General features: G+C 61.9%; 55 protein-coding genes, 2 tRNA genes and 3 pseudogenes (1 of these 60 only partly in view). 40 read left to right on the top strand and 20 right to left on the bottom strand.

Translation table 11 applies throughout. From position 1 onward, the window contains the following. Nucleotides 1-314 carry the 3' end of a SulP family inorganic anion transporter gene (locus QZY01_RS06220; RefSeq protein WP_294534700.1) on the top strand. It extends 1,471 nt beyond the left edge of the window, so only the last 314 of its 1,785 coding nucleotides appear in the window; its start codon lies off the left edge, out of view; it ends in the stop codon at nt 312-314. A 1-nt stretch (nt 315) separates the two neighbouring features. Further along, nucleotides 316-813 carry a hypothetical protein gene (locus QZY01_RS06215; protein ID WP_294534697.1) on the top strand — a complete coding sequence of 166 codons (498 nt, stop codon included), beginning with the start codon at nt 316-318 and terminating at the stop codon, nt 811-813. Here the strand turns inward: QZY01_RS06215 and der are convergent. Then, nucleotides 761-2,176 carry a ribosome biogenesis GTPase Der gene (der, locus tag QZY01_RS06210; RefSeq protein ID WP_294534694.1) on the bottom strand — a complete coding sequence of 472 codons (1,416 nt, stop codon included), beginning with the start codon at nt 2,174-2,176 and terminating at the stop codon, nt 761-763. The genes QZY01_RS06215 and der overlap by 53 nt on opposite strands. A gap of 7 nt (nt 2,177-2,183) precedes the next feature. Beyond that, nucleotides 2,184-2,864 carry a tetratricopeptide repeat protein gene (locus tag QZY01_RS06205; RefSeq protein ID WP_294534692.1) on the bottom strand — a complete coding sequence of 227 codons (681 nt, stop codon included), beginning with the start codon at nt 2,862-2,864 and terminating at the stop codon, nt 2,184-2,186. A 103-nt stretch (nt 2,865-2,967) separates the two neighbouring features. Between QZY01_RS06205 and trmFO the strand changes: the two genes are divergently transcribed. Further along, nucleotides 2,968-4,380 (top strand): methylenetetrahydrofolate--tRNA-(uracil(54)-C(5))-methyltransferase (FADH(2)-oxidizing) TrmFO, encoded by a 1,413-nt coding sequence (gene trmFO, locus QZY01_RS06200; protein ID WP_294534690.1) that lies wholly within the window; start codon nt 2,968-2,970, stop codon nt 4,378-4,380. Between the two features lie 89 nt (nt 4,381-4,469). After that, nucleotides 4,470-4,703: a hypothetical protein gene (locus tag QZY01_RS06195; protein ID WP_294534687.1), complete on the top strand. Its 234-nt coding sequence runs from the start codon at nt 4,470-4,472 to the stop codon at nt 4,701-4,703. On the opposite strand, the gene QZY01_RS06190 is transcribed toward QZY01_RS06195, so the two are convergent. The 4 genes from QZY01_RS06190 to metG are packed head-to-tail and all read right to left on the bottom strand — an operon-like array spanning nt 4,700 to nt 8,710. Then, complete coding sequence (locus QZY01_RS06190; RefSeq protein ID WP_294534684.1) at nt 4,700-5,554, bottom strand: phytoene/squalene synthase family protein; 855 nt, start codon at nt 5,552-5,554, stop codon at nt 4,700-4,702. The genes QZY01_RS06195 and QZY01_RS06190 overlap by 4 nt on opposite strands. A gap of 14 nt (nt 5,555-5,568) precedes the next feature. Continuing rightward, entirely contained in the window at nt 5,569-6,360 is a 792-nt protein-coding gene (locus QZY01_RS06185) for an MBL fold metallo-hydrolase (RefSeq protein WP_294534682.1), read from the bottom strand. Further along, nucleotides 6,357-7,145 (bottom strand): TatD family hydrolase, encoded by a 789-nt coding sequence (locus QZY01_RS06180; RefSeq protein ID WP_294534680.1) that lies wholly within the window; start codon nt 7,143-7,145, stop codon nt 6,357-6,359. Before QZY01_RS06180 ends, QZY01_RS06185 begins: the two co-directional genes overlap by 4 nt. Then, nucleotides 7,142-8,710 (bottom strand): methionine--tRNA ligase, encoded by a 1,569-nt coding sequence (gene metG / locus QZY01_RS06175; protein WP_294534677.1) that lies wholly within the window; start codon nt 8,708-8,710, stop codon nt 7,142-7,144. The genes QZY01_RS06180 and metG overlap by 4 nt, the downstream gene beginning before the upstream one ends. 182 nt (nt 8,711-8,892) lie before the next feature. On the opposite strand from metG, the gene QZY01_RS06170 reads away from it, so the two are divergent. Further along, nucleotides 8,893-10,101 (top strand): alkane 1-monooxygenase, encoded by a 1,209-nt coding sequence (locus QZY01_RS06170; protein WP_294534675.1) that lies wholly within the window; start codon nt 8,893-8,895, stop codon nt 10,099-10,101. A gap of 66 nt (nt 10,102-10,167) precedes the next feature. After that, nucleotides 10,168-10,818, top strand: a complete 651-nt coding sequence (locus QZY01_RS06165) for a 2OG-Fe(II) oxygenase (RefSeq protein WP_294534672.1) — start codon at nt 10,168-10,170, stop codon at nt 10,816-10,818. Nucleotides 10,819-10,913: 95 nt separating this feature from the next. Here QZY01_RS06165 and QZY01_RS06160 read toward each other — a convergent pair whose 3' ends face one another. The 3 genes from QZY01_RS06160 to QZY01_RS06150 all read right to left on the bottom strand — a co-directional run bounded on the left by QZY01_RS06160 (nt 10,914) and on the right by QZY01_RS06150 (nt 13,261). Next, the gene (locus QZY01_RS06160) at nt 10,914-11,333 is read right to left on the bottom strand and encodes a hypothetical protein (protein WP_294534670.1); all 420 of its coding nucleotides are present in this window, start codon (nt 11,331-11,333) and stop codon (nt 10,914-10,916) included. Nucleotides 11,334-11,425: 92 nt separating this feature from the next. Next, a complete protein-coding gene (gene queA, locus QZY01_RS06155; protein ID WP_294534667.1) occupies nt 11,426-12,496 on the bottom strand; it encodes a tRNA preQ1(34) S-adenosylmethionine ribosyltransferase-isomerase QueA in 1,071 nt (356 codons plus the stop codon). A 153-nt stretch (nt 12,497-12,649) separates the two neighbouring features. Next, a complete protein-coding gene (locus QZY01_RS06150; protein ID WP_294534664.1) occupies nt 12,650-13,261 on the bottom strand; it encodes a transglutaminase-like cysteine peptidase in 612 nt (203 codons plus the stop codon). Nucleotides 13,262-13,619: 358 nt separating this feature from the next. On the opposite strand from QZY01_RS06150, the gene QZY01_RS06145 reads away from it, so the two are divergent. Then, complete coding sequence (locus tag QZY01_RS06145) at nt 13,620-14,459, top strand: EcsC family protein (RefSeq protein WP_294534661.1); 840 nt, start codon at nt 13,620-13,622, stop codon at nt 14,457-14,459. An 18-nt stretch (nt 14,460-14,477) separates the two neighbouring features. Here QZY01_RS06145 and QZY01_RS06140 read toward each other — a convergent pair whose 3' ends face one another. Together QZY01_RS06140 and QZY01_RS06135 are read right to left on the bottom strand one after the other, a co-directional pair. Beyond that, nucleotides 14,478-15,224, bottom strand: coding sequence for a YkgJ family cysteine cluster protein (locus QZY01_RS06140; RefSeq protein ID WP_294534658.1), 747 nt, complete (start codon nt 15,222-15,224; stop codon nt 14,478-14,480). Further along, a complete protein-coding gene (locus QZY01_RS06135) occupies nt 15,221-16,090 on the bottom strand; it encodes a group III truncated hemoglobin (protein ID WP_294534655.1) in 870 nt (289 codons plus the stop codon). The genes QZY01_RS06140 and QZY01_RS06135 overlap by 4 nt, the downstream gene beginning before the upstream one ends. A gap of 649 nt (nt 16,091-16,739) precedes the next feature. Between QZY01_RS06135 and QZY01_RS23850 the strand changes: the two genes are divergently transcribed. From QZY01_RS23850 to QZY01_RS06055, 16 genes and pseudogenes are all read left to right on the top strand, one after another. Then, nucleotides 16,740-18,266, top strand: a complete 1,527-nt coding sequence (locus QZY01_RS23850; protein ID WP_342394878.1) for a site-specific integrase — start codon at nt 16,740-16,742, stop codon at nt 18,264-18,266. Beyond that, the gene (locus tag QZY01_RS06125; RefSeq protein WP_294534652.1) at nt 18,263-18,928 is read left to right on the top strand and encodes a hypothetical protein; all 666 of its coding nucleotides are present in this window, start codon (nt 18,263-18,265) and stop codon (nt 18,926-18,928) included. The genes QZY01_RS23850 and QZY01_RS06125 overlap by 4 nt, the downstream gene beginning before the upstream one ends. 123 nt (nt 18,929-19,051) lie before the next feature. Continuing rightward, nucleotides 19,052-19,291, top strand: coding sequence for a hypothetical protein (locus QZY01_RS06120; protein ID WP_294534650.1), 240 nt, complete (start codon nt 19,052-19,054; stop codon nt 19,289-19,291). A gap of 191 nt (nt 19,292-19,482) precedes the next feature. After that, nucleotides 19,483-19,803 (top strand): hypothetical protein, encoded by a 321-nt coding sequence (locus QZY01_RS06115; protein ID WP_294534647.1) that lies wholly within the window; start codon nt 19,483-19,485, stop codon nt 19,801-19,803. Further along, the gene (locus tag QZY01_RS06110) at nt 19,800-20,048 is read left to right on the top strand and encodes a hypothetical protein (RefSeq protein WP_294534644.1); all 249 of its coding nucleotides are present in this window, start codon (nt 19,800-19,802) and stop codon (nt 20,046-20,048) included. Before QZY01_RS06115 ends, QZY01_RS06110 begins: the two co-directional genes overlap by 4 nt. After that, nucleotides 20,045-21,229 carry an AAA family ATPase gene (locus QZY01_RS06105; protein WP_294534641.1) on the top strand — a complete coding sequence of 395 codons (1,185 nt, stop codon included), beginning with the start codon at nt 20,045-20,047 and terminating at the stop codon, nt 21,227-21,229. The genes QZY01_RS06110 and QZY01_RS06105 overlap by 4 nt, the downstream gene beginning before the upstream one ends. A 387-nt stretch (nt 21,230-21,616) precedes the next feature. Beyond that, the gene (locus QZY01_RS06100) at nt 21,617-22,300 is read left to right on the top strand and encodes a hypothetical protein (RefSeq protein WP_294534638.1); all 684 of its coding nucleotides are present in this window, start codon (nt 21,617-21,619) and stop codon (nt 22,298-22,300) included. A 3-nt stretch (nt 22,301-22,303) separates the two neighbouring features. Further along, nucleotides 22,304-22,651: a hypothetical protein gene (locus QZY01_RS06095; RefSeq protein ID WP_294534636.1), complete on the top strand. Its 348-nt coding sequence runs from the start codon at nt 22,304-22,306 to the stop codon at nt 22,649-22,651. Further along, on the top strand, nt 22,648-22,923 hold the full coding sequence (locus QZY01_RS06090) for a hypothetical protein (protein ID WP_294534634.1): 276 nt from the start codon (nt 22,648-22,650) through the stop codon (nt 22,921-22,923). The genes QZY01_RS06095 and QZY01_RS06090 overlap by 4 nt, the downstream gene beginning before the upstream one ends. A gap of 13 nt (nt 22,924-22,936) precedes the next feature. Continuing rightward, nucleotides 22,937-23,158 (top strand): hypothetical protein, encoded by a 222-nt coding sequence (locus QZY01_RS06085; RefSeq protein ID WP_294534632.1) that lies wholly within the window; start codon nt 22,937-22,939, stop codon nt 23,156-23,158. Nucleotides 23,159-23,254: 96 nt separating this feature from the next. Then, a complete protein-coding gene (locus QZY01_RS06080; protein ID WP_294534629.1) occupies nt 23,255-23,911 on the top strand; it encodes a hypothetical protein in 657 nt (218 codons plus the stop codon). Beyond that, nucleotides 23,895-25,127, top strand: a pseudogene (locus QZY01_RS06075) (terminase family protein); the annotation flags it as partial. The gene QZY01_RS06080 and the pseudogene QZY01_RS06075, both read left to right, overlap by 17 nt. Nucleotides 25,128-25,405: 278 nt before the next feature. Beyond that, a complete protein-coding gene (locus QZY01_RS06070; protein ID WP_294534627.1) occupies nt 25,406-25,726 on the top strand; it encodes a helix-turn-helix transcriptional regulator in 321 nt (106 codons plus the stop codon). 354 nt (nt 25,727-26,080) lie between these two features. Then, the gene (locus QZY01_RS06065) at nt 26,081-26,902 is read left to right on the top strand and encodes a TIGR04255 family protein (RefSeq protein WP_294534624.1); all 822 of its coding nucleotides are present in this window, start codon (nt 26,081-26,083) and stop codon (nt 26,900-26,902) included. A gap of 128 nt (nt 26,903-27,030) precedes the next feature. Beyond that, nucleotides 27,031-27,393, top strand: coding sequence for a hypothetical protein (locus QZY01_RS06060; protein WP_294534623.1), 363 nt, complete (start codon nt 27,031-27,033; stop codon nt 27,391-27,393). Beyond that, nucleotides 27,368-27,808, top strand: coding sequence for a hypothetical protein (locus QZY01_RS06055; RefSeq protein ID WP_294534620.1), 441 nt, complete (start codon nt 27,368-27,370; stop codon nt 27,806-27,808). Before QZY01_RS06060 ends, QZY01_RS06055 begins: the two co-directional genes overlap by 26 nt. A 123-nt stretch (nt 27,809-27,931) precedes the next feature. Here the strand turns inward: QZY01_RS06055 and QZY01_RS06050 are convergent. Then, nucleotides 27,932-30,172 (bottom strand): annotated as a pseudogene (locus QZY01_RS06050) (DNA methyltransferase); the annotation flags it as partial. 186 nt (nt 30,173-30,358) lie between these two features. Here QZY01_RS06050 and QZY01_RS23845 point away from each other — a divergent pair. Continuing rightward, nucleotides 30,359-30,565, top strand: a complete 207-nt coding sequence (locus QZY01_RS23845) for a hypothetical protein (RefSeq protein WP_342394879.1) — start codon at nt 30,359-30,361, stop codon at nt 30,563-30,565. A 6-nt stretch (nt 30,566-30,571) separates the two neighbouring features. Here QZY01_RS23845 and QZY01_RS23840 read toward each other — a convergent pair. Together QZY01_RS23840 and QZY01_RS06040 are read right to left on the bottom strand one after the other, a co-directional pair. Then, nucleotides 30,572-31,360 (bottom strand): annotated as a pseudogene (locus QZY01_RS23840) (type IIL restriction-modification enzyme MmeI); the annotation flags it as partial. A 359-nt stretch (nt 31,361-31,719) separates the two neighbouring features. Continuing rightward, nucleotides 31,720-31,793: transfer RNA gene (locus QZY01_RS06040), tRNA-Cys, on the bottom strand. Between the two features lie 196 nt (nt 31,794-31,989). Here QZY01_RS06040 and QZY01_RS06035 point away from each other — a divergent pair. The 5 genes from QZY01_RS06035 (at nt 31,990) to QZY01_RS06015 (ending at nt 35,748) form a co-directional block, all read left to right on the top strand. Continuing rightward, a tRNA-Asn gene (locus QZY01_RS06035) sits at nt 31,990-32,065 on the top strand. Nucleotides 32,066-32,188: 123 nt separating this feature from the next. Next, nucleotides 32,189-33,094 carry a class I SAM-dependent methyltransferase gene (locus QZY01_RS06030; RefSeq protein WP_294534618.1) on the top strand — a complete coding sequence of 302 codons (906 nt, stop codon included), beginning with the start codon at nt 32,189-32,191 and terminating at the stop codon, nt 33,092-33,094. Next, nucleotides 33,091-33,861 (top strand): pseudouridine synthase, encoded by a 771-nt coding sequence (locus QZY01_RS06025; protein ID WP_294534616.1) that lies wholly within the window; start codon nt 33,091-33,093, stop codon nt 33,859-33,861. The genes QZY01_RS06030 and QZY01_RS06025 overlap by 4 nt, the downstream gene beginning before the upstream one ends. 91 nt (nt 33,862-33,952) lie before the next feature. After that, nucleotides 33,953-34,306, top strand: a complete 354-nt coding sequence (locus QZY01_RS06020; protein WP_294534613.1) for a TfoX/Sxy family protein — start codon at nt 33,953-33,955, stop codon at nt 34,304-34,306. Then, entirely contained in the window at nt 34,303-35,748 is a 1,446-nt protein-coding gene (locus QZY01_RS06015; protein WP_342394877.1) for a deoxyribodipyrimidine photo-lyase, read from the top strand. Before QZY01_RS06020 ends, QZY01_RS06015 begins: the two co-directional genes overlap by 4 nt. A gap of 22 nt (nt 35,749-35,770) precedes the next feature. Here the strand turns inward: QZY01_RS06015 and QZY01_RS06010 are convergent, their stop codons facing one another. Further along, the gene (locus QZY01_RS06010; protein ID WP_294534610.1) at nt 35,771-36,151 is read right to left on the bottom strand and encodes a hypothetical protein; all 381 of its coding nucleotides are present in this window, start codon (nt 36,149-36,151) and stop codon (nt 35,771-35,773) included. Between the two features lie 264 nt (nt 36,152-36,415). Between QZY01_RS06010 and QZY01_RS06005 the strand changes: the two genes are divergently transcribed. From QZY01_RS06005 to QZY01_RS05985, 5 genes are all read left to right on the top strand, one after another. Next, on the top strand, nt 36,416-37,429 hold the full coding sequence (locus QZY01_RS06005) for a cysteine synthase A (protein WP_294534608.1): 1,014 nt from the start codon (nt 36,416-36,418) through the stop codon (nt 37,427-37,429). A 222-nt stretch (nt 37,430-37,651) separates the two neighbouring features. Continuing rightward, entirely contained in the window at nt 37,652-38,521 is an 870-nt protein-coding gene (gene sseA / locus QZY01_RS06000; RefSeq protein WP_294534605.1) for a 3-mercaptopyruvate sulfurtransferase, read from the top strand. A 272-nt stretch (nt 38,522-38,793) separates the two neighbouring features. Then, nucleotides 38,794-39,132: a P-II family nitrogen regulator gene (locus tag QZY01_RS05995; RefSeq protein WP_294534603.1), complete on the top strand. Its 339-nt coding sequence runs from the start codon at nt 38,794-38,796 to the stop codon at nt 39,130-39,132. A 239-nt stretch (nt 39,133-39,371) separates the two neighbouring features. Further along, nucleotides 39,372-40,781 carry a type I glutamate--ammonia ligase gene (gene glnA, locus QZY01_RS05990; protein WP_294534600.1) on the top strand — a complete coding sequence of 470 codons (1,410 nt, stop codon included), beginning with the start codon at nt 39,372-39,374 and terminating at the stop codon, nt 40,779-40,781. Between the two features lie 348 nt (nt 40,782-41,129). Continuing rightward, entirely contained in the window at nt 41,130-41,339 is a 210-nt protein-coding gene (locus tag QZY01_RS05985) for a hypothetical protein (protein ID WP_294534597.1), read from the top strand. A gap of 97 nt (nt 41,340-41,436) precedes the next feature. Here QZY01_RS05985 and QZY01_RS05980 read toward each other — a convergent pair whose 3' ends face one another. Together QZY01_RS05980 and QZY01_RS05975 are read right to left on the bottom strand one after the other, a co-directional pair. After that, nucleotides 41,437-42,672: a TCR/Tet family MFS transporter gene (locus QZY01_RS05980; protein ID WP_294534595.1), complete on the bottom strand. Its 1,236-nt coding sequence runs from the start codon at nt 42,670-42,672 to the stop codon at nt 41,437-41,439. Nucleotides 42,673-42,863: 191 nt separating this feature from the next. Continuing rightward, nucleotides 42,864-44,270 carry an alginate export family protein gene (locus QZY01_RS05975; RefSeq protein WP_294534592.1) on the bottom strand — a complete coding sequence of 469 codons (1,407 nt, stop codon included), beginning with the start codon at nt 44,268-44,270 and terminating at the stop codon, nt 42,864-42,866. Between the two features lie 287 nt (nt 44,271-44,557). On the opposite strand from QZY01_RS05975, the gene parE reads away from it, so the two are divergent. The 3 genes from parE to QZY01_RS05960 all read left to right on the top strand — a co-directional run bounded on the left by parE (nt 44,558) and on the right by QZY01_RS05960 (nt 47,586). Continuing rightward, nucleotides 44,558-46,618: a DNA topoisomerase IV subunit B gene (gene parE / locus QZY01_RS05970; protein ID WP_294534590.1), complete on the top strand. Its 2,061-nt coding sequence runs from the start codon at nt 44,558-44,560 to the stop codon at nt 46,616-46,618. 18 nt (nt 46,619-46,636) lie between these two features. Next, nucleotides 46,637-47,179, top strand: coding sequence for a cytochrome b (locus tag QZY01_RS05965; RefSeq protein ID WP_294534587.1), 543 nt, complete (start codon nt 46,637-46,639; stop codon nt 47,177-47,179). A gap of 155 nt (nt 47,180-47,334) precedes the next feature. Then, complete coding sequence (locus tag QZY01_RS05960; RefSeq protein WP_294534585.1) at nt 47,335-47,586, top strand: hypothetical protein; 252 nt, start codon at nt 47,335-47,337, stop codon at nt 47,584-47,586. A 9-nt stretch (nt 47,587-47,595) separates the two neighbouring features. Here QZY01_RS05960 and QZY01_RS05955 read toward each other — a convergent pair whose 3' ends face one another. Continuing rightward, on the bottom strand, nt 47,596-47,820 hold the full coding sequence (locus QZY01_RS05955) for a hypothetical protein (protein WP_294534582.1): 225 nt from the start codon (nt 47,818-47,820) through the stop codon (nt 47,596-47,598). 24 nt (nt 47,821-47,844) lie between these two features. Here QZY01_RS05955 and QZY01_RS05950 point away from each other — a divergent pair, with 24 nt between their 5' ends. Beyond that, nucleotides 47,845-49,434: a DEAD/DEAH box helicase gene (locus tag QZY01_RS05950; RefSeq protein WP_294534579.1), complete on the top strand. Its 1,590-nt coding sequence runs from the start codon at nt 47,845-47,847 to the stop codon at nt 49,432-49,434. A gap of 4 nt (nt 49,435-49,438) precedes the next feature. On the opposite strand, the gene QZY01_RS05945 is transcribed toward QZY01_RS05950, so the two are convergent. Together QZY01_RS05945 and QZY01_RS05940 are read right to left on the bottom strand one after the other, a co-directional pair. Then, nucleotides 49,439-50,122 carry an HAD-IA family hydrolase gene (locus QZY01_RS05945; protein WP_294534577.1) on the bottom strand — a complete coding sequence of 228 codons (684 nt, stop codon included), beginning with the start codon at nt 50,120-50,122 and terminating at the stop codon, nt 49,439-49,441. 122 nt (nt 50,123-50,244) lie between these two features. Continuing rightward, nucleotides 50,245-53,691, bottom strand: a complete 3,447-nt coding sequence (locus tag QZY01_RS05940) for an AsmA-like C-terminal region-containing protein (protein WP_294534574.1) — start codon at nt 53,689-53,691, stop codon at nt 50,245-50,247. A 293-nt stretch (nt 53,692-53,984) separates the two neighbouring features. On the opposite strand from QZY01_RS05940, the gene QZY01_RS05935 reads away from it, so the two are divergent. Next, nucleotides 53,985-54,455, top strand: a complete 471-nt coding sequence (locus QZY01_RS05935) for a peroxiredoxin (RefSeq protein ID WP_294534571.1) — start codon at nt 53,985-53,987, stop codon at nt 54,453-54,455. A 98-nt stretch (nt 54,456-54,553) separates the two neighbouring features. Beyond that, the coding region (locus tag QZY01_RS05930; protein ID WP_294534569.1) for a hypothetical protein at nt 54,554-55,455 on the top strand (902 nt) is incomplete at its 3' end.

Below are 55,455 nucleotides of genomic sequence, written 5' to 3'. Positions count from 1 at the left end.
AGGACGGCGTCAGGGCGCTCGTGTTGCGGTTGAAGCGCGTGCGCAATCCCGACGCCGTCGCGCTCGAAGTGCTGGACCGCTTTCTGGACGAAGCGAAAAAGGCGGGCCTCGTCATCTTCCTCGCGGGCGTCAGGCCGGAACTTCATACGGCCCTGGAGCGCATGGGCGTGGCGCAAAGGCTCGGCGAGGAGTTCATTTTCCCGGAAGAGGAGACGGATTATTCGGCGACGCTCAACGCCATTCGCGCCGCCTATGGCAGCATAGCCGGCGAGCAGCCGCGTGAGAGCCAGACGCCGAGCTATTATATGATCTGAATTGCCGCCAAGAGTCTTCAGCGATCTGGTCGAATCGCAAAAGACACTGGCTGCGCTGATTCGCGCGGTGCTTGCTGGAACTCGCGTTGGGGTTGCATTGAAATGCGACCCCCGCTTCATGTACAAAATAGGTGAAAAAATGCGCAATTTTATGGTTAAAATGCGCAAAACCGCTGCGATTGCCGCTCCTTTTCGTTTGGTTCTTGAGGTTTTTGACGACCACAACCGCGACGTTGTGTTTATCGGCGGCGCGTTTGCGCTCTCGCAAACGCAGAGGGCGCGCGTCGAAAAATCAATTCATTTCAGGGAGAAAGTCGCCACGCTGCGGACCCGCGCGCCGGTTTCGTTTCACGTGAAACAAAACAAGAACAAACTCGTCCCGGAAAAACCCGGCTTTCCCCGCCATTTTCACTTTCACTTTTTGAAATTGCCCGAATTCGCGAAGCCTACCGCTTCCGCTTGCGGCCCGCATAGGGGTTTTCGCCCTGTTTCATGGTGATGCGGATCGGCGTGCCATGCAGCGCAAAGGTCTCGCGCAGGCCATTGGCGAGAAAGCGCTGGTAGCTTTCCGCCAGTTCGTCGAGCTGGTTGCCGAACAGCACGAAATGCGGCGGTCGCGCCTTGGGCTGGGTCATGTAGCGGATCTTGATGCGCCGCCCCGCGACGGCGGGCGGCGGCTGGTGGTCGAGCACCGCCTCCAGCCAGCGGTTGAGTTTCGCCGTGGAAATGCGGCGGTTCCAGACTTCATGGACGCGAAGCACCGCCGCCATCAGCTCGTCGAGCCCCTGCCCCGTCGCGCCGGAAACCGGAACCACCGGCACGCCGCGCACCTGCGGCAACAGCCGCGCCGCCTCCTCGCGCAATTCGATCAGCTTTGGGCCCTTGTCCGCGATCAGGTCCCATTTATTGACGCCGATCACCAGCGCCCGGCCCTCGCGCGCCGCAAGATCGGTGATGGTCAGGTCCTGTTTCTCGAACGGAATCGTCGCGTCGAGCAGAACCACCACCACTTCGGCGAAACGCACGGCGCGCAGGGCGTCGGCGACCGCGAGCTTTTCGAGCTTTTCCTGCACATTGGCGCGCCGGCGCATGCCCGCCGTGTCGAAAATCTTCATCCCGCGCTCGACGTCGCCCTTGCGCCAGACGAAATCGACGCCGATGGAATCGCGGGTGATGCCGGCCTCTGGCCCCACCAGCAGCCTCTCCTCGCCGAGCAGCCGGTTGATCAGGGTCGATTTGCCGGCGTTGGGCCGCCCGACGATGGCGATGCGCAACGGCTTGGTCAGATCGAGTTCGCTGCCGTCCTCGTCGTCGGCGAGCACCAGCCTTTCGGCCCTTTCCTCGTCCTCGCCGGTCAGCGCCGTGGCTTCGGGCAGGGCTTCGAGCAGCGAGGCGTAAAGCTCGGCGAACCCGTCGCCATGTTCGGCGGAAAGCGCGATGGGATCGCCGAGGCCGAGCGAAAACGCGTCATAGGCGCCCGATTCCCCGGCCCGGCCCTCCGCCTTGTTGGCGATCAGCATCAAGGGTTTTCCCGCGCGCCTGACCAGCGCCGCGAAATGGCGGTCTTCCGGCGTCACCCCGACGCGCGCGTCCATCAGGAAAAAGATCGCGTCGGCCTCCCCGATGGCGCTTTCGGTCTGGGCGCGCATCCGGCCGGTGAGGGAATCCGCGGCGCTCTCCTCCAGCCCCGCCGTGTCGATGACGGTGAAGCTGAGGTCGCCGAGCCTCGCCTCGCCGGAGCGCCGGTCGCGCGTCACCCCCGGCTGGTCATCGACCAAGGCCAGCTTCTTGCCGACCAGCCGGTTGAACAAAGTGGATTTGCCGACATTGGGGCGCCCGATAATGGCGACTGTGAAAGTCATTTGGTCCTTATTTCTGGGCCGGCTCGGCGGCGGCCGGAGCGGCGAATTTGCCGCCGCCGCGCACCACCGACAAAAGGGCCTGCACGCGCTGGCGCAGATTGGCCGGGGCGTTCGGGTCAACCACAAGCTGGTCGAAATATTTGCCCGCGCTCTCGTAATCGCCGCGTTTCAATGCCGCCAGCCCGAGAAATTCGCGCGCGGAATGGCGGAACGGGCCGTTGAGCAAGGCGGTGAAACGCTGCTCCAGCTCGGTCTTGTCGGCCTCGTCCACACGCAGCAGCCCCGCGCGAAGCCGCGCCAGATCGACGAGCAGGGGATCGAGCCCCGGCTCGGCGGCGATGAGGTCGAACGCCTTGACGCCCGCCGCGCGGTCGGTGAGGCCCGTCTCCCCGGCGGCGCGCAGCCGCGACAGGATGCGATAGCCCTGCGGCGCGGTACGCGCCAACTCGTCAAACGCGCGCGCGGCGGCCTCCGGCTTCTTCTGGCTGGCCAGCGTCTCGGCGGCCTCGTAAAGCGCCCCGGCGGCTTCCGCCTCTGTCTGTTTCTGATGGCGCAGATAGGCGAAGATCGCCGTTCCGACGACAACGGCCACGGCCAGACCGTAGACGGCGATGGAATATTTTTCCCAGAACTCGGCCAGCCGGTCGCGTTGGACGTCTTCATCGACTTCGCGGAAAATATCGGACATGCGCTTCCCTTGAGCGAAATTTGGAACTGCGGGTTAGCACGACGCGGGGCCGAATGCGAGCTTTGCGCTGGCTTTTTGCGGCGTCGGCGCCTTAGGTAGCGCGATGAATCAGAAAACCTTCCCTCCCCGCCCCGTCCATGTGATCGGCGGCGGCCTCGCCGGTTCCGAAGCCGCCTGGCAGATCGCCCGCGCCGGCGTGCCCGTCGTGCTCCACGAAATGCGCCCCGGACGCGCCACCGAGGCGCATCGCACGGATTTTCTCGCGGAACTGGTCTGTTCCAATTCCTTCCGCTCCGACGACGCTTTGGGCAATGCGGTCGGCGTGCTGCATCGAGAAATGCGGGCGATGGAATCGCTGATCCTGCGCTGCGCCGACGCCCATCAAGTACCGGCGGGCGGCGCTCTGGCGGTCGACCGCGACGGTTTCGCGCAAAGCGTGACGGCGGCGCTCGAAGCCGAACCGCTGATCGAAATTCGTCGCGAAGAGGTTGCGGGCCTGCCGCCTGAAGACTGGGACAATGTCATCGTCGCCAGCGGGCCCTTGACCTCGCCGGCTCTGGCGCAGGCGATAGGCGCGCTGACCGGCGAGGCGGAACTGGCCTTTTTCGACGCCATCGCACCGATTGTGCACGCCGAGTCCATCGACATGGACAAGGCCTGGCTCCAGTCGCGCTACGACAAGGCGGGACCGGGCGGCACGGGCGCCGATTACATCAACTGCCCGCTCGACCGCGCAACCTATGACGCCTTCATCGACGCCCTGATTGCCGGCCCGAAGACGCAATTCAAGGATTTCGAGAAGACGCCCTATTTCGACGGCTGCCTGCCGATCGAAGTCATGGCCGAGCGCGGCCGCGAGACCCTGCGCCATGGGCCGATGAAGCCGGTCGGCCTGACCAATCCGCACGACCCGATGGTAAAACCCTGCGCCATCGTGCAATTGCGGCAGGATAACGCGCTGGGTACGCTCTACAATATGGTCGGGTTCCAGACCAAGCTGCTCTATGGCGCGCAGGCGGAAGTTTTTCGAATGATTCCGGGACTGGAGCGCGCCGAATTCGCCCGGCTCGGCGGATTGCACCGCAATACGTTTCTCAACTCGCCCAAAGTGCTCGACGCCTCGCTGCGGCTGCGGGCGCAAAACCGGCTGCGCTTCGCCGGCCAGATCACCGGCTGCGAAGGCTATGTCGAAAGCGCCGCCGTCGGTCTGATCGCCGGGCGCATGGCGGCCTTCGATCGGCTCGGGCTTGGCACGGTCCCGCCGCCCCAGACCACCGCCATCGGCGCCCTGCTCAACCACATCACCGGCGGCCATATCGAAAGCATCGACGCCGGACCGCGCTCGTTCCAGCCGATGAACGTCAATTTCGGCCTGTTCCCGCCGATGGAATTTTCGCCCAAATCGCCGGACGGCAAGCGCCTGCGCGGGCCGGAAAAGGCGCTGGCGAAAAAGCGGGCCCTGTCGGAGCGCGCGGAGGGCGACATGGCTGCGTGGTTGATGGCGACAGCGCTGTAACCGCGCATCGTGAGGCTATCCTCCGCGCTGATCCTTTGTCTTCGCAGGTTCACGCGGGCGCCATAAGCTTTCACCATTGGAGGCCCGCCATGGACCAGAACACCAGCGAACTCGACCGTTTGCAGGGCGAATACAAAGCGGCGGTGGAGCAATGGATCGCCGCGATCAGACAGGAGGAAGACCTCGCCTCGACTCCCCACGATGTCGCCGAAGTCGACAAATGGGAACAGGCGGCGTTTGACGAGGACGACATCCGCAACAAGGTCAAGGCGGCCAAGAAGGCCTATGAAGACGCCCTGCGCGAAAAATTCTACGGTTTCTAGATTTTTCCCCGCCACAAGGCCCATTGGCGGCGCCATTGCGCGACCTCGACCAGCGTCTTGAAGGGTTCGTAATCCTTGCGCTCCATCTCGCATAGATAAAGCTCAGGCAGGCTGAGCGCACGGTAAGCGAGGCGCTCTGCCTCGGGCAGGTAAGCGACGACTTTGCGCGCCGACGCCAGATGGTCGCGGGCCAAAGCCCGCATTTCCGCCAGAGCCGCCCTCAAGGCCGGGCTGTCCTCGCGACCGAACAGGTTTTGCGGCTCAAGCCCATGGCGCGCCAGCACATCGCGCGGGACATAACATTGCCGGTTTGCGACATGCCACGGAAAAGCCCTTAGCAGCCCGGTGAACGCATAGGCGCAACCGGCGCGTCCGGCGGCCTCGGCGCTGTCCCTTCCCCCCGTCCCGCCGAGGATCAAGCCGGCCAACAGAAACAGCGACGAACAGGTTTCGCCGCAATAGGCTTCGAGAAAGTGCAGGTCCGGCGCCGGGTCGTCGTAAAGATCGAAACGCCGCGCCTCCAACAGATCGCAAAGAGGTTGGCGCGGCAGGTTTTTCGCTGCGATCGTAGCCAGCAGCGCGTCCGCAACCGGGTGGGCGCGCGGATCGCCCCGGGCTTCGCCGCCCGGCCCCTCGTTCAGCGCGTCGAGCCACCATTGCAGCCGCATTTCGCCAAGGATCGGCTGCGAAACATGGCCGCGAATCCGCGAGACTTCGGCGTTGAACGCATAGAGCGCGAACAGCTGCGGCCGCGCCGCATCGGGCGCGAACAGGCAGGCCAGCCAGCGGTCGCGGTCGTTTTCGCGCAAGGCCGCGTCGCAATGAGCGTAATGTTCGGCGAGCCGATCCAAGAAAAATCCTTCCGTCAGACCCTCAGCCTCATGCCGTCATAGGCCGGTTCGACGCCTTCCGGCAGCGTGCGGCGCAAGGTCTCGTAGTCGAGATCGGTATGAAGATTGGTCAGGACGGCGCGCTTCGGGCGGAAATGCGCGATCAGTTCCAGCGTTTCCCCGAGCGACAAATGGCTCGGATGCGAGCGGTAGCGCAAGGCGTCGACAATCCACAGGTCGAGGTTTTCGAGAAAGGCTAAACTCTCGTCCGGCACATATTTGACATCCGGCGTATAGGCGCAGTCGCCGAAGCGGAAGCCCAGCGCGTCGATGTCGCCGTGGTTGAGACGGAAGGGCAGGGTTTTCAATTCGCCGCCGGGCCCCGATGGCGCGAAGGGAACGCCGGGCGTCAGCCGATGCGGAACATAAAGCGGAGGATAATTGCTGCCCGGCGGGGTCTCGAAACAATAATTGAAACGTGCGCCAATCTTTTCCCAGGTCGGACCGTCGAGATAGCAGTCGATCAGGCGATGCATCACCATGGTCAGCGGCCGCAAGTCGTCGATCCCATGGCAATGATCGGCATGGGCATGGGTCAACAGCAGCGCGTCGAGCCTGTGGATGTCCTGGGCGATCAACTGCTCGCGTAAATCGGCGCCCGCGTCTACCAGCAGCCGGGTCGGTTCAAGTCCGCCCTGCTCGACCATGATGGCGCAGCGGCGGCGACGGTTGCGCGGATTGGCCGGGTCGCATTGACCCCAGCCCTGGGCGACGCGCGGAACCCCGCCCGACGATCCACAGCCGAGAATGACGATCTCGATGCTCATGCTTTGTACGAAGCCATTTTATCGAACAGGCGCAAAGCATTGACAGATGTTTCCTCGGCGAAGGCGTCGAGTTCGATTCCCTTGACCCTGGCCAGCAGCTTCGCGGTCTCGGCGACAAAGGCAGGCTCGTTGGTCTTGCCGCGATGCGGCGCCGGCGCGAGGAAAGGCGCATCGGTCTCGACCAGCAACCGCTCCAGCGGCACGATTTCGGCAATATCGCGCAGGTTTTGCGAATTCTTGAAGGTGACGACGCCGGAAAACGAAATGTAACACCCGAGCGCCAGCGCCGCCGCCGCCAGTTCGCGGCTGGAGGTAAAGCAGTGCAGCAGCGCCTTGAATTCGCCCCTGGCCATTTCCTCGGTCAGTATCTCCGCCATGTCGGCGTCGGCGTCGCGGCTATGGATGACCAGAGGCAGCCCGGTTTTTCGCGCGGCGGCGATGTGTGTGCGAAAAACCCGGCGCGCGAGATCGCGCGGCGCCCGGTCGTAATGATAGTCGAGACCCGTCTCGCCAATGGCGACGCATTTGGGATGCCGCGCCAGTTCCGCCAGTTCATCGGCGGAAAACTCCCGCTCCTTATGGGCGTGATTGGGATGGGCGCCGACCGAGCAGAAAATTTCCGGAGCGCTCTCGGCGATGGCGGCGACGCCCGGGAATTTTTCGACCTCGGTGCAAATGGTGATCATCCGCTCCACACCCACCGAACCGGCGCGAGCCAGCACGCCGGCGCGGTCGGCGGCGAGTTCGGGAAAATCGAGATGGCAATGGGTATCGATGAGCCTCATGGCGCCATCTCCTTGCCCAAAGGCTCATCCGGTTCGACATAGCGCGGGAAGATCGCTGAGGGGGCCGGCAGGCCGACGCCGGCAAAAAGCCGATGTTCCGGCGTCGCATAGGCGAAATCGCGCTCGTCGGCGCGCACGGACAGCAGGTCAAGCAATTTGCTCGCCGCCTCAGGGATGAAGGGTTGGCAAAGGATGCCGACGACCCGCAAGGTCTCGACGGTTGCAAACAGGACGCTGTCGCGGCGCGCCGGATCGTTCTTGCCCAGTTTCCAGGGCTCCTGTCCGGCGAAATAGCGGTTGGCCTCGGCGACCACCGACCAGATTTCGCCAAGCGCGCCGTGGGGCATATAGCGGTTCATTTCCGCGCGCACCGCCTGCACGGCGTCATAGGCCTTGGTTAGCAGGGCGACGTCGGCGTCTAAAACGTCGCCCTGTTCGGGGATAACGCCGCCGCAATTCCTGGCGATCATCGACAACGACCGCTGCGCCAGATTGCCAAGGTCATTGGCGAGATCGGCGTTGATGCGCGCAACGATGGCCTCGTGCGAATAATTGCCATCCTGCCCGAATGGCACCTCGCGCAGGAAGAAATAGCGCAGGGCATCGACGCCATAACGATCGGCGAGCGCGAAGGGATCGACGACATTGCCGACCGATTTCGACATTTTCTCGCCGCGACTGAACAGGAAGCCGTGGACGACGACGTGTTTCGGCAGAGAGACGCCCGCCGACAACAGGAAAGCCGGCCAGTAGATGGCGTGGAAGCGGGTAATGTCCTTGCCGATCACATGGGCGTCGGCGGGCCAGAATCGCGATCTTGCTCCAGGAACGGGAAAGCCGGTCCCGGTCAGGTAATTGGTCAGGGCGTCAACCCAGACATACATGACATGGCGCGGATCGTCCGGGACCTCTATGCCCCAATTGAAAGTGGTGCGGCTGACCGACAGATCGTTGAGTCCGCGCTTGACGAAGGCGACGATCTCGTTGCGGTATTTTTCCGGCGTGACAAAATCGGGATTGGCCTCGTAATGGGCGAGCAGGCGGTCCCGATAGGCCGAAAGCCTGAAGAAATAACTCTCCTCCTCGACCCACTCGACCGGCGTTCCGCTCGGCGCGATCCTGGCCCCGTCGGGACCGGAAGTGAGTTCGGCCTCGTCGTAATAGGCCTCATCGCGCACCGAATACCAGCCGGAGTATTTGGAGAGATAAATATCGCCATTGGCCGCCATGCGTCGCCAGATTTCCTGCGTCGCCAATTTGTGGCGTCCTTGGGTAGTGCGCACGATATCGTCCGCGACGGCGTTGAGCTTTTCGCCCATGGCAAGAAATTGCGCCGCCGTGCGATCGGCAAGCGCCTGCGGCGTCAGATTTTCACGCGCCGCCGCCTGCTGCATCTTGAGCCCATGCTCGTCCATTCCCGTGACGAACAAAACGTCGCGCCCGTCAAGCCGATTGAACCGAGCTAAAGCGTCCGTGGCGATGCGTTCATAGGCATGTCCAATATGCGGCGCGCCATTGGCGTAGGGGATGGCGGTGGTAATGTAATAGGGGAGCTTTTCAGGCATGAAAGCGGCGGTCTCGAATTTTTCCGGAAGCGTCCGCGCAAACTAGAGAAAGCGCGCTCCAAGGGAAAGACATTTCCGCATTTGGTAGCCGAGGGCGAGCCGGCGAGAATTTCAGAACCAAAAAAATTATACCCAATCTCGAACCTGCGATAAAATCGTATGGTCATCCGCTGGAGCGCTCCTTGATCGAGGCCAGAAGATTCTCGCCAAGCCGGCCCGAACCCGCCCGGGAGGATAATGCTCACCTTACAAAGCGTTGGCTCTGGCTGATGGGCGTCCTGCCGCCCGCGCTGCCCCTGCTCGCCTTCGTGCTGGTCCGGGCGACCGCCCAGCCGCTGTTTTGGTGGTTTGGCCTGATTTTCGTCTATGGCGTGGTCGCGGCCCTCGATCTGGTTATCGGCGTCGACCGGTCGGGCTGCTCGATCGCAAGTGCCGGGGCTGTAGAAAACGATTCCTATTATCGCATGCTGGCCTGCGCGGTGATGCCGATCCAATATGCGTCGCTGATCTGGAGCGCCTGGATGCTGGTTCATGGCGGCCTCGGCCTTGTCGATTCATTCGGTCTCGCGGTCACGCTCGGAATATCAAATGGCATCGCCATCGCCAACGCCCATGAACTTGGCCATAAACCAACTTTCCCCGAAATCTGGCTGGCGAAAATCGTGCTGGCGCCGACATTTTTTGGCCATTTCACCGTCGAACACAACGGCGGCCATCACGTCTGGGCGGCGACGCCGGAAGATTTTTCCTCGGCGCGCATGGGCGAAAGCTTTTACACTTTTTACCCGCGCACCCTGTTTGGCGGCGTCAGCGCCGCGTGGCGGCTTGAAACGCAGCGGCTGGCGCAGCGCGGCAGATCGCCATGGAGTTGGCGCAACGATACGCTCAACGCCTGGGCGCTCAGTTTCGTGCTTTTCGCCGGCCTCGTCGCCTGGCTCGGCTGGAGCGCGCTGCCGTGGCTGCTGCTACAAGCCTTCATCGGCCTGACCATGCTGGAAATGATCAACTACCTGCAGCATTACGGATTGTTGCGCGAAAAGCGCGCCGACGGCCGCTACCAGCCCTGCGAACCGCGCCATTCCTGGAATTCCAGCCATCTGGCGACCAATATCCTGCTCTATCGGCTGCCGCGCCATTCGGATCATCACGCTTTTCCGATGCGCCGCTACGCCGCGCTGCGCCATTGCGAAGAGGCGCCGCAATTGCCGACCGGCTATGCCGGAATGAGCCTCATCGTGCTGCTGCCCTGGCTGTGGCGGCGCATGGTCGATCCGGCGCTGGTGGCTTTTGTCGGCGGCGATTTTTCAAAGATCAACGTCGAGCCGTCGCAGCGCGAAAATATTCTGGCGAGATGGGGCGAAAATGCTTCCGACGGGCGTCAAAGCCTTTGACATGCGTCAATGAGCAATTTTGGCGACCAAATTAAACAGGCCTGTTGCCAATAGCGGGATGACGCCATGCTGAATTACGACGCCTTTCGCGCCTCCGCCACCCAGACCGATCCTTTTCCCTATTCCGTGACGCCGGGCCTGCTTTCGCCGCAGGCCGTCGCCGACGCGATCCGGGATTATCCGAAGATCGACATGGGCGGTCTGTTCCTGCCCGAAATGGCCTCGTACGGCCCGAGTTTCGACAGTCTCCTCAAGGAATTGGAGGGACCGGAGGTGCGGAACATCATTGGCGAAAAGCTCGGCATCGACCTGACCGGGCGCCCCACCATGGTCACCTTGCGCTGCAACTGCCAAGCCAAGGACGGACGCATCCACGCCGATTCCAAATTCAAGGTGGCGACCCTGCTGCTCTATCTCAATGACGACTGGGCCGATACGCAGGGTGGCAAGTTGCGGGTGTTGCGCTCGGGAACGGACCTCGAGGATTATGCCGCCGAAGTGGCGCCGCAGGGCGGGCTCGCGGTCTGTTTCCGTGTCCAGCCCAATTCCTGGCATGGCCACAAGCCTTTCGTCGGGCCGCGCCGCTACGTGATGCTGAATTATTGCACCGACGTCGAAGCGCGCGACCGCGAAGTCGCCCGCCATCGCTGGTCGAACCGGGTGAAAAAATTCAAGCGCCTGTTCGGCATCGGCCATATCGCGCAAAAGGCGGCGTAAGACGGGCGGTTTGACCCAGGCGAGCGGCGCGCCGAAAGCTGATGGGCGAGCGCGTCGCCTGCCAAACCCAATCGCGCGGCGGCAGGAAGCCTAAATCACTTGTTCGCGTCGAACAACTTGTTGAGCAAATAACGCTTCGGATAGGGGCCGGGTCCGTCTTCATCGGCTTCCGCCGCTTCGCCCGCTGCAACCTGTCCGTTGCCTCCTGAGGCTTGACCATTGGCGGACCCCGCGGTTTGTCCATTGCCTCCGGCGTGTTGGCTGCTTTGCGGATTCAGCATTTTGTTGAGCAGGAATTGTTGTGGCGCCGGCTGGCCAAAAAGCATGTCGCCATCCGCCCGCACCGGCGCCGTGGACAATACCGCCGCCAGCAGCCCGCTCGCGAAAACAGAGGCAGACTTGCGTTTTACGACCAAATCCATCGTCAATCTCCAAAAACCTCTTGCCGGAGCCCCGGCGGAGCGCCTCTCCGATCCACGACTTGTCCGCGACGACGACTCTTGCGCGCCTTTCAAGAATTCAGCGGCCGCAGTTCGCCGTAATCTCATATAGCAGAAGAAGGACGCCGGCAAAGGGGCCCATTAACTCGAGGTCAAGCGCCGGATCGTCACTCCCGCAGCAGAAGGCAGGCATCGCCATAGGAATAGAAGCGATAGCGCTTCTCGATCGCATGGGCATAGGCCGCCTTCATGCTTTCCATCCCCGAAAACGCGCAGACCAGCATGAAAAGGGTCGAGCGCGGCAAGTGGAAATTGGTCATCAGCACGTCGACCGTGCGGAACCGGTAGCCTGGGGTAATAAATATGGCGGTGTCGCCTGCAAAGGGCCGAATCCGTCCATCGGCATCGGCGGCGCTCTCGAGGATGCGCAGACTCGTCGTTCCAACGGCGACGATCCGCCCGCCCGCCGCCCGCGCCACATTGATCCGCGCCGCCGTAGCCGCGTCGATTTCGCCCCATTCGCTGTGCATGACATGATCGGCGGTATCATCCGCCTTGACCGGCAAGAACGTGCCGGCGCCGACCAGCAACGTCACTTTTTCGATTGAAGCGCCGGCAAGCCACGCCGCCGCGACGAGTTTTTCGGTGAAATGAAGCCCGGCGGTCGGCGCCGCCACCGCGCCAGATTTTTCCGCGAACAGAGTCTGGTAATCTCTAATGTCGCGCGCGTCGTCCGAACGCCGGGCGGCGATATAGGGTGGCAGGGGCATGTGGCCATGAATATCGATCGCCTCGTCGAGGGCCGCGCCGCTCAGATTGAAGGCGAACAGGAATTCGCCGTCGTTTTTCTCGACGGCCTTGGCCCAAAGCGCACCCATTTGACAGGCGGCGCTCTCCCTCGGGCCGCCGAAAAACACCGTCTCGCCAACTTTGAGCTTTTTGGCTGGCCGCACGAAAGCCCGCCAATGCGAATCGCCCTCGCGCTTGTGAAGGGTCGCGTCAATGCGCGCACGCATCCCGCCACGTTCCCGCCAGCCAAATAATTGCGCCGGAATCACGCGCGCGTCATTGACCACCAGCACGTCGCCCGACCGCAGGAAATCCGGCAGGTCACCGACGAGTGCGTCCCTCAGGCCCTGAGGCGCGACGACGAGAAGCCGCGCCGCTTCGCGCGGATCGCTTGGCCGCAGCGCGATGCGCTCCTCCGGCAGCTCAAAATCGAACAGATCGACACGCAATTTTGAAACCGCCAGACCATGATGGCCGCCAATGATTTGGCAGACAAACCCACACGGACGCCCCGTTACCGCGACGCCGCAACGAAAACAAATAAAAACCCCGCCTCGCCAGCAGGGTTTTATTGCGCGATGTGCTTCGAGGGTTCGGAAAAATCAGCGCGAGGCATAGACCGGCGCGGCGACCGGGCCGAGCGCCACCCAGACATTGGGATCTTCCTGGCTCTGGCGCTTCACCAGGCGATAGCTGATGCGGGTGATCGGCTTTACCTCATCGGTCAGATTGTCAAGGATGAATTCGCCGGCGTTGGTCTTGACGGTCAGAATGGCGTGGCCTTCGTTCTGCTGGTCGCGGACCACCGTAATCAACAGCGCCTGACGCGGAAACCCCCTTTCGATCAGCATCTTGCGTTTCAATAGCGCGAAATCCTCGCAATCGCCCTTGCCGTCCATCGGATAGTCCCAGCGATCGACCACGCCCCAATGGTCCATGTCCGACACGGCTTCGATGCTGCGATTGACCCAGGCGTTGACCTGGCGGATTTCATGCAATGCTTTTTCGGTAAGATTGACGTCGGCGGCGACGCCGGAGGCATCGCATTCGTTATGATAGCGCTGGCAGAATTCCATCCAGCCGAAGGGAATGCTGGTTTCATTGCCTACCGACGCATAAGCAACATCCTGGGCAGCCGAGGCCGGCCCGCTGGCGAGCGCAGCGAAAGCGAGGGCGAGAGTGAAGCCGATGGTCCTGAGTGAAATGAAGCGCATGTCGTATCCCTTCGATAGGGCAATATTGACCGCCGCGCTTTGGCATCAGGATAAGTAAAAATGCCGCATTTTAGACAAACCCGTTCATTTTCTGCGTTGTTCGAGTTAAGTAAAAAAATACTGCCGTGAAACCATCAAATTGTCGGCATTCGCCGCTATCCTCGCATTTTGCTGGAGTCTGACGGCGATTCCCGGAGCCGAAGGGTCGGGCGTCCATTTTTTGGTAAGCGTCGATTTTAACCTTCGTCCCGGTTTCACGGTTAATTCGGGTCTCGTTCGGCTCTTTTTCAGCCCTTGATCGGCTCTTGATTCCTGGCCCAAAGCCGCCATTTCTGAAACTCGCCACGGAAAGCCGCGCATGAATATCCAGTTCGACACCAGCAAGATGTCCCCCGCCGACCACGCCGCGCTCATCGACGCCGTCCAGCGATTGGAGCATGTCGGCCCGGCCTTGCGCCTGTCCCGGGCAGTTGGCCGCAAGCTGAACTTCGCCAAGGGTTTTGCGCCTGAAAGGGTGAGCAAGATCATCGACGGAGCGGCCCTGGCGGCGATGCGTGCGGCCTTGCGGGCGGCCATCGGCAGCCTGGCCGGCCGGCCGATGCGGGACCGCAATCGCTCTCATAAGATCATGGCGGCGGCTTCCGGCGCGGCAGGCGGCGCTCTGGGTCTTGTCAGCCTGCCGTTCGAACTGCCGCTGACCACCACTGTGATGCTGCGCTCCATCGCCGACATCGCCCGCGCGGAGGGCGAAAATCTGGACGATCCCGAAGCGGCTTTGGCCTGTCTGGAGGTTTTTGCGCTCGACGGACGCGAGGTCGGCGCCAATGTCGCCGAATCCGGCTATTTCGCCGTTCGCACCCTGTTGGCGCGTTCGGTCACGGAGGCCGCGCGCTATATCGCGAGCCGGGGACTGATCGACGAAACCGCGCCGGCGCTGATCCGGCTGTTGGCGCAGCTCGGGACGCGTTTTGGCCTCGTCGTCAGCCAGAAAATGCTCGCGCAGGCGACGCCGGCGATCGGCGCCTTCGGCGGCGCGGCGATCAATATCGCCTTTATCGATCATTTCCAGTCGCTGGCCAAAGGTCATTTCACGGTGCGCCGGCTGGAGCGGCGCTACGGCGGCGTCTATGTACGCGACGAATATCAACGCATCGCCGCCGCGCGCATCCCGGACGAAATCCAGCCGCCGGCCGCGTAAGGAAAGCGGGCCAGAACGTCAGCCCATCTTGAGGGCGTCGAAGGTCGCGGCCAGTTCCCCAGAATCAGCCAAACCCAGTTGCAGGTCAGCGAACACATCGCCTCCCCGGCGCCAATTCTCCTCGCATTTCGGGTCCTGCAAGGCGCGATCCAGCGCCATAAGGAATTCATAAGCGCCCCAGCCCAGTCCGGCCTCGCGAAGCGACGCCTGCAGCGCGTTCTGCACCAGCGCGCGCACGGTCTTGTGCGCCTGCGAGGCGGGAACCTCGACGTCGCGGCCTTCCGCCGCAGCGATACAGGCCTGAACATCGAAGGAGACATGGCCGCGACAGGCGAGCGGTCGCGCAGCGTATATAGCGCAGGCGCCGCCGATGATCAGCGGACAGGCCGTCCGCGAAAAAAAGCGTTTGTCCTGGTCCTTTCCGATGAACGACTCCCGCGCCTGTTCAAGCCTTTTGGCGAGATCGACGCCATGGGCGGCGAAAGCCTGCGCGGTCAGGCGGATGAAATGGGCGGCGTGAAAAACTTCCGGCGCCGTCGCTGCGACCTGCAGGCAGCAGCAGGTATCGCACCCTTTGCAACAGGCCGGGGACGGCAGGCCCTCGCTCTGAATTTCGGCGTTTTTCTCATAATTGTCGCCGGCCTGCGCCGCCAAAACGTCGATAAGACGAGGGTCGCCCGCTCCCTGCGCCAAAATTGTCGAGAAATTGTCGCGCATGGCGTTGAAAAAAGCCCGCAGGCCCTCGGCGGTTTCCTGTTCGCTCATGCCACTTCCTCTCCGTTGATGGATTTTGCGGACATTTTGGGCGGAAACAGGCCGGCCTGGAAACAAACGCTCATATGTTCGACGCGAGCGATGGCGACGCGCGCCGCAGCCCGCTGCAAATGGCGCTTGGCGATGTTCTGAAACAAGGCGATCCAACGGTCGAAAAATTCCGGCTTGAGACCGAGCGACAAATGCGGAGTGAAAGGGCTCCCGGTATAGCGGGTCGTGCCAAGCAGCGCGCGCGACCAGAAATTCTGCACAATGTCGAAATGATGATTCCAGTCGGCGACATTGCGCGCGAAAACCTTGCCGATCAGCGGATCCTGCAACGCCTCTGCGTAAAAGGCGCGCACCAGCTCGCGCAACTCTTTCTCGCTGACCGCGACCGGCTCGGCGCCGCGTCCAGCTTCACCCTTGATGAGGTCGCTGGCGCGGTCCGGCGCGAACGCCGCGATTTCCGGGGCCGCGCGGCCCTTGCGATCATCGCCATTGAGCGGCGGATCATATTTGCCGACCAGATCGCGCAGGATATGATGGCGCTGGCGCGCATTGCCTCGGGCTATCCAGAAGATCCCGTCGGCGAGGCCCGAGGCGAGAACCGGCTCATCCCTATGCGCCTGCGCCAGCGCCGCCGCCATATCTTCGGCTTCGCCGATCAACGCGGGATAGAGATAGGCGCCGATCCGCCGCGTCAGCGCAAAAAGCCCGCTCAAGTGGGCCGGATCGCCGGCGGAAAAGGCGAGGCCGGCGAAGGCGATTTGAGCCCCGCTTTCGGCGAGCGGAAAATTCGGGAAGTTCTTTTGCGCAAGCGGCAGGGGTGAAACGTCGGGCGCGCCGGAAGGATGGGGGCGGGAAGACGACGGCATGTTTCGTCCCTTTCGGCGATTTTTCCCTCTCGCCTGTTTTTCGTTTTTCGCGCGCAGCAATTTTTGCGCCAGATATTCGAGCGCCGGAGGGTCCTTTTGCGGCCAAGCGCCGCGAACTTTCACGACGCTATTGACGCGGGTTCGACAAGGCCGTCACAAATCTGCGCCGCCTGCACAAAACCCCGCCGAAAAGGCCCCATCCGCAACCCGGCGCGCCGGAGCCATTCCGCGCCGCCAAAACCAATGGGAAGATCCCCCGGCAAAGCCGCATAGGCGCTAAAATAACCGAGGCAGCTTTTTGGTTGCCGCGTCGTCGAGGCGGCTCAAGGAGGCGCCGTCGAATCTCTGCGGCGCGGTGTCGGATTTCCCCTGGAGGGCTCTAAGGCGGCGGCAATCCTGACCGTACGGAGGCTGCCTGAGATTTGGCTTTTTTGCCTGACGCTCCGCCTGCGACCAATTCGCCCGTCGGGCGCACGAAAACGGACAAGCCGCTGACGACCTTTTCGTAACGGTTTTCATGTTTCGCAGGTCTTTGAAATAATGGAGGCCTCGCCCGGAATCGAACCGGGGTGCAAGGATTTGCAGGCGCATTTTTGAGGTTTTTCCAACCCTTTGATACTGACGGACCTTTTTTAATCACGCCAAAAATATGCTGAAAATCAGTACATTGATATTGCGTGCAAAGGATTTTTACGGCAACCTGCGGCGACTGACGGCAGTCCAAAACACTGACGAAACACTGACGCAAGAGCCGGCGCGGGTCGAAGGATTTTATGTCATGGCGGCCAAACTTTCAGACAAATACATCAGGTCGATTGAGGCCCCGACGAAAGGCGCCACGACCGTTTGGGATACCGAAATAACTGGATTTGGCCTTCGCGTTTTTGCCCCGTCGCGAAACCATCCGACCGGCTCACGCTCGTTTTTTGTCAACTATCGAGTCGACGGGCGCGAAAAGCGCTTCACCATCGGAAATTTTGGCGACTGGACGGCGGAGGCGGCGAGGATCGAAGCCAAGCAGCTTCGCCAGCGCATCGATCGCGGCGACGATCCGGCGTCACAAAGGCGGGAAAGCCGCGAAGCGCCAACGGTCGAAGATTTGGCAGAGCGCTACAAGCGGGAGCATCTGCCGAAAAAGGCCGAAAGCTCGAAAAAAAATGACTGGTCCATGATCCGCAATGAAATCTTGCCCAAGATCGGCGAGCGAAAAGTCGCGGAAATCCATCAAGGCGACATTGAAGCAATTCACCGCGCCCTCACGGCGGCGGGAACGCCGGTCCGGGCAAATCGCGTCCTTGCCGTGGCGTCGAAAATGTTCTCGCTGGCGCTCAGGCCATTGGAAGGGGAAAACACGCCTTGGCGCGATCAAGCCCAGGGGAACCCCTGCCGGGGCGTCGAACGCAATCAAGAGGAAGGACACGAGCGGTTTTTCAGCGAGGCCGAAATTGCAGCCCTGAGCGACGCTCTAGCCGCCTATGGTTCGACGCCGGCCCGCGATTGCATCCGGTTTATCATGCTGACCGGTTGCCGCCCTGGCGAGGCCATGCAAGCGACTTGGGAACAGTTCGACGCCGAGCCGGGGTTTTGGGTGAAGCCATCCGCTCACACGAAACAGAGGAAGGTCCACCGCGCGCCCTTGGGCGCCGCCGCAATCGAATTATTGGAGCGGATCAGGGCGGACCGGGAAAAATCGGTGCGGCGTTCAAAGAGCGAATTTGTTTTCCCCGGACAGACGCACGGCGAGCCCTTGAAACAATTGCGCACGGCATGGGAGGAAGTTTCGACGGCGGCGACGGTCGCGCTTTGGGCTGATGCCAAAGATCGCAAGGTCGCGAAATTCATTGCCGATCTGGAAAGCAGCCTCAAGCGCCGCCCTGCCCTCGCCGAATGCAAGGCGCTGGCGCCAGCGGCGGGCGTGAAGCTTTCCGCTGGCCTGACGGATGCCAGAATATACGACCTGAGGCACACCTTTGCGTCGATTGGCGCCGGCGGCGGCTTGAGTCTCCAAATCATCGGACGGCTGCTCGGACACACGCAGGCCCGGACAACGCAGCGCTATGCGCACCTTGCCGACGATCCGCTGAGGGAAGCCGCAGCGAAGATTGCCGCTCAGATCGCCGGCGCCGGGAAGCCCAAGGCCCCCGTTATTTCGCTTGTGAAGCACGGGGGTGAATGAAAATGACCTATCAGTCGCCTTTCATCACCCTTTATGAGGCAATGCAGCTTATTGCCGAGCGGCTCGAAGAAAATGAAAAAGAGCCGCTTTTAAACCATCTGTCGCAAGCCGGTAGAGCGCGATACTGGGAACAACTGGATCGTTCAAAAATCGAACTTGTCAAAGCTCTTGCAGATGGTAAAATAAAATCTGAAGGCCAGCTTAATATTATTGGCGATATAAAAGAATTTACACACGGCGATAAGGTTTTTGAGAAAACACGATTTTCTAAAATAAATGAATTTTCAGCTATTGGAAGGGAATGGTGGGCAGCGATTGGACTTGAAGTCGAAATCCATTGGTTCGGATGTATGCTTAAGAGAGAAAAAAGCAACGCTGAGGAATTGATACGCTTCGTCCGCGTTCATAAAAAAGATATTTCGTTGCTGTGGCCGTCACCAGAGCTTAATCCGGCTAAGACGATTTCAGCCTCACGAAAAAAATGCCAAGAATGGCTTGTTTCTGAAATGAACAAATCTCCTAGTCCTCGCCCCAAAGCTGAATTATTTGCAGACTGCCCTTATACAATTTCAGAACGCCAATTTGATTTAGCCTTCAGCGAAGCCGCCGCCTCTGCCGCGCCCGAATGGGGCAAGCCCGGCAGGAGGAAAAACCGCACCTAATCAAGTCGCTTAATCGCCGCACCTAATCGCCGCGCCAATTTAATCGCGGCGGCTATTAAGATGCCTGAAAACGCCGTTTTCTGCGGCCTACCGCGCAATTCCGCGCGATTCCAAAGGTCGCAGATGAGCAACAGCGAAACGGCTTCCCCCGGCCCCGATTTGTTGGCTGGCTACATTCATGAAGAAATCATGGCGAAGGCGCGCGGCGTCACGACCCGCACCCTTCGCAATGAACGCCAGCGCGGCGAAGGGCCGCCCTATGTGACGATCAATCGCGGCGTCTATTATTCCGAGCCCGGCTGGCGCGAATGGCTGCAATCCATTGAAAAGCGCCCAGCCCGTGCGCGCCGGAGGGTTGCTTGAGCCATGCCGCAGGAAAAGAGAAACCCGGCGCGCTGGCAGGCGCTAACCGGGTTGTGGTCCAAAAACTTTCCAGGGTCAGGGGACGGTCATGAAATTACCGCCCGCGATTCGAAATTGCAACAGGCTCGCGCCGAATCGTTCGCGCGCCGGTTCGCGCCTCTCGCTGGACTCAGGCCGCGCGAGGTGCGGCCATGACGCGCGAAACATTGCCCAACCGTCGCCCTGCCGCGACCTTCGATTTTGCCTGTCGCAATATTGGATACACCGCAACGCTTGGCCTGTTCGCCGACCAGCGGCCGGCAGAGCTTTTTTTGAACTCGCACAAGCATAGCACAGCCTCCGACCACGATGCGCGGGACACGGCAATCCTCGTCAGCTTTGCGCTTCAGCACGGCGCGACTGTCTCCGACCTCGCCAAAGCCATGACACGAGACTCCAGCGGATCGCCGCAGGGACTTGCGGGGCATGCCCTGGACGCCATTGCCGGCATAATGAGTGAGGGCGGACGATGACCGCGCTTCCCGACAAAACCGAAATTGATAAGCAAACGAGAGCGGCTGCGGCCGAAGAATTCGCGCTCTGCGCCGCTTACTGCGACCTGATTATTGGACACCTTCAAGTTGGCGACGATGCGGGCGTTGTCTGGTCGATGGAATTGTTCCGGGGCGCAGGCCGCCGTGCCTTCGCGGCCTTCGCGCCGATCCGCGACGCGATGAGGGCGCGGGCCCGGCCCGAAATAAGCGAGGCGGCGGAATGAACATCGCGCCGCCTAACTTTTACGATCTGCCCGGCGAGCCGGAGCCGCCCCGCAATGCGGCCCGGCCCCTGCGCATTGTGGCGAGGCCTTTCCGCTGGATCGAGCCAAAGGATATTCCGCGCCGCCAATGGCTCTACGCGCGCCATTATATCCGCGAATATGTCTCTATGACCGTGGCGCCAGGGGGCGTGGGTAAATCTTCCTTGTCCATCGTCGAGGCCTTGACGATGGCGAGCGGTAAACCATTGCTCGGAATCGAGCCATGCGAACGTTGCCGGGTTTGGCTCTGGAACGGCGAAGACCCTCAAGACGAAATAGACCGGCGCGTTATGGCGGCCGCTATTCACTACGGCCTGACGCGCGAAGATTTCGAGGGCTGGCTTTTCACCAACAGCGGACGCGAGACGGAAATCGTTCTGGCGACACAAACTCGGACTGGCGCTGTGGTCGCCGTTCCCGTCGTCGAGGACATAACCGCGACCCTCCTGGCGAACAAGATCGACGTCGCCCTCATAGACCCGTTTGTCTCGTCGCATCAGGTGGCGGAAAACGATAATCCCGCCATCGATCGCGTCGCCAAGACCTGGGGCAAGATCGCCGGCGAGACAAAATGCGCCGTTGAGCTCGTCCACCATTCCCGCAAGGCCAACGGGGCAGAGACCAGTATTGACGACAGCCGGGGCGCGTCATCCCTTTCGGGTGCCATACGCTCAGGCCGAACCCTCAACGTCATGACGGAAGGCGAGGCCGATCAATCCGGCGTCGAGGACCGCCGCTCTCACGTGCGGATGGACAGCGGGGCAAAATCGAACTTGTCGAAGCCGCCGGAAAAGGCGTCCTGGCTCAAGTTGATTTCCGTCAACCTAGGCAACGGCGACGAGGTGGGCGTCGTCACCGCATGGAAATGGCCCGATCCGCTTGAGGGCCTTTGTGTCGATGATTTGCGCGACGTGCAAAAGGCTGTTGCCGCCGGTGAGTGGCGAGACAGCATCCAAGCCAAGGACTGGGTAGGAATCGCCGTGGGGCAGGCCCTACGCCTCGACGCAAGCGACAAGCGAGACAAGGTGCGCATCAACGCCATGCTCAAAATCTGGAAGAAGAGCGGCGCGCTCGTGGTCATCAAACGGACCAGCCCGAAAGGCAAAGATCAGCCATTTGTCGAGGTCGGAAACGCCGTTTGACCCCCACCTTGATTTCTGGCTGCAAAACTTCCCCCCCCCACCCCCACACCCCTATTGAAGGTGGTGGTGGGGGTAGGGATTGGCCCCCACTTTCCCCACCTTCCCCCACCCCACTTTTCAAGGTGGGGGTACGGATAAGAGACAATCGGAGAAAAAGACCGCGCTCGCCTGGACGCCGACGCGGCGGCTTCCTGATGCATTCGCGCCAAAAAGCAGGGCTGCGAGGCGAGATAAGGACTTAAAATCCTTTGTGAAGTGACGTTTTTTCCCATGATTTTATTGATTTTTATGGCGACATGCAAAACTTTCGTCAGTGTTGCGTCAGTGTGAATTGGGTGAAACTTTATTCGCGACGAATTTTCGCACCACAACTCGGAAAGCCAAACAATGTCCCGACTCGCCATTGTCGAACGTGAAAATCCCCCTTCCCAAGCAGTTTCGGAAGCGCGCGACCAGATGCGCCGCCATATCGCGGAAATCGCCGGCTTGAACAGCGAGCGCGAACGACTGACGCGCCTCGCCAGCGAAGAAACCGCCGTCTTGCAACAGATCGGCGAAATTGGCGCGCGCGAGATTGCCGTTTTCAAAGCCTGGGCTTCCGGCGGCTGCAAAGGCGCGGCGCCAGCGTTTTTGACGGAAGAGCGCCGGGTCGCGTCGGAAAAACTGGCGCGCGCTCAAGCCGTCGCGGCCGGCGCCGAAAGCGCGATTCAGGAAATCGAAGCCCGACTCGCGGCGGCGCATGTCGAGGCGCGCGACCTCGGCGCCCTCGTCGACGAGGCGGTTTCCGTCGAAATGCTGGCGCGCTATGCCGCGACCTTCGCCGACTGCGAACGGAAATTCGCCGCCGCGCGCGCCGGCGCAGCGACCTGTTTTGGCCTTCTCCAAGCGCTCTATTCGAGGGCGCATGAGTTGGCGCCCGAAGGCAAGCCGGAGCTTTCGCTTCGCTTTTTGCAGCAGCTTGAGCGCGTCAAGGCGCCCGATACCGATTTCCTGGGCGGACCGACAAATGCCGAAGTCGCCGCCGCGCATTCGCTGGCCTTGTCCGAAATTCGGCGCCTTGGGGAGATTTGAACGATGAAACTCGACGAATTTGAAGCCGCGTTTCTGGCCGCCGGGCGCCTCACGAAGAGCGCCGGCTTCGCCGATCTGGCGCGCGCCACTGTCACCGCTCTTCGAGAGGTCGATTCTCGCATCGCCGCGCTGGAAAAGCAGGCCGCCGACGAAATGGCCGCGCGCTATGGCTTTGGCACCTGCGACAGCGACCGCGCGCGAATCTCGCAACTCGAATCCGAACTTGCCTCGCTTCGCGCGTCCGAAAGCTCTGCGGGCCTCGCCAAGACGCTTGAGCGCGGCTGCGCTACCCAAGGTACAAAAACCGAACAAAGCCCGCCAGCGGGCCGCGCTGTCGATTGGAGGCAATGACGATGACCGAACTGAGGAAACTCGTTACGGACGGCATGAACAAATCTACGCCTCCGTTCGCGCCGCCGCCGCCCCCCGATCTTCCGCCGCATCTGCGACTCGCGGTTGATACCGTGAAGGCAGCCTTGCGCGACGCCAAGACGGCGGCGGCCCGGCGCGCGGCCGAGCGCCAGGGAGAGGAAGTTATCAGCCTACTGGCGATGCACGTCGCATCCCTTCGCGCTGAGGCGGCGATCAAGACCGCGCATTTGAAGCCGCTGCGCTTCCCTTGAAAGGTGAAAACAGATGACCACAAGCACAACTCAGACCGCGACCGGCGCCGTAACCATGGTGACGATGGTTCTCGCCAACGGCGGAAATGTCCCCACGCAAATCCATCTCGACGCCGAGTCTGTCAAACCTGCGGCGGACGGCTCGATTTTGGTCAATTCCAAATACGCTCCCGCGCTCATGCAGGCCGGTTGGGCGTTCAAGTATCCGGGCGGCGCATCGGTCCCCGTCGTGTAAATCGTTTTCGCCCGGCGCGCATGGCGGGCGAAAGAGCGGCGGCGCTGCGATGGCTTTCCGTGGCGCCGCCGCGCAATTTTTGAAGGGAACGGGAAATTGCCCAAGGGAATCCCCGCCAATCCGCCGAAGACGAAGCGCCCCAGGAACTGGCGAAGCGGCCCGCAATGCCTCATCTGCAACCATCCTGACCGCGCTCGGCTTGAACTCTTGCGCGCGGGCGGCGCGTCCTTCGACTCACTGTCGAAAAAGTTCGAGGGCTTGAGCCGCGACCAGATTTGGCGTCATTGGACGAATCATGTCCCGAAGGAACGCAAGGCCGAACTGCTTGGCGGGCCGGGCCTCAGTTCCGAGCAATTGGCGGAAAAGGCCAACGAAAAAAGCATCGGCCTTCTGGATTCGTTCGACCACGTGAGGGCCCGCCTCTTCAAATCCTTCGACGCGGCTTGCGACGCTGGCGACAGGAACGGGCAAAGCGTCATAGCGGGCCGGCTTCTGGAAACCTTGCGCGAGATCGGCAAGCTGACGGGCGAAATTCGCCAGCTCGCTCCGGGCGGCGTGACGATCAACAACAACGTCGCCGTCATGTCGAATCCCGCGATTGTCGAATTGCAAGCGACAGTCATCCGCGCGCTGGCGCCCTTTCCAGAGGCTCGCGCCGCCGTCATTTCCGCCCTTCGCCGGCTTGAGGGCCATGCAGCGCCGCCCATGATCGAAGTCAGGAAATGCGAGGCGATCGATGTTGCCGCAGAATGACTCTTCGATCTTTGGCCAGTTCGCCGCCGCGCTGGAAAATTCATGGCGCGCGAAGGCCAGGCCCGAACAGGTCGAACCGGAAGGCGATTGGTCGATCTGGCTCTATCTGGCAGGCAGGGGCAGCGGCAAGACGCGGGCCGGGGCGGAATGGGCGCTTGAACAGATCGCCGCCGGCAAGCGCCGCATCGCCTTGGTTGCGCCGACTGCCGGCGATGCCAGAGACGTCATGGTCGAAGGCGAAAGCGGGATTTTGGCCTGTTCGCCCGATTGGAACCGGCCGGTCTATGAGCCGTCCAAGCGTCGCCTGACCTGGGCGAACGGGGCGCAAGCCGCGACCTATTCCGCCGACGAACCGGAGCGCCTTCGCGGGCCGCAGCATGACGCCGCGTGGTGCGACGAACTGGCGGCGTGGCGCTTCCCTGAGGCTTGGGACATGCTGCAATTCGGTCTGCGGCTTGGCTCGCGTCCGCGCTGCATTGTGACCACGACTCCGAAGCCGACGAAGCTGATTCGCGACCTCATCGCGCGACATCCGCGCGACGTTGCGATAACGCGCGGCCGGACGGCGGACAATGCCGCGAACCTTGCGTCCTCGTTTCTGTCGACCGTCGAACGCCAATATGCAGGGACTCGGCTTGGCCGCCAGGAACTCGACGGCGAGCTTTTGACCGATACGCCCGGCGCGCTCTGGACGCGGGAAATGATCGAAAGGGCGCGCGTCCGGTTTGTCGATTTGCCCGAAATGCGGCGCATCGTGGTTGCGATCGATCCGGCGGCGACAAGCGGGGAAGATTCGGACGAAACGGGAATTATCGTCGCGGGCCTTGGCCAGGACGGCAAGGGCTATGTGCTTGAAGATCGCAGCGGGCGCATGACGCCGACAGAATGGGCGCGCGAGGCGGTTGCGGCCTATCACAAACACCGCGCGGACCGGATCATTGCCGAAACGAACAACGGCGGCGAAATGGTCGAAAACACCATCCGCGTCATCGATCCATCCGTCTCCTACAGGTCCGTTCATGCCTCGCGCGGGAAAATCGCGCGCGCGGAACCCGTGAGCGCCCTTTATGAGCAAAACCGCGTCTTTCACGTCGGCGCATTTCCAGCGCTTGAGGACCAAATGTGCGAATTTTCGCCCGGCGGAATGGCCGGCGGCGGAAGCCCGGACCATTTGGACGCTCTGGTTTGGGCTATGTCGGAATTGATGGTTGGCGCCCCGGACGGTCTGGAAAACTTCCTCGGATTCTTGCGCTTGGAAATGGCTGCGCAGGGGCGCGGCGGGCTCATAGACGGTCAGGCGGGCGCTCTGACCCACCTTCGCGCGCCGGAAGGTCCTTCAACCGTCTATCTGCGTTCCGGCCAATGCTTGGCCATTCCTGCCGATCGCATCATTGAAGTTGCGGACGAAGAGGATGCTTTGCCGCTCCTCGCGCATGGTTTTACCAAGGAGGAGTCGCAATGAGCTTTGGAGGTCCAATCAAAAAAGGCGATCAAATGTCGCCGCGCGAAGAAGAAGTTTTTCGTTTCCTCGGCGCCGGCCTCATGAACAAGCAAATCGCCTATGAGCTGGGAATCGGCGAGGCCACCGTAAAAGCGTTGGTTTCGACGGTCCTTCGAAAGACAGGCACGTGCACCCGGTCACAACTCGCCCTGGTCTGTCACGGTATCTCGCTCGCGGAAGAATTGACCAAGGCCAGGGCTGCGATGATCGATCGGAACCCGCCGCCCTTGTGCTTGCCGGCGCAGGTTGTCGAGAGCGACGCGCCGGGGCTTCTGGCAGCCGGAGTCGCACAAATCGAGGCGGCTGCCGGGTGAAAAAGTCGCTGGCGTGCAGACGACGGCTGCGGATGCGCTGGCAAACGCTTGCCGCCGTAACTGCTTCGACCTGTAAGCCTAGCTTTCGACCCACGATCATGGCATAATGATAAAATTCCATAAAATCGCATGGTTCTCGTTCGGTGACTGGCGGGAGCGGCATCCGTTCTCCGGTCGCCTGCACGATCTGTCGTCGCCAATCCCTTCGCCTTTGCCTGTTCGACAGGTTGCGCTGGCGTGAATTGGCCATTCTGGAGCAATTCGTGCGCCCGCTCGTAACGTAAGCTTGAGATAAGCGTACGGCGCGACAAAAAGTTAATGAGAGCTAAAGAAAGCGCCTATATAGGAGACACGATGCACGAATCTCTTACGCGCCCTGAGCACCTCCCGGACTATCGTGACCCTCCATTGAACGAGGTGGTCATTGGTGTTCAATTCGTGCCCGCGCGTGGCTATCAACAAATCCGGGCGGGAGAGGTTTGGGGACTTTACCGGGCTGATTTCCCTCTCGTCGAAGAACAGCCGCCTATACCGCCGTCATTTGAAACTTTTGGCCTCTCGCCAGCCGGTCCAATGATCAATTTTGGTTTTGTGACAGGCGCACAGCATGACCGTTTTTGGTTTCTCACGCCCAGTAAGGATGAACTGATTCAGTTTCAGCATGATCGATTGCTGCATAATTGGCGGAAAGTTGGCGACCAATCCAATCAATATCCGCGTTTCGAAAATATGATAGTCAAATTTGATGACGAGTTGCAGCGCCTAGAAACGTATTTTAGCGGGCTATCTGTGCAATCTCTAAATTGTAACCAAGCTGAAATTTCCTATATTAACCACATCAATATAGACAAGAGCGAATCAAGCGCCGTCAAGGATTGGTTTCGAGTTCTTAATCTTGGTGATTGGCCGATAGACGATGTTTCGGCCACTTGGCGCCGCACACTAAGAAGCGATCATGAGGGGCCGTACGGTCGCCTGTCCTGCGAATTGGCTTCCGCGATTGACCCACGCGGACGCCGAATTTTTGTTCTGACTTTGACGGTGCGAGGGCGCCCGTCCGGCTCATCGATCGTCGCATCGATCGATTTTTTGAAGCGGGGCCGTGCCGTGATAGTAGAGGAGTTTACTGCAATCACCAGTGATTCGGCCCACAAAATCTGGGGGAGGCTCATTTGAAACGAGCAGAGACCAGCGCAGCATTCACACGACATTTACAAACAATAACAAATGCTAACGTCGCTTCGCATTCAGCCTTTTCGTCGCGAATTATTTCTGAGCCTCTGCACAATTGGAGGCGAGAAGTTATGTCCCGACTCGGGGAGTTGTGTAAGCTTGAAGACGGATGGGATGGTTATTGCGCGCCCGCCGTTTCCTTTTTCAACGCGACTTTTGCTCTGAATATGCTGGGTTCGGCCTGCCCAATGGACGCTCCGGCGCCGCAAATTGTTCCTGGGCCCGACGGTGACCTGCAGATTGAGTGGCACACGGCGGCGATGGATATCGAACTCCACGTCATCGGGCCATATGACGTCCATGCGTGGAGATTGAGCGCCACGGCCGCCGAAGATGGCGAAGAGTTTCATCTGACGAACGATTTTACGATCGTGGCCGGCTGGCTTGCTGAAATGTCGGAGGCCGCCATTGCCGCTCGATCCTCCGCCGCGTGATGCAAATGGCGAAATTGTGCCGCACGACCATCCTGGAATTGGCGATGGCGAAGGTGTGATCCGGCGCATTTCGCCTCTTCTCTGGGTTTATGACGAGAAAATACAGGCCGAGCGCCCGTCATCCATGGCTGTTAAGCCATCGAGTGGCCCGAACGGAGGAATGTCAGTTGATCTGCAGCATTTGATCGAAGAGGCCGGACACGATCCCAAAACCTTCATTTTGACGCCGCCCTACATCGGCGCACTTCGCTTCTTGGCAGGAGCCCTGCGAGAGCAAGGACTAAAGGTCGGCTATGAGCCTATCATCCCGGCCAATCCCTTCCACGGAGAGGTTTGGGGCACATTTTCGAAAAAGGTCCAAAACAAACTCTTGTCCATTGCCGAAATTTTTGTGGTTCCAAACAAGCCTAAATAGGCGCGTTTTGGACGAAGGTCGATTATAATTGGGCAGTCGGAGCTATGCTCACCCGCGCGGCGTCTCGCCAGAGCGGCTTGTCGAGATGCCCTTGTGCTTGCCAACTTCAACGGTCGGCAGCGGCTATGCTGCGCGGCGTAAGGCGAAAGTTTTTCCGCCGTCCGTTGTCGTCACAAAGCCGACGCGGGCGAGCGCGGCGAGGATGGCGGCGATCTTGTACGAGACTTTGCGGCCCTGCTTGAAGGCGCGGGCCAGGGCGTCGGCGTCGAGCGGGGTTTCGGCCGAGGCCAGCGCCGCCATGACGGCAGCGGTCTGCATTACATCTTCGGCCGGGAAGCCGGGCTTGGGGCCGGCCGGAGCGGCGGATTCGACCGCCATTCCGCCGCCGACCAGATCGAGTTCGGCCTTTTCCTTCGGCGAACCGAAGCGCGGGATTTGATAGTCCGGGCGAAGCCAGCGGATCAGGCCGCGCGCTTCCTCTTTGGCCCGCTCCTTGTTGAGCGCGACGAGGCTGGCCAAAATCTCTTCGTCGGCAAGATTTAGCGGCCAGCCATAGGCGTCTGCGACGGCGGCGTCCAATTTCTCGTGCAACTCCTTGAGGATCAGCACGAGGCCGTCGTCGAAAATGCGCCGGTCGGCGTCGTCGAGCGCCTCTGGCGCCGTGCCGCCCTTGAGCTTTTCCAGCACGTTATAGAGCCCGGTCAAGGTCAGATGCGGATGATCGGCAAGCACACGCTTACGATGGGCGTCGAGGTCTTCGGCTACAGCGCGGATGCGCTGCTTTTGCACGTCGTCGGCGGCGGGGAATGGGAAGGGGTCGAAGCAACGGGATTTTGAATAGCGCGGATCGTTGCCAATTCCGAGCCAGGCACCCGCGCGCAATGCCCAAGAGACATGCCATCTCGATGACAAGACGCCCAAGGCAAACGCGTCCGGGAGCGCAAACCCAATCACCATATGATCGTGAACGAAGGCCGTGTCGATGAATTGAAAAATGCGGTGTTTCGCCGTCTCCGTTGTGCCGACAAAGCGGGCCGTTCCGGCCAAAGCGTCGCGAAAATCGCGACGTGGCTTCGCAAACTTCCACCAGTTGCGCGCATACTCCCGTGCGTCGCGAACGGATGTTCGAGCTGCGACAGCTTCTCGTTCGACCTTCACTGTGATTGAAAGGTGTTGATAAATCTTCGGATGTAAATTGCGAAGGTCATCAACATCAAAGCCGCAGCAATCAATTATTTGTCGGCCAGGCCACCCATAAAGCAGGTCGCGACCATTGATGTAAGGGCGAATAAATTTGGTGTCGACGCCCGCGCCCTGTTGCGTAAAGTGCGAAGCCTCCGATTTTGACAGAACGAAACCGCGGCCAGCCAAAAGCATTCCATTACTTGACACGCCGGTGTTCGATTTCAACTTCGTAACCGACGTAAGGTCGGCGCCAATCGTTAAATCCGAATTCACTCTTCCGTCTTGGGTGCCGAGGTCAACGACAGGGGCATCAGTATCAAGCGCCGCTTCCCGGACCACCTCATGGAGGGTGCCTAATTTTGTTCCCGCTTCAGCTACCGTCATAGCAATACGCACAGCAGCGGCGTCGGGCGATATTTTGATCCATGGATGATCGGGCACAGCCCAGATAATCGATATCGGCTTTTTTGCGCCGATATGCCGTTCGATTACTCGACGATTGAAAACCTGGGTTAGGGAGTTGGTCGTCACAAAGCCGAAACGCCGCAGGACGGTTTTCGGCCGGATCAAAAGCTCGGCTGCATGATCCCACCAAAACATAACGAAATCAGCGCTCTCGTTCATGTCCTTATTCGCTGCCCAAAGAGCATCGAGATACTTTTGGCCGAACGCAGCGCGCATCAATCCCCCCTTGCCGATAAAGGGCGGATTGCCGACGATATATTCCGCCGGCGGCCAGTCCGGGCGGCGCGGCTTGTCATATTGGTAGACTTCGACCAGTTCGCCTTCGGCGTTGTGCCGCGTGATCGGCTTCCCCGCCGCGTCGCGCGCCAGTGAAATGTCGGCTTCGAGCACGGCGTCCTTGACCGCGATGTTTTTGAAGGCGCGGAGAATCGGTTCCGGCGGCGGATCGGCGCGGGTTCTAAAATGCCATTGCAGGAAGCCGATCCATAAAACCAGTTCGGCGATGGCGGCGGCGCGCGGGTTGATCTCAATTCCGAGAAACTGATGCGGATCGACGTTCTGGCGGTCAAGCCAGGTCGCTTCTTCCTGCCCGCCCAAGGCCTCCACCACGTCGATGACTTCGCCCTCAAGGCGCTTCATCAATTCCAGCGCGACATAGAGGAAATTGCCGGTGCCGCAGGCCGGGTCTAGAACGCGCGTCGCGCAAAGCGTTCCGTGGAATTTTACAGCTATGGCGCGGGCTTCCTTGAAAATTTCGTCGCGCCGGTCGTCATGCTTGCCTAACGCGGCGATCTCGCCTTTCTTGCGCTCAATGGTCGCCAGCGAATTGGCCCATTCGGCGCGAAGCGGTTCGATGATCGTTGCCACGACAAGGCGCTCGACATAAACGCGCGGGGTGTAATGCGCGCCGAGCCGGCGGCGTTCGTTCGGGTCCAACGCCTGTTCAAGCAGGGTTCCGAATATCGACGGGTCCACGTCGCGCCAGTTATAGGACGCGGCCTGCCGCAGTTCGCCGATTTCCTCGCGGCCCAGCGGAAGAACGGTGCGACGGCTGAAAAACTCGCCATTGAATTTCGCCACTTTCCTGCGGATCGCATGGGCGTATAGGCCCAAGTCCATGGCCTCCCAAAGTTGGCCGACATCGGGCCGAAACGTGTCGGGGTCGCTCTCGCAACGTTCCAGCACGTCCTTGAAGGACTTTTCGGGCAGGAGGCCGACGTCCTCGGCGAACATGGTGAAAAGGCAGCGCATAAGGAACATCGCGACCTCTTCGGTCGGAAATCTTTGCGCCTCCAACGCCTTGGAAACAGCCGCCAGACGTCGGGCAATGTCGCGCGTGACGCGCGCCGATTTTTGCGCCGGATCGAGCGTGAGGGGATTGGACCAGATCGTCGCGAGACGTTCCCGCACCTCAGGTCGGCGCAAGTCCTCAAGAAAAATGCGAAACGACTGGCGGTCGGGGAATTGGTCGAAGGCTTTGCCGTCGCGCCGGAAGTTGGCATAGACCTCGAAGCAATGGCCGACATCGCAGACGATGACGAAGGGCGGCGGCTCATGGCTGGCGGGCAACAAGCGGACGTAATTTTCGGCCTGGCTGCGAGCATTGACCATCAGCACGTCCCACGCGAGACCCGACCCGCGCCGCCCGCGCGCTGGCGTTTCGGCGACGAACAGATCGGCCTGGCCGTGGACCTCCTTGTCGCCGCCCTTCTGTTGACGGGACTGCTTGGCCTCCAGGACGAAACAGTCGCGCTTATAAAGATCGATCCGGCGCGACGCGACAGCGCCGTCGCGGCTGGGCTCCTTTACGACGCGCTCGAAAACATAATCGTTGGTTTCGGGATCGCCGGCCGGGTCCGGCGGAGGCAGTCCGAGCACGTCGCACAACTCGCGCAGGAACATCGCGTAATTGGCGCGTTCCTGACCGCCATCGCGCCCCTGCCAGCGGGCGACGAACGCATCGACTTTGTTCAAGAGTGAGGCTGAGGCTGGCATGATGACGTCTTGGGGAAAGCGCATTGGCCAGCATAGCGGGCGCAGACGCCGCGTCCATCATTAGCTTGCATCAATGCGCGGACCGACCGGACTGCCACCCGGCGGCAATCTCGCGGCCGTGACGCCAGACTGGCGCGAGTACAAGGCGCAAGGCATGGGCCGTATGTGAGGGCCGGCGATGCTGACGAGCAACAGCAGCATCAGGCTGACGAAACGCTGACGCAAATTTCAGCGTCTTTTTTTATGCCCGTAAGTTATTGATTTTATGGAGGCCTCGCCCGGAATCGAACCGGGGTGCAAGGATTTGCAGTCCTCTGCGTAGCCACTCCGCCACGAGGCCTCAGGCGCCGAAACACGAAATCGTCGTCGACAGGACGCCTATAGCAGCAAGCCGCGCCTGGCGGCAATAGTCTAACCGCGTTCGACCATTTGCTTCCAACGGCCCCCGCCGCCCTTCAGGCCGGTGTCGTGAAAAAGTCTTTTTGGGCTTTTCATTCCTAATTCACGCTGCTATACGCCGCTCATCGCGAACGTGATCCCTGATAGCTCAGTTGGTAGAGCAAGCGACTGTTAATCGCTTTGTCGCAGGTTCGAGTCCTGCTCAGGGAGCCACCTCCCCTTTACCCGCAAGGTATGTCGCTGCGACGCATTTTTTCCTCGCGAGAACACGTTACCGTTTCGCCTGAACGGGCCTCGTCGTTTCCAGCGTCGCAACCGTTCGAATTTTCGGAAAATATGACCTTCCACCATTTCTATGGCGCCCCGCCGCCAGAACTCGCCGACATCGCCGCCGATGCGCGCCAATTTTCGCCGCTGCGCCCCGCTTCCGGCGACCTCGAGGCAATTGCCCCCGGCGCGCTGCCCGATCTCGTCATGTTCGCCCCGCCCGGCGCCATCGAACGTCGCCGCGCCCTCGCCCTGGCCCTGCGGGCATTGGCGCCGGGCGCGCCTTTTCTGGTCATGGCCCCCAAGGACAAGGGCGGCGGTCGGCTGGCGAGGGAACTTGCGGAACTCGGCTGCCCCGCCCACGAAACAGCGAAACGTCATCATCGCATCTGCGCCGCCGCCGCCACCGGTGACCCGAAAGCCCTCGATGCCGCTATAACCGCCGGGGCGCCGCGCTTTTCCGAACTTCTCGGCCTGTGGACCCAGCCAGGCGTCTTTGCCTGGGACCGGATCGACAAGGGAACCGCGCTGCTGCTTCGCCATCTGCCGGAATTTGCCGGGCGCGGAGCCGATTTCGGTTGCGGCCTCGGCCTGCTTGGCCATGCCATTCTGCGGTCCGGGCGCGTAAAAAACCTGACCCTGGTGGATAGTGACCGGCGCGCCGTCGCGCTTTGCCGTCATAATGTCGCCGACGCGCGTGCGAACATCGTCTGGGCAGACGCGCGCGACTTGCAGGGGTTGGAGCCGCTCGACTTCGTGGCGATGAACCCGCCCTTCCACGAAGGCGGCGCGGAAAGCCGGTCGCTCGGCCTCGCCTTCATCGACAAGGCCGCCACCGTGCTGCGCAAGGGCGGCCAGTGCTGGCTGGTCGCCAATCGTCATCTCCCTTACGAGGCGGCGCTGGCCCGCAGTTTTCGCGAAGTCCGCGCGGTCGCCGAGGAGGGCGGCTACAAAATTGTCGAAGCGCGCAAATGAGTTCCCCGAACAAAAGCGGTTTTCCGCGAAGCGCCTGTCGGCTCGACCGTCTGCTCGCCAATCTCGGCTATGGCTCGCGCCGCGAAATCGAGATTCTGGCTCGCAACGGCCGCATCAGGCTCGACGGCGCGGTTTTGCGCGAAATCGGGCGCGTCGCGCTCACGCCCGACTTTTCCGCCCGGCTAACGGTGGACGGCGAGGCCCTCGACCCCCTGCCTGGCATGGTCTTGATGATGCACAAGCCGCCTGGCGTCACCTGTTCGCACAAGGAGGCCGGGCCTCTGGTCTATCGCCTGTTGCCCGAACGCTGGCGGCGACGCGATCCCGCGCTTTCCACTGTGGGAAGGCTCGACAAGGAAACCTCCGGCCTGCTTCTGCTGACCGACGACGGCGCGATTCTGCATAAAATCATCTCCCCGCGCCGAAAAGTCGCCAAGATTTATCGCGCCTTGCTCGCCTGCGATTTGGGCGGCGAAGAAGCGGACCTTTTCGCCTCCGGCGCGATGATGCTGGAAGGGGAAGACAAGCCGCTGCGTCCGGCCGGCTTCGAAATTCTTGGCGCCAGGGAGGCGCGGGTGACGCTTAATGAAGGCCGTTATCATCAGGTGCGGCGGATGTTCGCCGCTGTTGGCAATCATGTCGTCGCGCTGCATCGCGAGACGCTCGGCGGCTTGACCCTCGACGAAAATCTCGCGCCGGGCGCCTTTCGCCTGCTCGACGCACTCGAAATCGAGGCGATTTTCGCCGCGCCGGCAATATCGGACTGACGCCGCGCGCCGACTTGGGTTTTCAACGGGGCTTGACGAAGCCTTCGAACCACGTTCGTTTGGGCGGGCCCATTTCCCGCCGGAACCCGCCTTGGCCTCGCAGCAATCCATCGTCGATTTCATTCTCGAACAAGCGGCCGGCGCGGGGCCGTTGCGGGCGAAAAAAATGTTCGGCGAATTTGCGATCTATCGAAGCGGCCGGGTGATCGCTCTGGTCTGCGACGATCGGCTTTACGTAAAACCGAGCGAGGCCGGGCGCAAGCTGCTGGCGGCGCCAAGCGAGGGCGCGCCTTATCCCAAAGCCCGGCGCCATTTGTTGATCGGCGAAGAATGTTGGGAAGATCAGGAATTCATGACCCGGCTCTTCGTCCTGACCGATGAAAGCCTGGCGCCACCCACGCCGAAAAAGCCGCGTCCATCGGCGCGCGGCAGGAAACCGGATTGATCCCCTTGCCCCAGCCGACCGCCCTGCTCTGGTTTCGCAACGATCTGCGCCTCGCCGACAATCCGGCGCTGGCGGCGGCCTGCGCCAGCGGCTTGCCGCTGCTGTGCCTCTACATTCACGACGAACGTAACGCAGCAATCGGCGCCCTTGGCGGCGCCAGCGGATGGCGGCTGAATCTTGGCCTCCGGGCGCTGGCCCAGGAAATAGCGCGCCGGGGCGGCGAATTGCATTTCTTGCGCGGCGCCGCGGAACAGGCGCTGCCCCGTCTGGCCGAAAAAGCGTCGGCGGTCAAAATTTTCTGGAACCGGCGCTATGGAGCGGAGGAAATCGCACAGGATAAGCAACTCAAGGCTTTGTTGCGCGCGTCCGGCCGCGAGGTTGCAAGCTTCAATGGCGCGCTTTTGGCCGAACCCTGGGAGGTGGCTACTAAGGACGGCGGCCCCTTCAAGGTTTTCACGCCGTTCTGGCGCGCCCTGCGAGCGAATCTTGTCCCGTCGAGGCCTGCCCCCCCGCCGGAAGCACTTCGTCCCGCCCCATGGCCGCTGGATGCGCCGCCGCGAACGGCGCTCGCCGATCTCGCTCTGGCGCCGAAAAATCCCGACTGGGCGGGGGCGTTTCCCGATCCGGCCGCAGGCGAGGTGTTGGCGTTGCAGAGGTTGCATGATTTTCTGGACCGGAAACTCGATGCCTATGCCGCCCTTCGCGACCGCCTGGACCAAGACGCGACCTCGCGCCTGTCCGCCCATCTGCATTTCGGCGAAATCTCGCCGCGCCAGATTTTTCATGCCGTCAGCGCTCGCGGCGGCGGCGATAAATTTCTGTCCGAACTCGGCTGGCGCGAATTTTCCTACCATCTGCTCTTTGCCTTTCCCGATCTTGCCAGCCGCAACTTCAATCCGCGCTTCGACGGCTTTCCCTGGCGGCGCGACGAGGCGGCGCTGACAGCCTGGAAGCGAGGCCGGACCGGCTATCCGGTGGTCGACGCCGGGATGCGCGAATTATGGGCGACCGGATCGATGCATAATCGCGCCCGCATGGTCTGCGCCTCGTTCCTGACCAAACATCTCTTGATCGACTGGCGCGAAGGCGAAGCCTGGTTCCGGGATACGCTCGCCGACGCCGACGCCGCCAATAATTCCGCCAGCTGGCAATGGGTCGGCGGCAGCGGAGCCGACGCCGCGCCCTTCTTTCGCATTTTCAATCCGGTGCTACAGGGCGCGAAATTCGATCCCGACGGCGCCTATGTCCGCCGTTTCTGCCCGGAACTTGCGGGCTTGCCGAATAGTTTCATCCACAGGCCATGGATGGCGCCGCCCGCCGTCCTCGCGGGGGCCGGCTTCGAACCGGGGCGCAACTATCCCGCGCCGCTGATCGACCACGATTTCGCCCGCCGCCGGGCGCTTGCGGCTTTCGAGCAAATTTCCGGCGGCGGGTCGGCATGAATTGTCTTGCCAGCCATGATCATTATCGGGCGGCGCGCCTGACGCCGACTTCGGCAAGCGCGCTTCTGCACGACGCGCCGACATCGGCAAGCCGCCGATGCATGCAGGTAGCGACGGCCGAGGCGCGCGCGGCCTGGCTGCAAAGGCGATGCGCATCCGCCTCGCATCGATGCGTGACGGCGACGAAACGGGGAAGCCTCTGGCCGCAGGAACGCGAAAGGCGTCCGGAATGGTTATCGAAACAAGCCCTCACGCTCGCGCCGTCGGGCCTGGCGCCGCCGCAGGCCGATTTGATCGCCAGTTTGCAGGAGAGATTCGAGGCCGTCGCGGGTTGCACAACGCAAGCCGCACCAAGAAACACCAAAGCGGCGGCGAGGGCCGAGATTCCAACCAAAATTTTCAAATCCTGTCTCCCCGCTCGCGATCTTGTCGCCAGAAAACCGGACCGCAAGTCCGCCCAACTCATGCCCTCAGGCGCATCCTTTTCCGCAGTCAAACGGAGGCAAGCGCCAAGCCAGTCCGAGTTCTCGCCATCGCGCAGCGACGGGTCGCCCTTGCGTCGCAAAACGGTAGGCGATTCGTCGTAATTCCCTTGTCAGGGACGACCGACGCTTGCGCGCGGGGTACGCCCCCGGTAGCATCACTTAGCATTTCCATTGGGGGCGTCATGCGAGTCACGGATTCGGTTCTTGGCGCCATCGGCAACACCCCTCTGATCAAATTGCGTCAGGCCTCGCAAGCCACCGGCTGCGACATCTACGGCAAGGCGGAATTCATGAATCCAGGTGGATCGGTCAAGGATCGCGCAGCCCTGGCGATCATCCAGGACGCGATCGCCAAAGGCAAGTTGAAGCCCGGCGGAACCATTGTCGAGGGCACCGCGGGCAATACCGGAATCGGACTGGCGCTGGTCGCCAACGCCCTGGGCTTTCGCACCGTGATCGTCATTCCCGACACCCAGTCGGAAGAAAAGAAAAGCTTTTTGCGGATGCAGGGCGCGGAATTGATTGAGGTTCCCGCCGTCCCCTATTCCAATCCCGACAATTACGTGAAGGTTTCCGGCCGGCTTGCCGAAAAGCTGGGACAAGAAAATCCCAGTGGCGCGATCTGGGCCAACCAGTTCGACAATGTCGCCAACCGGCGCGGCCATGAGGAAACCACGGGGCCGGAAATTTACCGGCAGCTGGACGGCAAGCTCGATGGCTTCGTCTGCGCCGTGGGAACCGGCGGCACGCTGGCCGGCGTCGGCATGGCGCTCAAGGCGCGTGACGCGCGGATCAAGATCGCCCTCGCCGACCCGATGGGCGCCGCGCTTTACGCCTGGTACACTTCGGGCGTGCTCAAGTCCGAGGGCTCGTCGATCACCGAAGGCATAGGACAGGGCCGGATCACCGCCAATCTCGTCGACGCGCCGATCGATGTCGCCTACCAGGTCGCCGACGAGGAGGCTTTGCCGTTAGTGTTCGATCTCGCCGAATATGAGGGCCTGCTGCTCGGCGGCTCCTCGGGGATCAATATCGCCGGCGCGATTCGGCTGGCGCGGGATCTTGGCCCCGGCCACACCATCGTCACCATTCTTTGCGATTCTGGCGCCCGCTACGCTTCCAAGCTGTATAATCCGATTTTTTTGCGCGATAAAGACCTGCCGGTTCCGGGCTGGCTGCGAAAGCGCCCGGACTGACGCCACGTTTTTCCGCAGATTCTTGCCTGCGGTGAAAAAATACGCCCATCGAGATCGGGCTTATGCGAGGGATTCGTCGATCGCGACGATGCTCGAAAGAGGGGTTTCGATCGAGGGGCAGCGTAAAAAAGACAGGTTGTTCAAGCCAGCATACCCCGCTCGAAGGAGTGGATTAACCGGACGCGCCGCGAGAACGATTTCGCGCGATTGAGGGAGCAAATCATGACCGTCGAAGTCGAATCCAAATACCTCGTATCTACCGAGTGGCTGGCCGAAAGACTCGGCGCGCCCGGACTGGCGATTCTCGACGCCTCCTGGCATCTCCCGACCACCAATCGCGATGGCGCCGCCGAATTTCTGGAGCGCCATATTCCCGGCGCGGTTTATTTCGACATCGACGCCATCGCCGACAAGGTCAGCAGCCTGCCCCATATGCTTCCCGATTCCCTGGCTTTCTCCGGCGCCGTGCGCAAGCTCGGGATTGGCGACGGCATGAAGATCGTCGTTTATGATTCGCTTGGTCTGTTTTCGGCGCCGCGCGTCTGGTGGACCTTTCGCGCTTTCGGCGTTCGCGACGTCGTTGTGCTCGACGGCGGCCTGCCCAAATGGCTGTCCGAGGGCAGAGCCGTGGCCGAGGGCCCGGTGCGGCCACAGTCGCGTCATTTCACCGCCCGGCTCGATCACGCTTTGATCGCGACGCTGGGCGACGTGCGCGCCGCAAGCGCCAAGGCGGGGGCGCTCGGCGCCCCGCAAATCGTCGACGCCCGCTCCGCGCCACGCTTTCGTGGCGACGAGTTGGAGCCGCGTCCCGGCCTGCGTTCCGGCCATATTCCCGGCAGCCTCAATCTTCCCTGGGGCGATCTGGTTGCGGACGGCCGACTGCTTCCGCCCGAACAACTGGCGGCGGCCTTTGCCCGCGTCGGCTTCGATCCGGCGAAAGCGGCCATCGCCACCTGCGGCTCCGGCGTCACCGCGTCGATCATCGCTCTGGCCGCGGCGACCACGGGGCGTCCCGGCGTTGCAGTCTATGACGGCTCCTGGGCGGAGTGGGGCATGCGCTCGGACTTGCCGCTGGCCCTGGGACCCGGCTGATAATTTACCCGTCTGAAGGTTTCCGAAGACGGGCCGGAACTGCCCGTCAAGCGGGGCTGCGCCAGGCGTCTGCCAAGATTTTCGCGCATTCGGCGTTTTTTTTGGAAAATTTTGCCGCCATGCGCTTGGAAACCGCAAAATGACGCCAAATGTCTCCCGCCGCCGCTGGCTTGTCGCGTTGGGCGATGTTATGACGCTGAGGTTGCGCGCGGAGGGGTTGCGTCGGGTTAGACGCCTTGCTCGCCGCGCATGACAGGGAGCACCGCCCAGGAATGAAAAAAGTCGAAGCCATCATCAAGCCCTTCAAGCTCGACGAGGTGAAGGAAGCGCTTCAGGAAGCCGGGCTACACGGTATTACCGTCACCGAAGCGAAAGGTTTTGGCCGCCAGAAGGGCCATACCGAACTCTATCGCGGTGCGGAATATGTCGTCGATTTCCTGCCAAAGGTCAAAATCGAACTGGTTCTGGCCGATAGCGCGGTCGATCGCGCCGTCGAGGCCATCCGCAAGGCCGCCCAGACTGGACGCATCGGCGACGGTAAAATATTTATTTCCAATATCGAAGGGGCCATCCGGATCCGCACCGGCGAAACCGGCACGGATGCGGTATAGCTCCTTTGCATGTTTCGTGGAATCGTGAAAAAGCCATGGACCTTTGGCGGACGGTATATTCCTATCGAAAACTCTACAGCTTATTGGGAATTTACTGTGGCGCGGCGCCTGTGGCTCCATCCTTTGGCTCAAGCGAAGCAGAGTCCGGTTCGCGTGAGAGCAGACGCGTGAAAACAAGAGACTGGAGCCTTGTGGCCCCATATCCCCAACGTCACCTCCAAAGATAAAGAGGCATTGAAATGACGACCGCCAAAGACGTTCTGCAGAAAATCAAAGACGAAGACATCAAATATGTCGATCTGCGTTTTACCGATCCGCGCGGCAAATGGCAGCACGTTACTTTCGACATCGCGCTGGTCGACGAGGAGATGTTTTCGGAAGGCACCATGTTCGACGGCTCGTCGATCGCCGGCTGGAAGGCGATTAACGAATCCGACATGATGTTGATGCCGGACCCCTCCACCGCCGCGCTGGACCCATTCTTCTCCGCCGCAACGCTGTCAATCGTCTGCGACGTGCTCGAACCCCTGACCGGCGAGCCATATAACCGCGATCCGCGCGGCATGGCCAAGAAGGCGGAAGCCTACCTGAAATCCACCGGCATCGGCGACACCGCCTTTTTCGGGCCGGAAGCCGAATTCTTCGTCTTCGACGACGTGCGTTTCAAGGCCGACCCCTACAATACCGGTTTCGTGCTCGACTCGGCCGAGTTGCCAAGCAACGCCGACACCCCCTACGAGGGCGGCAATCTCGGCCACCGCGTCCGCACCAAGGGCGGTTATTTCCCCGTTCCGCCGGTCGATTCTGCGCAGGACATGCGCGGCGAAATGCTCGCGGCAATGGCGTCGATGGGCGTCAAGGTCGAAAAACACCACCACGAAGTGGCCTCCGCCCAGCACGAACTCGGCATGAAGTTCGGCACGCTGACCACCATGGCGGACCATCTGCAGATCTATAAATACGCCATCCATCAAGTAGCCAATTCCTACGGCAAGACGGCGACGTTCATGCCCAAGCCGATCTTCGGCGACAATGGGTCGGGCATGCACGTCCACCAGTCGATCTGGAAAGACGGCAAGCCGGTGATGGCGGGCGACAAATACGCCGACCTGAGCCAGGAATGCTTGTGGTACATCGGCGGCATTATCCGTCACGCCAAGGCGCTCAACGCCTTCACCAATCCTTCGACCAATTCATACAAGCGTCTGGTGCCCGGTTATGAAGCTCCGGTGCTGCTCGCCTATTCGGCGCGCAACCGCTCCGCTTCCTGCCGCATTCCGTGGACCAATAATCCGAAGGCCAAGCGCGTCGAGGTCCGGTTCCCCGATCCGGTGGCGAACCCCTATCTCGCTTTCGCTTCCATGCTGATGGCGGGCCTCGACGGCATCGTCAACAAGATCGATCCGGGCGCGGCCATGGACAAGGACCTCTACGACCTGCCCCCGCGCGAACTCAAGAAGATCCCGACGGTCTGCGGGAGCTTGCGCGAAGCCCTGACCAGTCTCGACAAGGACCGCGCCTTCCTGAAGGCCGGCGACGTGTTCAACGACGACTTCATCGACAGCTATATCGAACTCAAGATGCAGGACGTGATGCGCGTCGACATGACGCCGCACCCGGTCGAATTCGACATGTATTATTCCTACTGAGCCATGCTCGCGGGAATGCAAAGGGCGGCCCTCGGGCCGCCCTTTCTCGTTTTGGCGCTTCCCTCAAGAGCGCGCCGACGAAGCCCGGCGGAAACCGGCCGTTGCACGCAAATTTCACATGGCGAGGCGCGGCGTCATCAATAATGAGTTGAATCTAAGGACGTCGAAAGGTCTGCGGGCCTTGCCCGGTCGGGCAATCGAAGCAACGATAGCGGCAGCGGGCGAGACGTGTAAACGCTCGCGGGCCCGAAAACGCCGGCGTCCGGTTGGACGCACGGCGAGGATCGCCCCCGGGCCGGTAAATAATGGGAATTAGCGCTTTCACCGCAACAAGATGGAGCCCGATCCATGACCCGCACCAAGATCATTCTGGGAATGGCCCTTGCCGCGTCGCTCGCCAGCCTCGCCCCGGCCGCCGACGCCGCACCTGTCGCCGCCTCGCGTGCGGCCGTTGCGATCTCCGCGACCGACGGTTCGGTGATGCAGGACGTCATACAGGTCAGCACCCATCCCACGCGCCGCCATAGGCACCGCAAGGGCCAGCCCGCACACAAATGAGACCACCCCGGGGGGATCGCTTCCCGCCCGGCCTGCAAGAAGCAAAAAACCTCGCGGATTCCTTCCGCGAGGTTTTTTTTGGGTGGGCGCCCCCTGCTCAGGCCGGTGTGCGTGAAACGGCCTCGGCGCGGCCGACCGCGACAGCCGCCAGCAGGCTCAGCGCCAGCAGGAAGGCGGCGAGGCCATAGCCGCCGCCCGGAACGCGTCCCTCGCCGATTTCCCAGGCGAAAATCTGGGTGAAGGCGATTGGCCCGATCATGCCCGACATGCCGCGCAAGCTTGCAAACGCGCCCTGCAGGACGCCCTGCTCCGAAACCCCGGCAAGCCGCGTCGCGATCGACTGGAAAGCCGGACCGGCCAATCCCCAAAGGGCCATCAGCGGCAGGGCGGCGACGAAAGCTTGCCCGGTGGGCGCCCAGGCGGCGGCGATCAAGCCGCAAATTCCGAAGGCCAGCCCCGCCAGGGCGGTCGGCAACTCGCCAAATTTTTTCACCGACTGCCGCACCAGACCCGCCGAGACCAGCGTCTGGGCGATCCCGACCAGCGCCAGCGCCATGCCGGTGGTGGCCGCGTCCCAACGATAGCGATAGTCGGTATAGAGCACGAAAATGCCCGGCAGCGATTCATGCGCCAGATAGGACAGGAACACCGCAAGCGCCAGCAAGGCGAGCGCCGGTTCGCGCGTCAGGAAGCGCAGCGAACCCAACACATTCGCCGTCCGCCAGACGATCTTCTTGGTGCGGTTTTCCGGCGCCAGCGACTCCGGCAGCACGAAATAGCCATAGAGCGCGTTGAGGAAGGAGAAGCCGGCCGAGCCCCAGAAGGGCAGCCGCAAGTCGATCTGGCCGAGCCAGCCGCCGATCGCCGGCCCGAGCACGAAGCCGAGGCCGAAGGCGCCGCCGAGCATGCCGAAACGCGCGGCGCGTTTTTCGGCCGGAGTGATGTCGGCGATATAGGCGCTGGCGGCGGAGAAACTGGCGGCGGCGGCGCCCGAAATCAGCCGCCCGAGGAACAGCCAGCCCAGCGTCGGAGCGAGCGCCATGACAACATAATCGAGCCCAAGCCCGAGATTGGACCAAAGCACCACCGGACGGCGTCCGAACCGGTCCGACAAGGCCCCGAGCACAGGCTGGAAGACGAACTGCATGAAGGCCCAGGCGATGCCGAAATAGCCGACCATGCGCGAAGCCTGCTCGAAGTCGCCGCCCTCGAACGAGACGATGAGTTTCGGCAGCACCGGAATGATGACGCCAAGAGCAATCATGTCGAGGGCGACAGTGACGAAAATGAAGAGGAAGGCCGCCTTGCCGGGCTTGTAATTTTGCGACGCCATCCGCTTCTCCGACACTGACCCGCGCGAGACGCAGGCGTAAAACCGCCTTTCGCTCTAACGCGTCGGCCCCCGTCGAGGCAAATGAAATTCACAATATTTGCATCGGCGGCCCGCGTTTTCGCGTCAAGCAGCCACGGGAATGCAGACAGCGCCGCAGTTTCCGTCGTGACGCCCGCAGCCGCGTCCGCGCTCTAAAACAGGAATTTCACGAACAGCACCGCATAGGTCATGTTCTTGCCGCCGGCCTCGGTCAGCGCCGGACCGGCATAAAATTGCGCCAGAATCGCCCCCAATTGCCAGAACTGATCGGCCTGCCAACGCGCGTCGATGGAAAATTCGCTCCCTACCCGCAGGCCTGAAACTTTGTTGGTGTTAGGGATTTGGGTCATGCCGCTGCCATAAAGGCCGTCCGTCGTCGAGACCCGCCACAGCAGGTCGAGGCCGAGAATGACGTTGACCCGATCGGCGGGCGTAAAGCTGAACACCGGTCGAATATCCCGGACATTGGCGGGAACCAGCACCGGCGTTTCCGCAAAATAGGGCAGGCGCGGGAACATGGCGTTGAAAGTTCCGATGGTCCTCGAATGCGCGTTGTCGCCGCTGGCTTGATTGATCGAAAAGCCGAAACGCGGCTTGATATCCACATTTTCGGGCGTATAGCCGAACACCCCGGCGAGCAGATAAGCCTGCACCGGCTGCGTCCGGAACGTGCCGATCTGATCGGAAGCCTCGAAATTCCAGTCGAATCCGTTCGCCGCGCCGAACAGGCGCACGCCATAGGTTTCGATCCTTTCAACTCCCGTCAGGCCGCGAAACCTGGCCTGCGTATTGGAATAATCCAGCGCGTAAAGATCGCTTCTCAGTGGGCCGGCCAGCGGCGTCGTCACATAGAGCCCACCCAGATGCTGGGCGGCGTTGGTGCTGTCGTTCATGGCATAGGGACTGTCCACCGTGGGCTGCACGGCGAGAATGTCGACGCTCGCCTCGCCAATCTTGTCGATGAAGCGGAAACCGTCGAAATCCCGCCGCACGTTCGGTCCCTCGCGCACGGCGATCAACCGCTGATAGCCGTACAGCAGTTCCTCCCTGCCATAGCGAAAAGTTGGAGCATCGCCGAAAGGCGACGGCAGGCGCAGATCCGCGAAATGCTGCATCAGGTCGAAGCGGTCGACATCGGTGGTCGAGGGCGCGCCGCGCTCGCCGAAAATGCGCTGGTCGCCGAGCTGGACAAAGGCGCGGAAATAATCGGTGACGTGCAGGTCGCCGTCGAGCAGCAGCCTTTGCAGTTGATAGGAGCTGGCGGCCGGCGTCTTGATTCCATAATTGATATTGACGTAATTTTCGTGGCGCTCGCGGATTTCGCCCCCGAGCGTTAGGAAGATCGGCCCGAAATCGCTGGCGCCAAGCGGAATATATTTGAGCCTTTCCCAAGGCGTCGGATCGCTCTTGCGCGCGAGCCAGGAAAAATCCTCATTGTAGCGCAGGCTTTGAAACGGGGGATCGAACTGCATCGGGCTTTCCGCTCGCGCCGCCCCCGCCGCCAACGACAAACAGAGCCCCAGCCCGCCCCACTGGGCGAGGCGCCCGATCGGAACCATGAATTCCTCCCCGGCGCCGTTCGAGCGGCGCGCCAATTTGGCGCCAAGGCGGACCCAACCGCAGCGCGACAGCATATCGAATGGAGATCCTAGCCTTTTTTCGGGGCCAGTTGTTTGACATGGCGCAACTTCCGGCGACCCTGACGGACGGAACAGGCGTTGGCGCCGATACGCCCGCCAAGGCGCCAAATCCACAGGCGGGGAAAAATTGTTTTCGTTATGTTCACATCGGGCGCGATTTCGTGGTAAGCAAGGCCACCTCTTATATGCGAATCCGAACAGGACTCATGGCTGACCATTCCGATCTTTTTGGCGCTTCCCCTTCCGCCGCCGGCAAACCCGCGCGCGACAGAAAGCCCGCCGTCGAGCCGAGAAAGCCGCAAAACGGGGCCACCTTGAATGAGGCCGACTATAACGCCTCGTCGATCGAGGTTCTGGAGGGGCTGGAGCCGGTGCGCCGGCGCCCCGGCATGTATATTGGCGGCACCGACGACACCGCCCTGCACCATCTGTTCGCCGAAGTGCTCGACAACGCCATGGACGAGGCCGTCGCCGGCCACGCCACCCGTATCGAAGTGCATTTCGAGGACGACTCCTATCTGACGGTTACCGACAACGGACGCGGCATTCCGGTCGACCCGCATCCAAAATTCCCAAAAAAATCGGCGCTCGAGGTCATCATGACGACGCTGCATTCCGGCGGCAAATTCGATTCCGGCGCCTATCAGACCTCCGGCGGACTGCATGGCGTCGGCGTCTCGGTGGTCAATGCGCTGTCCGAGCGGCTCGAAGTCGAGGTGGCGCGCGGGCAGATGCTCTACCGCCAGGTTTTCGAGCGCGGCGCCCCGCTGGGCAGGCTCGAGACGGTCGGGCCGGTCAAGAACCGGCGCGGCACCAGGCTGCGCTTCAGAGCCGATCCGCAGATCTTCAAAGAAAACGCCCGTTTCAGCCCCGCCCGTCTTTTCAGAATGGCGCGCGCAAAAGCCTATCTGTTCGGCGGCGTCGAAATCCGCTGGAAATGCGCTCCCGCCCTGCTCGACGCCAACGGCAAGACGCCGCCTGAGGCGGTGTTCCATTTTCCCGGCGGCCTCAAGGATTATCTCGCCGCCGACATCGAGGGCAAGGAACTGGTCGCAGAGCCTTTCTTTACCGGAAGGGTCGAAAAGGCCGAACGCCACGGCTCGCTAGAATGGGCGGTGACCTGGCTCGCCCATGACGACGGCTTCGTCCATTCCTATTGCAACACCATTCCGACCGCCGACGGCGGAACCCACGAATCCGGCCTGCGTCTCGCACTGTTGCGCGCGCTCAAGGATCATGCGGAACGCATCGGCCAGGGAAAGCGCGCAAGCGCAGTCACCACCGACGACATCATGAACGGTTGCGCGGCGCTGATATCGGTGTTCATCCGCGAGCCCGAATTCCAGGGCCAGAACAAGAGTCGCCTGATGAGTCTGGAAGCCTCGCGCATTGTCGAAAGCACGATTCGCGATGCTTTCGACCATTGGCTCGCAGCCTCGCCCGCCCAGGCGAAAAGTCTGCTCGACTGGGCGATCGAGCGCGCCGAGGAGCGCCTGCGCCGCCGCGCGGAAAAAGATGTCGCCCGCAAGAGCGCCACCCGGAAACTGCGCCTGCCTGGAAAGCTCGCGGACTGCACGAATAACTCCTCGCAAGGCTCTGAACTATTTATCGTTGAGGGCGATTCGGCGGGAGGTTCGGCGAAACAGGCCCGCGACCGCGCCAATCAGGCCATCCTGCCGTTGCGCGGAAAAATCCTCAATGTCGCCAGCGCGACGCGCGACAAGCTCACCGCCAACCAGCAACTCGGTGACCTCATCCAGGCGCTGGGCGCGGGAACCGGCGCCCAGTATCGCACCGAGGATCTGCGTTACGACAAGGTCATCATCATGACCGACGCCGATGTCGATGGCGCGCATATCGCCTCGCTGCTGATCACTTTTTTCTATCGGCAAATGCCCAAGCTGATCGACGAGGGCCATCTTTATCTCGCCGTGCCGCCGCTCTACAAACTGACGCAAGGGGTTAAGATCGCCTATGCGCGCGACGAGGCCCATCGCGACGAATTGATTCGCACGATTTTCTCCGGTCGCGGCAAGGTCGAGATCAGCCGGTTCAAGGGGCTGGGCGAAATGATGCCGGCGCAACTCAAGGATACCACCATGCATCCGGGCAAGCGCACCCTTCTCAAGGTCGGCATTGCCGAAGAGGACCGCGAGGAAACCGCCGATTCGGTCGAAAGATTGATGGGAACAAGGCCGGAGGCGCGTTTCGCCTTCCTGCAGGAGCGCGCCGCCTTCGCTGCCGCCGCCGATCTGGTCGATCTTTGATTTTTGGAGGAGTATAGCATGCAGGACTCTGTTGACCTCGCGCCGCAAACTTACGACCGGACGCAGATCGTGCTGCATTGGGCCATCGCCCTGCTGATTTTCGGCCTCTATGCGGTCGGGCTCAGCATCGATCTGTTCGACAAGCCCGTTCGTCCGTTCATCATCAACCTGCACGCGGTATTCGGCCTGACGCTGTTGCTTCTCGTCGTTGTGCGGATATTCTGGCGCTTGACCCACAAGAGCCCGCCGCTTCCAGCCAACATGAGCCCCTTGTTCCAGAAGGCCGCCGCCGCCGGCCATGGCCTGCTCTATCTGTTGACGGTCGCCATACCGCTGCTTGGCGTTCCGGCCTTTTTGTATCGCGGACGCCCGCTCGATCTCGGCCTGATCCAGATCCCGGCGCCGTTCGAAGCCAACCGCGACCTCGCCCATCAGGTCACCGAAATCCACGGCCTGCTGGCCAATATCCTGATCGCTCTGGTCGTCGGTCATGTGCTGGTCGCGCTTTATCACCAGTTCGTGCTGCGCGACGATCTGCTGACGCGGATGAGGCCGCGCTAGGAAGGATTTTGAAACGCCGGAGACCATTTCGATAGGGATATGGGGTTGAAACAATTGATAATCGCCTGTTCGACGAATGGGAAATCGTCGAACGGGCGCAACGCTCTGTTTACCGAGATCTGCGATAGATACCGCATCCGGTCTGGAGCTTTCGCATGTATGGTCTTTCATCGCCGCCGGAAAACGGCAGAAGCACGGCGTTCGACCGACTGTTGTTGATTTGCGCCCTGCTCACGCTGGTCTGCGTCCTCGGGGCCCATGAAATGGATCGGTTGGCGCAAGACGGCGTGCTTCCCGCGCGCCTGTTCGCCCGCGCAGCCCCTCATCCGGGCGTCGACCCTTCCGCCACGGCGTCGATCGCGCTCCGTACCTCGACCGCCGGGCTGACCCCCTGCGGCCCCAATTAAGCCCTTCGCTTAGAAAAACATTGACATCGACGCCACTTCGACTAAAGGTCCGGTCGGCGTTTTGGGATTCGCGCGCGCCCGCCGTTGCATCGACGGCGTTTCAATGGGATCGGATTGAACTGGATCGGTTTCGATTCGGGGCGGCAAATACGCCGCTTCCAGGCCGTCCGCAGCCAGCCACACTTTCCGCCAGACGCGATCCTTCGTCAAAGCCGCCTTGATCAGCCGCTTCAATCAAACCCTCTATTGGGACGTTTAATGCAATTTTCCGAACTCGGGCTCAGCGAAAAAGTGCTGCGCGCCGTAGAAGCCTCAGGCTACACAATTCCGACGCCGATTCAGGCGCAGGGCATACCTTTCGCCCTCACCGGCCGCGACGTCCTCGGCATCGCCCAGACGGGCACCGGCAAGACCGCCGCCTTCGTACTCCCGATGCTGTGCCGGCTCGAACAGGGCCGCGCCCGCGCCCGCGTGCCGCGCACGCTGATACTGGAGCCGACGCGCGAACTCGCGGCGCAGGTCGAGGAAGCCTTCATCAAATACGGCTCCCAGCACAAGCTCAATGTCGCCCTGCTGATTGGCGGCGTCTCCTTCGCCGACCAGGAAACCAAGATCATGCGCGGCGCCGACGTGCTGATCGCCACGCCCGGCCGCCTGCTCGACTTTTTCGAACGCGGCAAGCTGCTGCTCAGCGGCATTGAAATACTCGTCATCGACGAGGCGGACCGCATGCTCGACATGGGTTTCATCCCGGACATCGAGAAAATCTGCAAAATGGTGCCATTCACCCGGCAGACCTTGTTCTTCTCCGCGACCATGCCGCCGGAGATCACCCGCCTGACCGAGCAGTTTTTGCATCAGCCCGCCCGCGTCGAAGTCGCCCGCGCCGCCTCCACCGCCGAAACCATTACCCAGTTGATGGTCGCCTCGCATGGCGGCGGCGACAAGCGCGAGACCCTGCGCCGATTGTTGCGAGAGGCCGACGGACTCAAGAACGCCATCGTGTTCTGCAACCGCAAGCGCGATGTCGCCATCGTCCACAAAAGCCTTGAAAAGCATGGTTTTCCAGTCGGCTGCCTGCATGGCGACATGGACCAGAGCGCCCGCATGGCCTCGCTCGACGCCTTCAAGAACGGCGCGGTGGACATACTCGTCTGTTCCGATGTCGCGGCGCGCGGCCTCGACATTCCCGACGTCAGCCATGTCGTCAATTTCGACGTGCCGACCCATTCGGAAGATTACGTCCATCGCATCGGCCGCACCGGTCGCGCCGGCCGCTCCGGGGTCTCGCTGACCATCGTCACCGGCGACGACGGCAAATATATCGCCCAGATCGAGGACCTGATCAAAAGAAAGATCGACTGGCTCGGCCCGAAAGTCGCGGAACTCGGCGAAGCGCAATATACCGAGCGCGACCGCGAGCGCTCCGCGCGCGGCGAGCGTTCCGGCGCCTCGTCCCGGCGCGGCGGACGCGCGCCGTCGGCTGGACGCGGGCCGCGTCCCGAGCGCAGCGCGCGTTCCAGTCCGGTGGAGCGCGTTCAACCTTCGGAAAACGCCGAGCGCCCGCGTCCCGCCGAACGCGCGCAATCTGCAGAACGGCCCGAGCGCGCCCGACCTGCGGAGCGGGCCGAACGCGCACATCCCGTAGATGCGGAAGCACGCGGGCCGCGGCAGAAACCGCGCGAATATGAAGCGCGGGGCGAGCGCAATTTTTCAAGGGACGAACAGCGCCCGCGAAGCGGCGGGCAAAAGGTCGACAACGATCCGCCGGTGATTGGCCTCGGCGACCATGTTCCCTCCTTCCTGCTCCGCCCGGCGCGGATCAAAGGCGCCAAGCCTGCCGAATAGGCATTCAGGCCAGATTCTCCAACAGCTCGAGCGACAGGCCGGCGCAATCGTCCAATTTCACGCTGGCGCCCGTGAAATCGCTGTCGCTGAAGGCGCTGCGCACGGCGATGACGCGCAGACCCGCCGCGAGGGCGGATAGCACGCCATTGCGCGAGTCCTCGATGGCGACACAATTTTCCGCCGGCTTGCCCAACAGGCGCAGCGCGAGAACATAGACGTCGGGCGCCGGCTTCTTGCGCGAAACCATGTCTCCCGCCACGACCACCGGAAAGACATCGCGCCATTGCGCGCCCAGGGTGGCGAGGAGCAAGGCTTCGACATTGGCTGGCGTGGTGGTGGTGGCGATGGCGAGGGTAAGCCCTCGCTCCCGCGCCCGCGCCAGGAATTCGGCGATGCCGGGGCGCAATGCGATTTCACCCTCCGCGACCATCCGGGTGTAGATTTCCGTCTTTCGCTTGTGCAGCGCGGCAATGGCTTCCGTCGTCACAGGTCCCTTGTCCGTTTCGCGCGAAAGATATTGGCCGATCCGCTCCTTGCCGCCCGTCACCGCCAACAAATCGAGATAGAGGGCCTCGTCCCAAACCCAGGACAGCCCGAAGTCGGAAAAAGCCCGGTTGAAGGCGAGACGATGCACCTCTTCCGTTTCCGCCAAAGTGCCGTCCACGTCGAAAATGAGGGTGTCGATCAAGGCCGTCTCTCTCTCCGAGGGGTCAAGTCCGAGCCGCAAGTTCGCGCAGTCGGCGCGAAAAAGAAATTTAATATTTCATATGTTCTGGTTAGATTTTCTGAACTGCCGGCTCGAAGAGCCCGTCACGGAGGCAGCACGCCGAAAATCTTGCGCAGGAAACCCGGCGCGATCGCCGACAGCGGATTGACCGTCAAGGAAGGGGAAGTGAACTTGCCGCTGACGCGGTAATTCAGACCGATCAACCCTTCTTGTGAGCCGCCGACCAGAATGCCGATCACCGGCAATTGGCCGAACAGATTATTCACGCCATAAGCCGGCACGAACACGCCGGTCAGGTCGAGCGCGTCGCGGTCGAAATCGACCCAGCCTTCGAGGGTCGAACCGATCGAGGGGCTCGAAATCGTGCCGTCCTGGATGGTCAGCCGCCCGTTTCTCTTGTCGAGCAAAGCATAGAGCCGGGAAAAGGCCATGGCGTTGGGATCGATCTTGACCTTGGCGGTGATTGGCTCGGCATTGGGAGACGACACGAAACTGCGCAGGGCCGGCTCGCCGCGCAGCACGAATTGGAGGATTTCGAGAGATCCCGACAGGCCGCCGTCGGAGAGCTTGAAGGCGCCTGTCAGCCGCCCGCCCTCCATATGACTATAAAGGTCGAGAAAACCGAGCAGGGCGCCGGCGTCGGAAGTGGATACCCTCAGCAGCGGCGGGCCGCCGTCAGCGGCGCCGATGGCCGCCTGCAGCGCGTCGCCGCCGAGTTTCCCCTTGAAGTTCAGGGTCTGGTACTGGCCGCCCTTGCGAACCGCGCGCAGATCGGCATTCGAGACGATCTGGCGATTGGCGCCCGACATCAAGGTGGCGTTGAGGGACAGGTCAAAATCGGCGGCGTCGCCGCCGCCATTCGACGCCGACAGGTTTTTCAGGAAAGGACGCGCGTCGATGGCCGCGCCCCGCGCGACGACCTTGAGCATGTCGCCGCTACGCGTCGTGTCGATTTCGAGACTGTCGCCGGGCGAGAACCGGATCTGCGGGAATTTGGCCGAAACCAGCGCGCCATCGGCGGAAAACTGCATCGCGCCCCGCGCCGACGGGCCGGAGCCATCGAAAACGATTTGGTCGAGATTGGCGCCGCCGCGCTCGTCCTCGCGAAAGGCGAAGGTCGCCTTGGCCGCGCGCCCGGCCGGCTTGTACAGGCCGGGAACGGGATAGTTCAGGCCGGTTTTGGTCATGTCCAGCTCCACCTGGGCCTGCGGCCGCGCCGCGCCGACCTCGGCGACAATCTTCACCGCCACCGGCCCGGCGACGGTCGCGCCGAAACTGAAACCCGCCTTGGCGCGCCCGGCCTCGTCGAGATTGAAGGCGATGGCTCCCTGCGCCGGCTCCGAGCCTTTGCGGTTCAGTTCGAGCGTCGCCGGCGCTCCGAAAAGTTTGCCCGTCCCGGTGACGCGGGTGACGCCGCCCTCGAGGCTGACCGCCAACGTGGCCTGGTCAAGCTTTTCCTTGCCGACCAGGCGCTCGGCGGAAAAATTCTCGACCTTTCCGGAGACGTCGATCGCAGCGAGCGACGGATCGAAAACCGGGGTCAGCTTGGTGCGATAAGTGAAAACAGCGTCGAACTGGCCCCGTGTGGTCTTCGGGTCGAGCGGCAGGCTGGCGACTTTGGCGAAGGCGGGTTTGGCCAGCAATTCGCCGAGCGCTTCGAGACCGCCCCTGGCCCGCGCCGTCACGCTGAGGGCGGGCGGTCGAGTCGCGAAATCCGGCATCGACAACACGCCATCCGACAGTTCGATCCGGTGGCCCGGCGCGGCCTCGATGGCGGCGACGCTTCCGGTCACGCGAGCGGCGCGTCCGCTCGAATGTCCCTGCCCGTTGAGCCCGGTCACGGGCGGCGCGTCGTCGACAAAGGTGAAGGAGGCGTCCTTGAAGGTGTAATCGATGGCGATGCGGTCATCCATCGGCGGATGTTGCGCCCGCATCATCCGCAGGTCGATTTCGTCGAGATCGATGGCCATGCGGGCGCTCTCCAGCGTCCCGCCAAGCAGGTGGTCGCCGGCCCAGCCGCGCACCGGCGCCCCGGCGGCGTTGGGCCAGATCGCCAACAACCCCGCCGCCGTCATCCGACCGGCGGCGATACCCAGGCGCAGATGCGGCCCATTGACCCAGTCGACCGTGCCCTGAAAAGCGGCCGAGACCTCCGGTCCGGTCATCTCGATCCGGCCGATTTCGAGGATCTTGTTGGACAGGTCGAGGCTCAACGCGCCTTGAAATGTGGAAATGGCCACGGACTTTTCACCGGCGCGATCCGGTCCAATGATTCCCGGCTCGGTTTGTTTGAAGGCGATGTTCCATGGCGCTGCGTCACTCGCCGGCGGGGTGATCGACCCATTGAGGAAGAAACGGGTGGCGCCGGAGAAGATCTGCGCCTGTTCAATGAGGACGCGATGATTGGCGCCATCCCAATGGGCGGCGGCGAAGACTTCGTCGATGAACACCGGCGGAAAATCCGGGTCGTCGAAGCGCCAGAAACCTTCGCTCAAGCCCAGCCGGGCGTTGGCCGCAATGACATGTCCGCCCGCGGCGAAGGAGGCCTCGGCCTTGACCGAGAGCGGAATGTCGGAATCGATCGGCAGCGCGGTTTTTCCGGCCAGCAGCGCGATTTCGTCGATGGAAAAGCCGCTGGCCTCGACCGACAGGTCATGCGGTTCGCCGCGGGCGCCGCGCGCGAAACCCTTCACGCTCCATTTGCCGCTTGGGCCTCGGGCCGAAATGGCGATCTGGGCGACGCCTCTCCCGGCGACCCGCTTGCGGCCGAGCGAAAATTCGAAATTGTCGAATGTGCGCTTCTGTCCGGCCGCCAGGTCGACGAACAGCAGACGCCCGCGCCTGATCCCGAAATGATCGAGCGCGGCGATGGGACTGTCACCGCCGGAGGCGAAGTCGAAAATCGAATTGATCGCTCCGCCCGCCTGCCGCAGAATTTTTCCGCGCGGCGCCGGCGTCGGCGCCGAGGTCGGCGGCGCGACCGAACTCTGGTCCGGCGCCGGCGCGCTCGCGCTGGAATCCGCCGCCGCCGGGGTTTCCCTGGGCGCCCCGGCGGGCGCCTCGTCGCCGGCATTGAGGTCGAGACCGCCATCGGGCCGGATCAGCAATTCGACACGGAGGTCCTCCAGTTCGACGCGCTCCGGCCTGAAGCTCAAGGTCAGGAGCGACAAAGGGTCGAAGATCAGTTCGGCTTTCGGCGCGCTCAGAATGCGATGGCCGTCGGCCCGGCTCACATTGAAGCCGTCGAGCGCCAGCGCCAGGCCCTGGTCCCGGCGCTCGAGCGCCAAGCCTCCGATTTCCAGGCGATAGGCTGGCCCCAGCCGATTCTGCAGCGTCGAGGTCAGGAAAGGTTTCAGCGTGTCGAGATTGAGTTTGCCCATGGCCAGCACGGCGACGAGCAGGCCTAACCCGCAGATCAGCGCCAGCAGCAACAGCGACAGGCCGGCGCCGGCCGCGCGATGCGGCCGCCACCGCCGCCGCTTGCTCTTCAGCGGCGGCTTTTCCTCTGCTGTTTCCGGCGTTTCGACCAAGGCTTGAGCTTCCTCCGGCGGGCGAATTTTATCTTTGGGGCGCGTCCCCGCGTCGCAACCGCGCGATGCGGAGATTTTACGCCGGCGCGAAACTTTCAATTTCCGCGCTACGCGCCTCTTTTTTCGCCTCGCGAACGCTTCGTTTCTGCGCCATGCGCGAACTTCCTTTTTTCCGCTAGGCGCAAGCCCGCGAATCGCCTTCTATGATAGAAGACCGAAGGGTTCCGGCTCAAGCTGGCGGGCGACGTAAGGTTTTGTCCGAATGCCCGGTATTTACGACGAAAGGAAGGCCGATGCCGGATCCATTAAAGACGGGCGACGCCGCCCCCGATTTCAAGCTGCCGCGCGACGGCGCCGGTTCCCTGTCGCTCGCCGATTTCAAGGACAAGAAACTCGTCCTCTATTTCTATCCGAAGGACGACACTTCCGGCTGCACCGCCGAAGCCATCGCGTTCAACGGGCTGGCCGGCGAATTTGCAGCCATCGGCGCCGCCATTGTCGGCGCCTCGCCCGATCCGGTAAAGGCGCACGACAAGTTCCGGAAAAAGTACGAACTGACGTTCCCCCTCCTCGCCGACGAATCCAAACAAATTCTCGAAGCCTATGGCGTCTGGGTCGAGAAGAGCATGTATGGCCGCAAATATATGGGCGTAGAACGCACGACTTTCCTGATCGGCGCGGATGGCCGGATCGCCCAAGTCTGGCGCAAGGTCAAGGTTCCGGGCCATGCCGAGGAAGTGCTGGCGGCGGCGCGAAAATTGTAACCTCGGGTGGCCACCTTGGCGAAACATTAACCATGCTGACCTAAATTTCTCCATGAAATCCGGCGCCGCCGCTCCGGGCGACGTTCGGGATGGGGAAAATGCACGCCGATAACAGCATCGCCAAGGCGGGACGGCCCCGGGTCCAGTTGCATTTAGCCTTTAGGAATTTCCGTCGTGAATTGACCTTGCCGCCGGCCTTGGCCTTAACGTCGGTCGGCCTCGTCGTGGCCCTGCTCGTCTCCTGTTTGGGCGTCGGCGCCTGGCCGATGCTGCGCGACGACATGCTCGCTTCGCTGTTGCGGCGCCAAGTAAGGATGCAACGCGCCTATGAGGATCGCATCGCTGACTTGGGCGCGCAGATCGACGCCCTCTCGTCCAGACAGAGGCAGGATCGTGAGGCGTTCGAGTTGCGTGTGACGGAATTTGCCGCGCGACAGGCGCAACTCGAAACCCGCACCGACCGCGTCGCCGCGATTGCGGCGCAGGTCAATCCGGCGGCGCAATTCAACGCCGCCACGACCGCTATCGCCATCGTGGCGCGCCCTGCGCTTGCAAAGCCGGCGGCTTCCGCCAGACCGGCGGCGACGGCGGCGTTCGCGCCGGATGGTTTCGACCTTCGTCGCACCCATCCGCTCGATCCGCCGCGCGAGGACGTCTCCGAAAACGCGCCTCCCGCGCCGCCGGAAAAATCCATCGGCGATCTGACAAGGAATTTCGACCGCATAGAACAGCGCCAGATCGCCGCCCTGGGCAGCTTGAGCGCCCCCGCCGCCGCCCGGGCCAAGCGACTACGCCAGGCTTTCGACGAAGCCGGCCTGCCGGTCGAAAGGCTGATGCGCCATGCCGACGGATTTGGCGCGGAGAAAGCCGGCGGCGCCGGCGGGCCTTTCGAGCCGGCGCCAATAGAGCAATGTGCGAAAAAGTGGACGCCGATTTTTCGTAAAAACATTGCGAAAATAAAGGAATCCAGCGTCGATTGCGATTCATCCGAATCGCAATC

Source organism: uncultured Rhodoblastus sp. (assembly GCF_903903185.1).
Lineage (GTDB): Bacteria > Pseudomonadota > Alphaproteobacteria > Rhizobiales > Beijerinckiaceae > Rhodoblastus.
The sequence above is the reverse complement of the archived record's forward strand: the minus strand, read 5'-3'. Positions and strand labels throughout refer to the sequence as shown.

Excerpts from the sequence above, each read along its gene's own strand:
- QZY01_RS06125 (WP_294534652.1), top strand. The coding sequence starts at position 18,263 with ATGAAAATGACCTATCAGTCGCCTTTCATCACCCTTTATGAGGCAATG.
- QZY01_RS06165 (WP_294534672.1), top strand. The coding sequence starts at position 10,168 with ATGCTGAATTACGACGCCTTTCGCGCCTCCGCCACCCAGACCGATCCT.
- QZY01_RS06090 (WP_294534634.1), top strand. The coding sequence starts at position 22,648 with ATGACGATGACCGAACTGAGGAAACTCGTTACGGACGGCATGAACAAA.
- QZY01_RS05965 (WP_294534587.1), top strand. The coding sequence starts at position 46,637 with ATGCAGGACTCTGTTGACCTCGCGCCGCAAACTTACGACCGGACGCAG.
- parE (WP_294534590.1), top strand. The coding sequence starts at position 44,558 with ATGGCTGACCATTCCGATCTTTTTGGCGCTTCCCCTTCCGCCGCCGGC.
- QZY01_RS05985 (WP_294534597.1), top strand. The coding sequence starts at position 41,130 with ATGACCCGCACCAAGATCATTCTGGGAATGGCCCTTGCCGCGTCGCTC.
- QZY01_RS06085 (WP_294534632.1), top strand. The coding sequence starts at position 22,937 with ATGACCACAAGCACAACTCAGACCGCGACCGGCGCCGTAACCATGGTG.
- QZY01_RS06005 (WP_294534608.1), top strand. The coding sequence starts at position 36,416 with ATGCGAGTCACGGATTCGGTTCTTGGCGCCATCGGCAACACCCCTCTG.
- QZY01_RS06095 (WP_294534636.1), top strand. The coding sequence starts at position 22,304 with ATGAAACTCGACGAATTTGAAGCCGCGTTTCTGGCCGCCGGGCGCCTC.
- QZY01_RS05960 (WP_294534585.1), top strand. The coding sequence starts at position 47,335 with ATGTATGGTCTTTCATCGCCGCCGGAAAACGGCAGAAGCACGGCGTTC.
- QZY01_RS06115 (WP_294534647.1), top strand. The coding sequence starts at position 19,483 with ATGACGCGCGAAACATTGCCCAACCGTCGCCCTGCCGCGACCTTCGAT.
- der (WP_294534694.1), bottom strand. The coding sequence starts at position 2,176 with ATGACTTTCACAGTCGCCATTATCGGGCGCCCCAATGTCGGCAAATCC.
- QZY01_RS05935 (WP_294534571.1), top strand. The coding sequence starts at position 53,985 with ATGCCGGATCCATTAAAGACGGGCGACGCCGCCCCCGATTTCAAGCTG.
- QZY01_RS06070 (WP_294534627.1), top strand. The coding sequence starts at position 25,406 with ATGTCGCCGCGCGAAGAAGAAGTTTTTCGTTTCCTCGGCGCCGGCCTC.
- QZY01_RS05950 (WP_294534579.1), top strand. The coding sequence starts at position 47,845 with ATGCAATTTTCCGAACTCGGGCTCAGCGAAAAAGTGCTGCGCGCCGTA.
- metG (WP_294534677.1), bottom strand. The coding sequence starts at position 8,710 with ATGCCTGAAAAGCTCCCCTATTACATTACCACCGCCATCCCCTACGCC.
- QZY01_RS06140 (WP_294534658.1), bottom strand. The coding sequence starts at position 15,224 with ATGAGCGAACAGGAAACCGCCGAGGGCCTGCGGGCTTTTTTCAACGCC.
- QZY01_RS06060 (WP_294534623.1), top strand. The coding sequence starts at position 27,031 with ATGTCCCGACTCGGGGAGTTGTGTAAGCTTGAAGACGGATGGGATGGT.
- QZY01_RS06150 (WP_294534664.1), bottom strand. The coding sequence starts at position 13,261 with ATGCGCTTCATTTCACTCAGGACCATCGGCTTCACTCTCGCCCTCGCT.
- QZY01_RS06205 (WP_294534692.1), bottom strand. The coding sequence starts at position 2,864 with ATGTCCGATATTTTCCGCGAAGTCGATGAAGACGTCCAACGCGACCGG.
- QZY01_RS06110 (WP_294534644.1), top strand. The coding sequence starts at position 19,800 with ATGACCGCGCTTCCCGACAAAACCGAAATTGATAAGCAAACGAGAGCG.
- QZY01_RS06105 (WP_294534641.1), top strand. The coding sequence starts at position 20,045 with ATGAACATCGCGCCGCCTAACTTTTACGATCTGCCCGGCGAGCCGGAG.
- QZY01_RS06135 (WP_294534655.1), bottom strand. The coding sequence starts at position 16,090 with ATGCCGTCGTCTTCCCGCCCCCATCCTTCCGGCGCGCCCGACGTTTCA.
- QZY01_RS06185 (WP_294534682.1), bottom strand. The coding sequence starts at position 6,360 with ATGAGCATCGAGATCGTCATTCTCGGCTGTGGATCGTCGGGCGGGGTT.
- QZY01_RS06025 (WP_294534616.1), top strand. The coding sequence starts at position 33,091 with ATGAGTTCCCCGAACAAAAGCGGTTTTCCGCGAAGCGCCTGTCGGCTC.
- QZY01_RS06100 (WP_294534638.1), top strand. The coding sequence starts at position 21,617 with ATGTCCCGACTCGCCATTGTCGAACGTGAAAATCCCCCTTCCCAAGCA.
- QZY01_RS06180 (WP_294534680.1), bottom strand. The coding sequence starts at position 7,145 with ATGAGGCTCATCGATACCCATTGCCATCTCGATTTTCCCGAACTCGCC.
- QZY01_RS06030 (WP_294534618.1), top strand. The coding sequence starts at position 32,189 with ATGACCTTCCACCATTTCTATGGCGCCCCGCCGCCAGAACTCGCCGAC.
- QZY01_RS05995 (WP_294534603.1), top strand. The coding sequence starts at position 38,794 with ATGAAAAAAGTCGAAGCCATCATCAAGCCCTTCAAGCTCGACGAGGTG.
- QZY01_RS05975 (WP_294534592.1), bottom strand. The coding sequence starts at position 44,270 with ATGGTTCCGATCGGGCGCCTCGCCCAGTGGGGCGGGCTGGGGCTCTGT.
- QZY01_RS23845 (WP_342394879.1), top strand. The coding sequence starts at position 30,359 with ATGCGCGCCGAGCCGGCGGCGTTCGTTCGGGTCCAACGCCTGTTCAAG.
- sseA (WP_294534605.1), top strand. The coding sequence starts at position 37,652 with ATGACCGTCGAAGTCGAATCCAAATACCTCGTATCTACCGAGTGGCTG.
- QZY01_RS06195 (WP_294534687.1), top strand. The coding sequence starts at position 4,470 with ATGGACCAGAACACCAGCGAACTCGACCGTTTGCAGGGCGAATACAAA.
- glnA (WP_294534600.1), top strand. The coding sequence starts at position 39,372 with ATGACGACCGCCAAAGACGTTCTGCAGAAAATCAAAGACGAAGACATC.
- trmFO (WP_294534690.1), top strand. The coding sequence starts at position 2,968 with ATGAATCAGAAAACCTTCCCTCCCCGCCCCGTCCATGTGATCGGCGGC.
- QZY01_RS05980 (WP_294534595.1), bottom strand. The coding sequence starts at position 42,672 with ATGGCGTCGCAAAATTACAAGCCCGGCAAGGCGGCCTTCCTCTTCATT.
- QZY01_RS23850 (WP_342394878.1), top strand. The coding sequence starts at position 16,740 with ATGCTGAAAATCAGTACATTGATATTGCGTGCAAAGGATTTTTACGGC.
- QZY01_RS06065 (WP_294534624.1), top strand. The coding sequence starts at position 26,081 with ATGCACGAATCTCTTACGCGCCCTGAGCACCTCCCGGACTATCGTGAC.
- QZY01_RS06145 (WP_294534661.1), top strand. The coding sequence starts at position 13,620 with ATGAATATCCAGTTCGACACCAGCAAGATGTCCCCCGCCGACCACGCC.
- QZY01_RS06120 (WP_294534650.1), top strand. The coding sequence starts at position 19,052 with ATGAGCAACAGCGAAACGGCTTCCCCCGGCCCCGATTTGTTGGCTGGC.